52 protein-coding genes (2 of these 52 running past the window's edge) are annotated in these 57,671 nt (G+C 45.8%); 19 read left to right on the top strand and 33 right to left on the bottom strand.

Features of this window, described 5'->3' with window-relative positions; all coding sequences use genetic code 11:
• Positions 1 to 192: the end of a hypothetical protein gene (locus ACK8OT_RS00850; RefSeq protein ID WP_410194617.1), read on the top strand. It extends 450 nt beyond the left edge of the window; only the last 192 of its 642 coding nucleotides appear in the window; its start codon lies beyond the left edge, outside the window; the stop codon is at positions 190 to 192.
• A 124-nt stretch (positions 193 to 316) separates the two neighbouring features.
• Here ACK8OT_RS00850 and ACK8OT_RS00845 read toward each other — a convergent pair whose 3' ends face one another.
• Entirely contained in the window at positions 317 to 1,144 is an 828-nt protein-coding gene (locus ACK8OT_RS00845) for a MipA/OmpV family protein (protein WP_410194616.1), read from the bottom strand.
• A gap of 331 nt (positions 1,145 to 1,475) precedes the next feature.
• On the opposite strand from ACK8OT_RS00845, the gene gltS reads away from it, so the two are divergent.
• The 6 genes from gltS (at position 1,476) to ACK8OT_RS00815 (ending at position 8,015) form a co-directional block, all read left to right on the top strand.
• Positions 1,476 to 2,732, top strand: a complete 1,257-nt coding sequence (gltS, locus tag ACK8OT_RS00840) for a sodium/glutamate symporter (RefSeq protein ID WP_410194615.1) — start codon at positions 1,476 to 1,478, stop codon at positions 2,730 to 2,732.
• A gap of 277 nt (positions 2,733 to 3,009) precedes the next feature.
• A complete protein-coding gene (locus tag ACK8OT_RS00835; protein WP_410194614.1) occupies positions 3,010 to 3,489 on the top strand; it encodes an NfeD family protein in 480 nt (159 codons plus the stop codon).
• An 11-nt stretch (positions 3,490 to 3,500) separates the two neighbouring features.
• Positions 3,501 to 4,421, top strand: coding sequence for an SPFH domain-containing protein (locus ACK8OT_RS00830; RefSeq protein WP_410194613.1), 921 nt, complete (start codon positions 3,501 to 3,503; stop codon positions 4,419 to 4,421).
• On the top strand, positions 4,421 to 5,380 hold the full coding sequence (locus ACK8OT_RS00825) for an SPFH domain-containing protein (protein ID WP_410194612.1): 960 nt from the start codon (positions 4,421 to 4,423) through the stop codon (positions 5,378 to 5,380). Before ACK8OT_RS00830 ends, ACK8OT_RS00825 begins: the two co-directional genes overlap by 1 nt.
• A gap of 139 nt (positions 5,381 to 5,519) precedes the next feature.
• Positions 5,520 to 7,484, top strand: coding sequence for an alkyl/aryl-sulfatase (locus ACK8OT_RS00820; protein ID WP_410194611.1), 1,965 nt, complete (start codon positions 5,520 to 5,522; stop codon positions 7,482 to 7,484).
• Between the two features lie 63 nt (positions 7,485 to 7,547).
• Positions 7,548 to 8,015 carry a hypothetical protein gene (locus tag ACK8OT_RS00815; RefSeq protein WP_410194610.1) on the top strand — a complete coding sequence of 156 codons (468 nt, stop codon included), beginning with the start codon at positions 7,548 to 7,550 and terminating at the stop codon, positions 8,013 to 8,015.
• Here the strand turns inward: ACK8OT_RS00815 and ACK8OT_RS00810 are convergent.
• The 8 genes from ACK8OT_RS00810 to asnA form a co-directional block, all read right to left on the bottom strand.
• Positions 7,980 to 8,936: a phosphotransferase gene (locus ACK8OT_RS00810; protein ID WP_410194609.1), complete on the bottom strand. Its 957-nt coding sequence runs from the start codon at positions 8,934 to 8,936 to the stop codon at positions 7,980 to 7,982. The two genes, ACK8OT_RS00815 and ACK8OT_RS00810, sit on opposite strands and share 36 nt — an antisense overlap.
• Complete coding sequence (gene pnuC / locus ACK8OT_RS00805; RefSeq protein WP_410194608.1) at positions 8,937 to 9,557, bottom strand: nicotinamide riboside transporter PnuC; 621 nt, start codon at positions 9,555 to 9,557, stop codon at positions 8,937 to 8,939.
• Positions 9,554 to 9,826 carry a YkoF family thiamine/hydroxymethylpyrimidine-binding protein gene (locus tag ACK8OT_RS00800; RefSeq protein WP_410194607.1) on the bottom strand — a complete coding sequence of 91 codons (273 nt, stop codon included), beginning with the start codon at positions 9,824 to 9,826 and terminating at the stop codon, positions 9,554 to 9,556. The genes pnuC and ACK8OT_RS00800 overlap by 4 nt, the downstream gene beginning before the upstream one ends.
• A 115-nt stretch (positions 9,827 to 9,941) precedes the next feature.
• A complete protein-coding gene (locus ACK8OT_RS00795; RefSeq protein ID WP_410194606.1) occupies positions 9,942 to 13,094 on the bottom strand; it encodes an efflux RND transporter permease subunit in 3,153 nt (1,050 codons plus the stop codon).
• A 10-nt stretch (positions 13,095 to 13,104) separates the two neighbouring features.
• On the bottom strand, positions 13,105 to 14,229 hold the full coding sequence (locus ACK8OT_RS00790; protein WP_410194605.1) for an efflux RND transporter periplasmic adaptor subunit: 1,125 nt from the start codon (positions 14,227 to 14,229) through the stop codon (positions 13,105 to 13,107).
• A gap of 432 nt (positions 14,230 to 14,661) precedes the next feature.
• On the bottom strand, positions 14,662 to 16,116 hold the full coding sequence (locus tag ACK8OT_RS00785) for a lytic transglycosylase domain-containing protein (RefSeq protein WP_410194604.1): 1,455 nt from the start codon (positions 16,114 to 16,116) through the stop codon (positions 14,662 to 14,664).
• A gap of 43 nt (positions 16,117 to 16,159) precedes the next feature.
• Complete coding sequence (locus tag ACK8OT_RS00780; RefSeq protein ID WP_410194603.1) at positions 16,160 to 16,639, bottom strand: VF530 family protein; 480 nt, start codon at positions 16,637 to 16,639, stop codon at positions 16,160 to 16,162.
• 150 nt (positions 16,640 to 16,789) lie between these two features.
• Positions 16,790 to 17,791, bottom strand: a complete 1,002-nt coding sequence (gene asnA, locus ACK8OT_RS00775) for an aspartate--ammonia ligase (protein WP_410194602.1) — start codon at positions 17,789 to 17,791, stop codon at positions 16,790 to 16,792.
• Positions 17,792 to 17,960: 169 nt separating this feature from the next.
• Here asnA and asnC point away from each other — a divergent pair, with 169 nt between their 5' ends.
• The 3 genes from asnC (at position 17,961) to ACK8OT_RS00760 (ending at position 19,627) form a co-directional block, all read left to right on the top strand.
• Positions 17,961 to 18,422 carry a transcriptional regulator AsnC gene (gene asnC, locus ACK8OT_RS00770; protein WP_410194601.1) on the top strand — a complete coding sequence of 154 codons (462 nt, stop codon included), beginning with the start codon at positions 17,961 to 17,963 and terminating at the stop codon, positions 18,420 to 18,422.
• 346 nt (positions 18,423 to 18,768) lie between these two features.
• On the top strand, positions 18,769 to 19,047 hold the full coding sequence (locus tag ACK8OT_RS00765) for a hypothetical protein (protein WP_410194600.1): 279 nt from the start codon (positions 18,769 to 18,771) through the stop codon (positions 19,045 to 19,047).
• Between the two features lie 163 nt (positions 19,048 to 19,210).
• Positions 19,211 to 19,627 (top strand): hypothetical protein, encoded by a 417-nt coding sequence (locus ACK8OT_RS00760; RefSeq protein ID WP_410194599.1) that lies wholly within the window; start codon positions 19,211 to 19,213, stop codon positions 19,625 to 19,627.
• Between the two features lie 21 nt (positions 19,628 to 19,648).
• Here the strand turns inward: ACK8OT_RS00760 and ACK8OT_RS00755 are convergent, their stop codons facing one another.
• Positions 19,649 to 20,443 (bottom strand): class II glutamine amidotransferase, encoded by a 795-nt coding sequence (locus ACK8OT_RS00755; protein ID WP_410194598.1) that lies wholly within the window; start codon positions 20,441 to 20,443, stop codon positions 19,649 to 19,651.
• Between the two features lie 9 nt (positions 20,444 to 20,452).
• Positions 20,453 to 21,040 carry a D-sedoheptulose 7-phosphate isomerase gene (gene lpcA, locus ACK8OT_RS00750; RefSeq protein WP_410194597.1) on the bottom strand — a complete coding sequence of 196 codons (588 nt, stop codon included), beginning with the start codon at positions 21,038 to 21,040 and terminating at the stop codon, positions 20,453 to 20,455.
• 111 nt (positions 21,041 to 21,151) lie between these two features.
• On the opposite strand from lpcA, the gene ACK8OT_RS00745 reads away from it, so the two are divergent.
• The gene (locus ACK8OT_RS00745; RefSeq protein WP_410194596.1) at positions 21,152 to 23,056 is read left to right on the top strand and encodes an acyl-CoA dehydrogenase domain-containing protein; all 1,905 of its coding nucleotides are present in this window, start codon (positions 21,152 to 21,154) and stop codon (positions 23,054 to 23,056) included.
• Between the two features lie 98 nt (positions 23,057 to 23,154).
• On the opposite strand, the gene ACK8OT_RS00740 is transcribed toward ACK8OT_RS00745, so the two are convergent.
• The 3 genes from ACK8OT_RS00740 to ACK8OT_RS00730 form a co-directional block, all read right to left on the bottom strand.
• The gene (locus tag ACK8OT_RS00740) at positions 23,155 to 23,592 is read right to left on the bottom strand and encodes a DUF6691 family protein (RefSeq protein WP_410194595.1); all 438 of its coding nucleotides are present in this window, start codon (positions 23,590 to 23,592) and stop codon (positions 23,155 to 23,157) included.
• On the bottom strand, positions 23,592 to 24,014 hold the full coding sequence (locus tag ACK8OT_RS00735; protein ID WP_410194594.1) for a YeeE/YedE family protein: 423 nt from the start codon (positions 24,012 to 24,014) through the stop codon (positions 23,592 to 23,594). Before ACK8OT_RS00735 ends, ACK8OT_RS00740 begins: the two co-directional genes overlap by 1 nt.
• 101 nt (positions 24,015 to 24,115) lie before the next feature.
• Positions 24,116 to 24,412 carry an ArsR/SmtB family transcription factor gene (locus ACK8OT_RS00730; RefSeq protein ID WP_410194593.1) on the bottom strand — a complete coding sequence of 99 codons (297 nt, stop codon included), beginning with the start codon at positions 24,410 to 24,412 and terminating at the stop codon, positions 24,116 to 24,118.
• A 213-nt stretch (positions 24,413 to 24,625) separates the two neighbouring features.
• Between ACK8OT_RS00730 and ACK8OT_RS00725 the strand changes: the two genes are divergently transcribed.
• The 4 genes from ACK8OT_RS00725 to ACK8OT_RS00710 all read left to right on the top strand — a co-directional run bounded on the left by ACK8OT_RS00725 (position 24,626) and on the right by ACK8OT_RS00710 (position 30,983).
• Positions 24,626 to 24,814 carry a YgaP family membrane protein gene (locus ACK8OT_RS00725; RefSeq protein ID WP_410194592.1) on the top strand — a complete coding sequence of 63 codons (189 nt, stop codon included), beginning with the start codon at positions 24,626 to 24,628 and terminating at the stop codon, positions 24,812 to 24,814.
• A gap of 58 nt (positions 24,815 to 24,872) precedes the next feature.
• Entirely contained in the window at positions 24,873 to 26,576 is a 1,704-nt protein-coding gene (locus ACK8OT_RS00720) for an FAD-dependent oxidoreductase (protein WP_410194591.1), read from the top strand.
• Between the two features lie 86 nt (positions 26,577 to 26,662).
• Positions 26,663 to 27,769: an efflux RND transporter periplasmic adaptor subunit gene (locus tag ACK8OT_RS00715; protein ID WP_410194590.1), complete on the top strand. Its 1,107-nt coding sequence runs from the start codon at positions 26,663 to 26,665 to the stop codon at positions 27,767 to 27,769.
• 16 nt (positions 27,770 to 27,785) lie between these two features.
• Complete coding sequence (locus ACK8OT_RS00710) at positions 27,786 to 30,983, top strand: efflux RND transporter permease subunit (protein WP_410194589.1); 3,198 nt, start codon at positions 27,786 to 27,788, stop codon at positions 30,981 to 30,983.
• On the opposite strand, the gene ACK8OT_RS00705 is transcribed toward ACK8OT_RS00710, so the two are convergent.
• Together ACK8OT_RS00705 and bla are read right to left on the bottom strand one after the other, a co-directional pair.
• The gene (locus tag ACK8OT_RS00705) at positions 30,980 to 31,435 is read right to left on the bottom strand and encodes a DUF3429 domain-containing protein (RefSeq protein WP_410194588.1); all 456 of its coding nucleotides are present in this window, start codon (positions 31,433 to 31,435) and stop codon (positions 30,980 to 30,982) included. The genes ACK8OT_RS00710 and ACK8OT_RS00705 overlap by 4 nt on opposite strands.
• Positions 31,436 to 31,537: 102 nt before the next feature.
• On the bottom strand, positions 31,538 to 32,428 hold the full coding sequence (gene bla, locus ACK8OT_RS00700) for a class A beta-lactamase (protein ID WP_410194587.1): 891 nt from the start codon (positions 32,426 to 32,428) through the stop codon (positions 31,538 to 31,540).
• 444 nt (positions 32,429 to 32,872) lie between these two features.
• Here bla and ACK8OT_RS00695 point away from each other — a divergent pair, with 444 nt between their 5' ends.
• Both ACK8OT_RS00695 and ACK8OT_RS00690 read left to right on the top strand, forming a co-directional pair.
• Positions 32,873 to 34,117, top strand: coding sequence for an L-lactate MFS transporter (locus ACK8OT_RS00695; protein WP_410194586.1), 1,245 nt, complete (start codon positions 32,873 to 32,875; stop codon positions 34,115 to 34,117).
• A gap of 364 nt (positions 34,118 to 34,481) precedes the next feature.
• Positions 34,482 to 34,820: a zinc-ribbon domain containing protein gene (locus ACK8OT_RS00690; RefSeq protein ID WP_410194585.1), complete on the top strand. Its 339-nt coding sequence runs from the start codon at positions 34,482 to 34,484 to the stop codon at positions 34,818 to 34,820.
• A 100-nt stretch (positions 34,821 to 34,920) separates the two neighbouring features.
• Here the strand turns inward: ACK8OT_RS00690 and tilS are convergent, their stop codons facing one another.
• From tilS to rpsB, 17 genes are all read right to left on the bottom strand, one after another.
• Positions 34,921 to 36,252 carry a tRNA lysidine(34) synthetase TilS gene (tilS, locus tag ACK8OT_RS00685; protein ID WP_410194584.1) on the bottom strand — a complete coding sequence of 444 codons (1,332 nt, stop codon included), beginning with the start codon at positions 36,250 to 36,252 and terminating at the stop codon, positions 34,921 to 34,923.
• Entirely contained in the window at positions 36,252 to 39,734 is a 3,483-nt protein-coding gene (gene dnaE / locus ACK8OT_RS00680; protein WP_410194583.1) for a DNA polymerase III subunit alpha, read from the bottom strand. Before dnaE ends, tilS begins: the two co-directional genes overlap by 1 nt.
• A 2-nt stretch (positions 39,735 to 39,736) precedes the next feature.
• Complete coding sequence (gene rnhB / locus ACK8OT_RS00675) at positions 39,737 to 40,333, bottom strand: ribonuclease HII (RefSeq protein WP_410194582.1); 597 nt, start codon at positions 40,331 to 40,333, stop codon at positions 39,737 to 39,739.
• A 38-nt stretch (positions 40,334 to 40,371) separates the two neighbouring features.
• Complete coding sequence (gene lpxB, locus ACK8OT_RS00670) at positions 40,372 to 41,520, bottom strand: lipid-A-disaccharide synthase (protein ID WP_410194581.1); 1,149 nt, start codon at positions 41,518 to 41,520, stop codon at positions 40,372 to 40,374.
• Position 41,521: 1 nt separating this feature from the next.
• The gene (gene lpxA / locus ACK8OT_RS00665) at positions 41,522 to 42,301 is read right to left on the bottom strand and encodes an acyl-ACP--UDP-N-acetylglucosamine O-acyltransferase (protein ID WP_410194580.1); all 780 of its coding nucleotides are present in this window, start codon (positions 42,299 to 42,301) and stop codon (positions 41,522 to 41,524) included.
• Complete coding sequence (gene fabZ / locus ACK8OT_RS00660; protein WP_233071372.1) at positions 42,302 to 42,754, bottom strand: 3-hydroxyacyl-ACP dehydratase FabZ; 453 nt, start codon at positions 42,752 to 42,754, stop codon at positions 42,302 to 42,304. It abuts the gene before it with no gap.
• A 3-nt stretch (positions 42,755 to 42,757) separates the two neighbouring features.
• Entirely contained in the window at positions 42,758 to 43,798 is a 1,041-nt protein-coding gene (gene lpxD / locus ACK8OT_RS00655) for a UDP-3-O-(3-hydroxymyristoyl)glucosamine N-acyltransferase (protein WP_410194579.1), read from the bottom strand.
• 2 nt (positions 43,799 to 43,800) lie between these two features.
• Positions 43,801 to 44,316, bottom strand: coding sequence for an OmpH/Skp family outer membrane protein (locus ACK8OT_RS00650; protein WP_410194578.1), 516 nt, complete (start codon positions 44,314 to 44,316; stop codon positions 43,801 to 43,803).
• A gap of 26 nt (positions 44,317 to 44,342) precedes the next feature.
• On the bottom strand, positions 44,343 to 46,772 hold the full coding sequence (gene bamA / locus ACK8OT_RS00645; RefSeq protein ID WP_410194577.1) for an outer membrane protein assembly factor BamA: 2,430 nt from the start codon (positions 46,770 to 46,772) through the stop codon (positions 44,343 to 44,345).
• 32 nt (positions 46,773 to 46,804) lie between these two features.
• Positions 46,805 to 48,160, bottom strand: coding sequence for a sigma E protease regulator RseP (gene rseP / locus ACK8OT_RS00640; protein WP_410194576.1), 1,356 nt, complete (start codon positions 48,158 to 48,160; stop codon positions 46,805 to 46,807).
• Between the two features lie 2 nt (positions 48,161 to 48,162).
• Entirely contained in the window at positions 48,163 to 49,353 is a 1,191-nt protein-coding gene (ispC, locus tag ACK8OT_RS00635; RefSeq protein ID WP_410194575.1) for a 1-deoxy-D-xylulose-5-phosphate reductoisomerase, read from the bottom strand.
• A 6-nt stretch (positions 49,354 to 49,359) separates the two neighbouring features.
• The gene (locus tag ACK8OT_RS00630) at positions 49,360 to 50,208 is read right to left on the bottom strand and encodes a phosphatidate cytidylyltransferase (protein WP_410194574.1); all 849 of its coding nucleotides are present in this window, start codon (positions 50,206 to 50,208) and stop codon (positions 49,360 to 49,362) included.
• Positions 50,209 to 50,211: 3 nt separating this feature from the next.
• Positions 50,212 to 50,910: a polyprenyl diphosphate synthase gene (gene uppS / locus ACK8OT_RS00625; protein ID WP_410194858.1), complete on the bottom strand. Its 699-nt coding sequence runs from the start codon at positions 50,908 to 50,910 to the stop codon at positions 50,212 to 50,214.
• Positions 50,911 to 51,022: 112 nt separating this feature from the next.
• Positions 51,023 to 51,580, bottom strand: coding sequence for a ribosome recycling factor (gene frr / locus ACK8OT_RS00620; protein WP_410194573.1), 558 nt, complete (start codon positions 51,578 to 51,580; stop codon positions 51,023 to 51,025).
• 48 nt (positions 51,581 to 51,628) lie between these two features.
• Complete coding sequence (gene pyrH, locus ACK8OT_RS00615; RefSeq protein ID WP_410194572.1) at positions 51,629 to 52,372, bottom strand: UMP kinase; 744 nt, start codon at positions 52,370 to 52,372, stop codon at positions 51,629 to 51,631.
• 71 nt (positions 52,373 to 52,443) lie between these two features.
• Positions 52,444 to 53,292, bottom strand: coding sequence for a translation elongation factor Ts (tsf, locus tag ACK8OT_RS00610; RefSeq protein ID WP_410194571.1), 849 nt, complete (start codon positions 53,290 to 53,292; stop codon positions 52,444 to 52,446).
• Between the two features lie 99 nt (positions 53,293 to 53,391).
• Positions 53,392 to 54,126: a 30S ribosomal protein S2 gene (rpsB, locus tag ACK8OT_RS00605; protein ID WP_410194570.1), complete on the bottom strand. Its 735-nt coding sequence runs from the start codon at positions 54,124 to 54,126 to the stop codon at positions 53,392 to 53,394.
• Positions 54,127 to 54,412: 286 nt separating this feature from the next.
• Here rpsB and map point away from each other — a divergent pair, with 286 nt between their 5' ends.
• Both map and glnD read left to right on the top strand, forming a co-directional pair.
• Entirely contained in the window at positions 54,413 to 55,213 is an 801-nt protein-coding gene (gene map / locus ACK8OT_RS00600; protein ID WP_410194569.1) for a type I methionyl aminopeptidase, read from the top strand.
• 29 nt (positions 55,214 to 55,242) lie between these two features.
• On the top strand, positions 55,243 to 57,671 hold the 5' portion of the coding sequence (glnD, locus tag ACK8OT_RS00595; RefSeq protein WP_410194568.1) for a bifunctional uridylyltransferase/uridylyl-removing protein GlnD. 184 nt of this gene lie beyond the right edge of the window; the window shows 2,429 of its 2,613 coding nt (coding positions 1-2,429); the start codon lies at positions 55,243 to 55,245; its stop codon lies beyond the right edge, outside the window.

Genomic DNA, 57,671 nt, shown 5'->3' with positions numbered 1-57,671 from the left:
GGAGAAGAGTTTATCAGCATAGAGGCTACAATCACCGCGTATGCAAATCGTTTTCAGATAGATGAAAGCTATTTAACCGCAGCAGTCGCCAAATTAGGAGGCGCGCGATTTTCCGTCGCCATCAGACACTGTCGAATAAACCCACTTATCGATCCGCAAGACATGACAATGTTACTGGAGCTAATAGACTGAATCCACAGAACCGCTTTACCAACCAACACTAAATCTACTTAGGAGCAAAGCTGATAAATCAATAAAGGGGTTAATGCGGGAATGTGAGCCGATAATAAAAGATTTACCTCGACTCTCAAGCTAATTACCAAGCGTAGCCTATGCCCACGCCATAAGTATATTGATTCTTAGAGCCTTGCTCCTTGACGATACTACTTTTGGCCGCATCTCCCGTTAAACGCTGATAAAACATCGCCGCACCAACATACCAACTTGGTGTAACCTGATACAGCACCGCGGGCCATAGGTACACTTGACGATTACCGCCTGCAGCATCAAATTCACTGATACCTGTTAACAGGCTAGCTTCACTATCAACACCATAGTAATGCTGCATATATTTATCATCAGCAAAGGTCGCACCTACGCCGAGGCCAACAAACAATTGATAACTCAGTGGCACCCAAGTATTGGCATAAATGCCTAAATTACTGCCTTTGGTATCTCCAGCCACCGCCGTGCTTGCCGTCATGCCAAAACGAGAACTAAAGGGGATCGTAGTGTCTGTTTTGGTAATGCGATAACCCACATAGCCTCCCATAGAGAGTCCAAAATCAATGTCAGGCAGATGCTTAACCTTTTCATTATCGACATCATTGCGGCCTAGGTGGAGCAAAGCAATAGGGCCGAACTCAAAATTTGGATGAGTATTGACCTTTACCGCCATAAATGGCCCGGCCCATTCAGCATAGCGGTTATTTTCTAACTTGACCCGCATTCCAGGTACAGCCCCTACCAAACTATCTGTAGAGCCAGACCACTGACTCGTTGATCCGACACCTAAGCCAATGTAGTTAGGCACAAGATCATTAAACTCAACCGTTGAAGCATAGCCCAGCGTTGTCCAAAACGGCACTAACAACCAACACAATACTCGCACATTTCTAGCTAGCCTAAAGTCATCTTGCCGCATTCTTCACCAACCCTTTTAAATAGTTTAATTATCTAGCCACTGTTGCAGTTATGACCATATTTACAACTTGCACAATAAACAGGCGATGATACCGTTTCTGGCGCTGGTTAACATCTCTAATTTACGCGCAATCAATGTCATTCATGTGAAAAAATTAAAGTTTATTGGCGCTTAAAATACATGATCCACCTTGCATTAACGGCTGCAATATCAAGCGATTGTTTTTCTTCATGGTTACTTCTTTACCCTTTTAGCCAGACCTTCTAGAATGAAGCAACTCAATTGCACTAACTCAATAAAATCGACTTTTTTGACAAGGGTAAACTCTCTGATGGAACCAAATTTAATTAATGAAGCAGTTAAGCAACTGGTACAAGTGCAAGCCTTTTTGGCTTTTACTTTGGCTATCACTGCTTTATTTATGGGGAAATTCATCATTTCCAAAAGTACGGTATTGCAAAAGTATAGTATTCCAGAGCCGGTCGTTGGTGGTTTTTTCTGCGCTAGTATCGTCGGTATTTTGTATTACGCCTTTAATATCCAAGTCCAATTTGAACTAGACGTGGCCGATATACTATTGCTCTACTTTTTTGCGGGGATAGGCCTAAAAGCCGACTTTGCCACCTTGATTAAGGGGGGAAAACCTTTATTAGTACTATTGCTGCTTGCCGGTTTATACATTTTTTTGCAAAACCTGTTAGGCATCAGTGTTGCCAGTTTATTTGGCTTTGATCCCAAGGCAGGTTTAATGTCTGGCTCAATCTCTCTCACAGGGGGAGTAGGCACAGCAATGGCGTGGGGCCCAACCTTTGTCAACGATTTGGGTATTGCCAATGCCTTAGAGCTAGGACTTGCGTCCAATACCTTAGGCTTAATTGCAGCGTGTTCGATTGGCGGCCCCATCGCCGCTTATTTAATGAAACGCCATAAACTAACCGGTAACCATGATAATGAACTTGATATAGGTACCACTCACAAAGACGGTGACAAACGGCTACAAGTTGATTACTTTGGTGTTTTAAGGGCTTGGTTATTCTTAAATATATCCCTTATCGGAGGGCATTTCATCGATGCCGGCTTAACCGAGCTAGGTTTAAAATTACCCATGTTTGTTGCCTGTTTGCTTGCTGGTATCCTCATCGGTAACAGCTTAAAGATTTACGTAGTACGAAAGAACAGCACTAAATTATTAAACAATGTGCGTGATGGTGAGAAAGGTCTGTCATTAATCCAAGATATTTGTCTAGGCATGTTCTTAACCATGGCCTTAATGGGCCTAAAAGTATGGGAGCTAGAAGGTAGCTTCTTCTACATCATGGTCATTATTGGCCTACAAGTACTGATGTCGGTGCTTTACACGATTTTTGTGGTGTTTCGAGCCATGGGTAAAGATTACGAAGCTGCGGTTATTTGTGCCGGCTTTGGCGGGGTGACATTAGGCTCTACGGCAACAGCCATCGTGAACATGACAGCGGTAACCCAGCAACACGGCGCCGCCCACCGGGCCTTTATTATTTTGCCGCTGGTCTGTGGTTTCTTTATCGATATCGTTAATGCCCTGTGGATTAACTTTTTTGCCTACTACTAATCATCAGCTAACACATCTTTCTCTGATTTAACTTCACGGCCTTGTTCACAGCAAGGCCGTTTCTTGTTTTTTACCTCTAAACGCCAGCCAAGCCAATTAACAACAAGCAAGTAAGTTACTAAAACCTTGATTGCGGCCAAAACATTCGCAATTGCCAAAAATAGAGTTTGACATATTATGTCCAGCACTCTAAATTCAATATCACAATAATCTCTATATTAATGTCATGGCGTAGTAAACTGCCTTGACGATTAATTTTACTTATTTAGGAGGCAAGATGAATGCCCTAACCCAGCCCCATTATTGGGCGATTGCAGGCCTAATATTAATGATCGCCGAAGCCATCATCCCTGGCGGCATCGTTCTATTTCTTGGCATGAGCGCCCTGATTGTTTCTGCCAGTTTGTTTTTTGGCTTACTCACCACTTGGGTTGGCGCGTTCACCCTTTGGTTTATCTCTTCACTTATCTTGTTAGTGCTATTTAGAAATGTGGCGCAAAACATGGTTGGTGGCGAAAGTCATGTTGATGATACCGACGAAGACGCCCACCTATACGGAAAGCAAGCCACCGTGATTGAAACCATAGGGCCAGCGACTCATGCCGGACGAGTTCAATACCAAGACTCAACTTGGCCCGCTATCGCCGATGGCAGCACAATCGAGCCTGGCGAATCGGTACGAATCATTTGCCGAGATAATATTTCGTTAGTGGTTGAAAGAGTTCAACCTGACTTACGGACAAAATTTAAACTATAAGGAGATCCAACATGCTAGCGTACTTAACCATCGCATTACTGGTACTGCTATTGATTATCTATAAACTGATATTGATAGTAGAAATGCGAGAAATCTGCGTCGTAGAAAGACTAGGGAAATTTAGAGGCGTGCTGCAACCCGGCGTACACTTTTTGATCCCATTTTTTGACTCGGTTGCATATCGTCACGAAACACGTGAACAAGTACTCGATATTCCGGCGCAAAATTGTATTTCAAGAGATAACATTCAAATTAAAGTTGATGGCTTGGTTTACATTAAAGTAATGGATGCCCAAAAAGCCAGTTACGGCATTGAAGATTACCGCCGCGCCAGCGTTAACCTAGCGCAAACCACCATGCGCTCTGAAATAGGTAAGCTGACTTTAGGCCAAACCTTTTCCGAGCGTGACAACCTTAATGAAATCATAGTGCGAGAAATCGACAAAGCTTCCGATTCATGGGGCATCAAGGTATTACGTTACGAAATTAAAAACATCGTGCCTTCTTCAGAGGTGGTTCATACCCTTGAAAAACAAATGGAAGCCGAGCGTAGCAAACGCGCCGAAATTACCCTAGCGGAAGCCGCTAAAGAATCGACCATTAACCTTTCCGAAGGTGAGCGCCAAGAAGCAATCAATATTTCCGAAGGCGATAAGCAAAAGCAAATCAACGAAGCTGAAGGTAAGGCTAAAGAGATTGAAATCTTGGCCGATGCCCGCGCACAAGGGGTAACTATGGTCACTCAAGCGCTGGCTCAACCAGGCGGCGATCAAGCCATGAAGATGCGCTTATTAGAAGATTTCATCAAGCAAACCGGCGATATATTGAGCAGCGCTGAAGTCACCGTATTACCAACTGAGGTTGCTAAGTTGGAAGGATTCTTTACCGGCATGGACAAGGTAACCACTCATTTAAATGGAGCTGAAAAATAATGGAACAGTATTTTGGTAATGAAATTGGCCCAATGGACATCTTTGTGATGCTGGTATGGGGCGCTTTATTTCTTTTGGTTGTGGTTAAATTTTTCCAATCCATTCGCTTAGTGCCAACCAAAAAGGCTTTTGTTATCGAACGCCTAGGCCGCTATTCTAAAACCTTAGACGCAGGCTTTCATGCGTTGATTCCTTTTCTTGATAAAGTAGCTAGCATTCAAGATCTTAAAGAAGAAACCATCGATGTACCGCCGCAAGATTGTTTCTCTAAAGACGAGGTAAATGTTGAAGTTGATGGCGTTATTTATATTTCGGTCATTGACCCCGTTAAAGCCAGCTATGGCGTCACAGACTATCGCTATGCCGCGATGCAATTGGCGCAAACCACCACACGCTCGGTTATTGGCACACTAGATTTAGATCGTACTTTCGAAGAGCGCGACCTGATCAGCAGTAAGGTAGTCGAAGTACTGGAAAAAGCAGGTGAAGGCTGGGGCATCAAGGTGCACCGTTATGAAATTAAAAATATCACCCCACCACGCACCGTGCGTGACGCGATGGAAATGCAAGTGAATGCAGAGCGTGAACGTCGCGCCATTATGGCCCGCAGTGAAGGTGACAAGCAAAGCCGTATCAACCGTTCACTGGGTTTAAAAATGGAGATGATTAACCGCTCCGAAGGTGAAAAGCAGCGCCGGATCAACGCTGCCGAAGGTAAAGCACAGGAAATAATTTCCATCGCCCGCGCTACCGCAGCTTCTATCGACAAAATGGCTAACGTACTTAACCAGCCGGGTGGTGAAAATGCGATGAAGATGCAACTCAGTGAGCAATACATGAAACAAATGCAAGGCCTAGCAGATCCATCACGTAAAATCGTGTTGCCTGCTAACTTACTCGATTACCAAGCTTGGATGAATACCATAGGTCTCAGTCCGAGCCCAACCTCAGAAAAATAGCCCTGCCTCACTATGCCAGTGACGCTGTCACTGGCAATTCAAACCAGAAATGTCGCAACAAAAACACAACATTTACGAGGTAACCTGCTAATGTAAATAAAACATACAAATAACATCAAAACCCAATAAGGTATTTACGATGAAACAAACGCTTCTTTCCTCTATTATCATGCTTACCCTTAGCTCCCAAGCCTTTGCTAGCGAAACCGCCCCAAAACCCGCAACCCAACACACTAAAGCCATCAACCAACAAGTGTTAGAAGATCTGCCTTTTAGTAACAAAGCCGATTTTGAAAACGCGCAACGTGGTTTTATTGCGGCCGAGCCTAAAGTCACCATCAAAAACAATCAAGGTGATGTGGTATGGGACTTAGAAACCTACAAGCAATACATCAGCATAGATAAAGCCGCCCCCGACTCGGTGAACCCAAGTCTATGGCGTAATGCCCAGCTAAATATGCTCAATGGTTTGTTTGAAGTAACCGACGGCATTTATCAAGTTCGCGGTTACGATTTATCTAACATCACCTTTATCAGAGGCGATACCGGCTGGATTGTTTTCGACCCTTTGATTTCAAAAGAAACAGCCAAAGCCGCCCTCGACTTTGTTAACAAACAATTAGGCGAGCGTCCTGTTGTTGGCGTGGTGTACAGCCATAGCCATATCGACCACTTTGGTGGCGTGCGTGGTATTGTCGATGAAGCTGACGTCAAAGCTGGCAAGGTTGCCATCATCGCCTCTCACGCCTTCACTGAGCATGCTGTATCAGAAAACGTGATCGCCGGTAATGCCATGGGGAGACGCGCAGTATTTATGTATGGCGCCCTGTTGCCGCGAAATGAGTTTGGTGGTGTCAATGGCGGTCTAGGCCAAACCACGTCAACGGGTGAAGCGACCTTAATTAAGCCAACGGATATCATCGAGAAAACCGGTGAAGAGCGCACCATAGATGGCGTTAAAATGGTATTCCAATACACGCCAGGCACCGAAGCGCCAACCGAAATGAATACTTGGTTTCCAGATAAAAAAGCACTATGGATGGCAGAAAACTCGACCAACACCATGCACAACATTCTGACCCTACGCGGTGCCCAAGTTCGCGATGCATTGAAATGGGCTAGCTACTTAAACGAAACCATTGAACTTTGGGGTGCGGATGTCAAAGTCAAATTCCAAAGTCACCACTGGCCACTTTGGGGCCAAGCAGACATAGTGGATGAGTTTAAAAAGCAACGTGACATGTACAAATACACTCATGACCAAAGTGTACGTTTGATGAACCAAGGTTATAACGGTGAAGAAATCTCCGAAATGATCAAGTTCCCAGAGGAGCTGGAGAAAAACTGGTCTACCCGAGGCTATTACGGCACGTTAAGACACAACAGCCGCGCGGTTTACCAGCGTTACATGGGCTGGTACAACGGTAACCCTTCCGATCTTAATAACTTACCCCCAGCCGATGTGGCCAAGCACTATGTTGAGTACATGGGCGGTGAGCAAGCTATCTTGGAAAAAGCGGAACAAGACTTCAACCAAGGCAAATACCGCTGGGTAGCTGAAGTACTTAAGCATGTGGTGTTTGCCAACCCTGAAAGTGCCAAAGGCAAAATGCTACTGGCCGATACCTACGAGCAGTTAGGTTATCAAGCTGAATCAGGCCCTTGGCGCTCAGTGTATTTACAAGGTGCCTATGAGCTACGTAATGGTGTACCCACGTCTGGCGGTATCAACACAGCCTCACCGGATGTAATCAAGAACATGCCACCCGAGATGCTGTTTGACTACCTATCTGTGCGCATTAATCCAGAAAAAGCGGCGGGTAAAACCTTTACCATTAATGTTAACTTTACCGACTTAGAAGAGCAGTACACGTTAAGTGTTGAAAACTCGGTTCTTAACTACACCACTAAGGTCATTGACAAACCTAGCGTTGGCTTAACCTTAACCAAAGCCAAACTGGATGAAATTCAATTAGGTCAAACCACCATGGAGCAAGCCGTGGTAGCAGGTGATGTGAAAATCGAAGGTGATGCTAAGGTGTTTGAAGACTTTGTCGGCATGCTAGATAACTTTAACTTCTGGTTTAACATAGTGACGCCATAACATAAATATCATTAGCCTCCATTGGCCAGTATGAGGCTGGCCAATGTTTTAATGGAGCAAATTGTGAAGCATTTCTTCTATTGCATTTGTCTACTCACCGCCCTGCCCGTTTTAGCCTGTACTTACGATGGCCAATTTAGTAATCCATTTAACCAAGCTTATAACGGCTCATTTCGCGTCGCCTTAGCAACCCATCAAGCGATTGATAATCAAAAACTAACGCCAGCTAAAACATTAACCGGCGCAGTAGGCTTACAGCGTACACAGTGGTCGCTAAAGCAAATATTACCCAAGCTAAATAGCCAATTTTCCAGTGATTTAGACATTTTAATCATAGATACCAAGCTGTGGGCTCAAGTCAGGTTAGAGCAGCAAGCGCCGACCTTAACCTTACATACACCCAGTGCCAGTGGTGACTATCCGGTGATATTAATGAGTGAAACCACCTTAGTTGCGCTAGCCAAAAAACAGATCACCTTAGCCGAGGCTAGCGAGCTAGGCATTTTGACTTTGCAACCAGCAAGCCAATAAGTGTTGCCATTTTGCCTCGAGCTGCTTCGCAGGAAGCAAACTAAGATTATCCGCTTGCAGATACCAAAGTAGCTCGATTAAGCGATAAGCCAAGGCAAAATGCACTAGCTCATCTTGCCAGCCTTGGTAACCTGCTTGCGCTAATAAGTATTCTATCTGCTGCTGATCAAGCGCTAAATCCTGACATACCGCAGCCACGTCTATCAGCCTTGCCCCCATACTGGCATATTCCCAATCCAGCAACTTAACCCCTGTTGCAGTGATCAGCATATTGCCCTGATGCAGGTCGCAATGACACAAGCTCTCGGATTGCACTGCCGATAAATCAAGCTGGGCAAAATAATCCAACATGAGTTTAAAGGTTGGCCGAGCAATAAAGTCTGGAAAGCAATCGATGCCATCAAACAATTGCCAGCAGCGAGCGGACAAATCCAGCCTTGGCAATTGCTGACAAAGCGCATCAGGCAAAGTGATCGCATCCAGTTGCTTAAAACAGACAGCCAAATCCGCTAACCAAGCAAACGAGGGATCTTGATGTAAATGAGCACGCGGATGCTTTCCCTCGACAAATTCAGTAACCAACCAGTGCCCATTAACATCGCAGCCCACGACAGGGGCCGTTATCTGAAATCGCGATAAATGCACTAACAATTGCAGCTCGACCTGTTGCGCTAACCAAGCATGGGGCTGCTCCCTCATCAAGCGCACCACCCAATCATAAGCTTGGCCATGTTCAGATTGCAATTTTATCCGATAGCTCGCATGGCTAATGCCTTGAGTTAATGGCAATAGCGCCACGATTTGAGCATCGCCATCGGCTAATAACTTAACCACAAGACGATTAATTTGGTTGATGTGATCAAGCGTTATATCCGCACCGCTTATCGCATTGGCTGCGATGGTCAGCCTTGATTTACCCATTTAAGCTGGCTGTTGCATTTTATAATGATTGCGCCAGCGGATATAACCTATCACCGCCATCACTTCATAACTCACAAACAGCATTGCGGTTAAATACAGCTCGCGATCGACATAAAGGTAAATCGCACAGGCATTGATAACCAACCAATACAGCCAATTTTCAAGTACTTTTTTGGCCACCATATAAGTGGTTAACACACTGGCCCAAGTGGTAAATGAATCCAAATAAGGCAACTGTGCACCGGTATTTTCCGTTAACAAATAGCCCGACAATCCCGTCAGCACCAAGACACTCACGAACGCCAATAGATGATGTTTAGTTTGCCAGCGCACAATAGGTTTTACTGCATTGGCTTGCTCATTGGGACTGCGCCATTGCCACCAGCCATAAACGGCCATTGCCATATAATAAGCGTTGAGCAAGGACTCCATCACCAAACTCACATCCCAAAACAGCCAAGTATAGATGGCCGTGCTAACAAAGGCGGCATACCAACACCAACTGTTTTCCTTAATGGCTAATACCAGATAGGCGATCGCCAGGACCACGGCCACGACCTCAAATCCCGACATGGCTTGCCATGCCGAAACTATATTGTCGGTTATAGAAGTTGCACTCATGCTTGGTTGTCCTCGGTAAATGGCTTGCGTACATCACGTCCTAGTATTTTGGCCACAAACACAGCAAAACCAAACTCTTCAAAGGATTTTTTCAGCTCGGCAGTCACACACGCCATCACCTCATCATAATCACCATAGAGCTGGGTGCTGGTTGAGGTCGTCACAACATCGATATTGGGGTATTGATTAAAGCCTGCAATAACGCTTTTTATCGGCGGAATAAAATCTTGATTAAAGGGATACATACTGATTTCAACGGTGGCTTTCATGATTCAACCCTAAAGTAAAAGCGCAATTATGCCTTAAAAAAACGGCGCATACATAATGTATCCGCCGTTTAAGATTAGCCTATTTATATGGGCTGATTATTTACACAGTTTGACTCTAGTCATCATCCAAGGGTTGCAACTTAGTATTGCCACCATGAAATTTCTCTCTTGGTTTTTGGATCAAGGCATAGAAACCGGGGATCAATAAAGTCCCTGCCAATAACACACAAAGCAGACCACCGATCAACGAAACCCCCAATGAGTTTTGGCTAATATGCCCCGCCCCAGAAGCGTAAACCATAGGCACTATGCCTAAAATAAACGACCAAGAGGTCATATTAACCGCGCGAAAACGTAGCATCCCGCCCTTAGTTGCTGCTGTCTCAATCGGCTCATCGTGCTCTTCGCGCGCCACTTTAGCAAATTCAACAATAAGGATGGCATTTTTCGCCGCCAACGCTATCAACAGTACCAAACCAATCTGAGCATACAAGTTAAGCGGCGTACCCGTTAACCACAGAGCAAGAAATGAGCCTAATGTCGCTATCGGCACCACCAAGATAATGGCCAGCGGAATACTCCAACTTTCATATTGCGCCACCATAAACAAGTAAATGAAGATCAGCGCCAACGCAAAAGCATAGATGGCTTGGTTGCCAGCTAATACCTCTTGGTAGGCAAGTCCCGTCCACTCATATTGATAACCTTGCGGTAATACCTCAGCAGATACGCGTTCCATGGCCGCAATGGCATCACCACTGGAGTATCCCGGAGCGGGTTCTCCTTGGATCACCGCACTGCGATACATGTTGTATCGCCATGCCACATCCGGCTCAAACACTTGGGTGGTAGACACTAAGGTACTCAGTGGGATCATTTCACCTTTATCAGAGCGCACATAAAAGCGCTGCAAATCATCAATGCTCTCGCGATGCTGCGCGTCTGCTTGCATCGTCACCCTGAAGTTCTTACCAAACATGGTGAAATCATTGATGTAGAGCGAGCCTAAGTTTCCTTGTAAGGTTTGAAAAACACTCGCCAAAGGCACGCCTAATTGCTTCACTTTTTCCCGATCAATGTCGACGTAATAATGCGGAACATTAGCCCTAAAGGTACTAAAGGTGTAAGCGATTTCAGGCTGCTCGTTGGCTTTCGCAATCAAGCTATTCATCACTTGCTGCAAATCAGTACGGCTGCGCCCTAGAGTATCCTCAAGTACATACTCAAAACCAGAGGCCGCGCCCATACCCGGTACAGCAGGTGCGCCCATCGCAAATACTACGGCTTCAGGGATCTGCTTTGCCGCCAGCCCATTAATACGGGCAGCAATAGCGTCTGATGAATGGGTGCCAGCTAAAGCAGCACGGGTGTCCCAGTCATGCAGCTTGATAAATAATGAAGCGCCATTTGAAGCTGCCGCTCCGGTCATAAATGAATAACCGTTAGCGACCGTCACCCCATCTATGCCCGGCTCTTGCGATACCAGTTTATTCAGCTTATCCGTTACCTCAGCCGTACGAGAAAGGGATGCAGAATCAGGCAGCTGGACATTCACTAGCAAGATCCCTTTGTCCTCTTGCGGGACAAACGCGGTCGATGTATTTTTTGCTAAATACAATACCGAAGACACCGCCACTACAAAAATCACGCATAACACAATGGCTTTTTTAACCAAGCTAGCGGCTAACTTGCCGTAACGCTGAGTCACTTTGTCTAAGCCACGATTAAATGCCTTAAACCAGTTCGCCGTATTATCGCCACCTTGCTTGAGCACCAAAGAACACAACGCAGGCGACAAGGTAAGCGCATTAATTGACGAGATCACTACCGAAATACAAATGGTCAAAGCAAATTGACGGTACATGATCCCCGTGATGCCCGGCAACATAGCCACGGGCAAAAATACCGCTAACAATACCAAGGTTGAGGTAATAATGGGCCCTGTTACCTCTTTCATCGCCAGCAATGTGGCTTTTCGTGGGCTTAAACTTGGATCTTTTGCCATCATGGTATCGACGTTTTCAATCACCAAAATCGCATCGTCCACCACAATACCAATCGCAAGGATCAAACCAAACAAGGTCACCGTGTTGATAGTGAAGCCCGTGGTCAGCATGATCGCAAACGTACCGATTAAAGAGACAGGAATAGCCACTACTGGAATTAACGTAGCTCGAGCACTGCCTAAAAACAAATAGGTTACCGCGATAACCAAGGCCACTGCCTGAATTAGGGTGATCACCACCCCTTTGATCGATTCGGAAACGAACAAAGTAGTGTCATAGCTTGTTTCATAGGCAACCCCCTCTGGAAAATTCACACTGAGTTTTTCCAGTAAGTCCATCACGGCTTTGCCACTCTCAAGCGCATTGGCGTCGGATTGTAATGATAAGGCGACAATGGACGCGTCTTGGCCTCTAAATTGGCCATTACCATCATAGAATTTTTTACCTAACTCCACTCTGGCCACATCTTTTAAATAGACGCTAGAGCCGTCATTGTTAGCTCGCAATACCACATTTTCAAACTCAGCAACCGACTCTAAACGCCCTTTGGTTACTAAGTTAAACTGCACTTCTTGGGGATTGGCATAAGGTGCGCCGCCCAATCGACCGGCGGCTACCTGCACATTTTGCTCAGCTAATGCGCCATAAACATCACTGGTCGTCAGATCCAAATTCGCCATTTTTTCTGGATCAAGCCAAACCCGCATAGCGAATTCACCGCCACCAATAACGTTAACGTCACTGATCCCTTGCACACGAGCCAGTTGATCTTTCACATTCAAGTTAATGTAATTAATCAAAAATTGGTCGTCATATTCCCCGTTTGGCGAATAAAAATTCAACACCATTAATAAATCTGGCGAACGCTTTTTAACCGTTACACCCACCATGCGCACTTCTTGAGGTAACTTCGACTCAATCTGTGCCACACGGTTTTGCACGTTAACCTGTGCCATGTCAGGATCGGTGCCAATATCAAAAGTTACGTTTAAGCTATACGAGCCATCGTTAGCACTTTTTGAGGACATGTAAATCATATTCTCAACGCCGTTCACCGAGGTTTCTATCGGATCGGCAATGGCTTGTTCAACCACTTCGGCACTGGCGCCACTGTAAAACGCCGTTACGCTTACTGAAGGCGGGCTAATTTTCGGATATTCCGAAATGGGCAAAGCCAGCAAAGAGATAAGACCGGCCAGCGTGAGGATAATCGAAATCACCAACGCAAATTTAGGCCTTTGAATAAAGAAACGACTTAGCATGTATTAGCTCCTATTGCGCGGTTTCTGCACTAGATTGAACACTGACTTGCATGCCATTTCTTACTCGTTGTAAACCTTGCACAATCACATTTTCATCTGGCTTAAGGCCAGTGCTAATAATCACACCTTGTTCCGTTTGCGCCCCAATTTTCACGTTGCGCCGCTCAATCACGTCCCCTTCCAGCACCACCATAACAAAGTCACCCTCTAAATCACTTTGCACCGCACGACGAGGGATCACAATGACGTCGCTCGCTTGCTTTTGCTGCAGCATCACTATCACATGTTGCCCCGGTAGCAAGGTTTGTTCAGGGTTGGGAATTTGTGCACGCATTTGAATGGTGCCGGTAGCGGTATTAATGCGGTTGTTAATGAAGTCAAGCTTGCCTGGATGGGGAAATTGTTGGTTATTTTCTAACGCCAGAAACACCTCTGTCGCTTGCGTGGCTTGGCCGCCATCACCGCTAACCTTGTCGAGGTTAAATTCAAGACGCTCACGCTCACTGACACTAAATGTAGCTTGCACTGGGTCAAGACTGACTAAGGTCGTTAACACCCCTAATGAAGGCGACACTAAGTCACCATGGCTGATTTTACTGCTACTCACACGGCCGGTAAAAGGAGCTCTAATTTGGGTGTAAGAGAGGTTCACTTCGGCTAAGTTTAGCTGCGCTTTTGCCGCCTCTACTTGCGCTTGTGCACCAAGTAATTGAGCCGTCAAAGAATCAAATTCAGACTGTGAAATACTGCCCTTAGGCAATAAATTTTTACCACGGCGATGATCATTTTGTGCCTTGCTTAATGCCGCATTGGCTTGAGCTAGCGCTGCTTTCGCCGTGGCTACCTCGGCTTCGAAGGAAGAAGGTTCAATGCTATAGAGCAAATCACCCTGCTCCACAATTTGCCCCTCTTCAAAATGACGCTGCTTTAAATAGCCCGACACTTGTGCCGTAATATTCGTATCTTCAACCGCTTCAATACGCCCGACATAGCTTTTATTAAAGTGATAGGCCATTTCCTTAGCCGCTTGAGTTTGTACTATCGGTAAATTCACCGCTTGATTGGCGGAATTGTCGCGCTGACAGCCCATCAGCATTAAGCTAACAATAAATACAGCTAATTTTTTTTTATTCATCTAATTAAGCCACTTAATTCGTCGATTGATATGAAAAGAACTGAACAATAAGGTCAATAAATCATCCTTCAGCTTAGCATAACAAGCTGAACTAGCCCTTAATAAGTGCTAGTTCATGGTTTTAATAACAGATGACTATAATGAATAAAACAAGGTGCAAACACAGTTGGGGATTATGCCTACGTTGGCATATAGAAACATAAACTAGGGAGCTAGCCTCCCTAGTTCAATACCAGACTACCCAGGGCAAACACATGAGTTTTTTTTAAGCGTTTAGTGGTGTTTTCTTAGACGAATATCTGCCGCAAGGATGCGGCAGTTAAGTCATCATCAATTATTGAGGGATGATTTCACGGCGTTTCGTATAAGAAAACTCCACTTTGTTCGCTTAGTTGATTGCATTTTGTACACTTATGCGCTCGCCCTGACAGACTACCCCTGTGGCAAATATAAGGTGAGTACTTGGCCGACGCGAATGTGGTTGTCTTTAATTTGGTTAACAAGGCGAATATCATCTAACTCAAGGCGATGCTGCCTTGCTATTTGCATCAGCGAATCGCCTTGCTGCACTTTATACTGCTTAACTAACACGCCTGCGGCAGGCACTTTAATCTGCTTACCTGCTTGTAAACCTTGCTTAAGACTGGGATTTAGCGTGATCAGCTCTTGTTGACTCACGCCAAACCAACGGCTCAAGCGGGTGTATGTCATACCCGGTTTGATTTCAACCTGAATGTAGCCATGCGCACTCGCCGATGCAGGCTTAGCTGCAGCTGTTTTAGCGGTTGCTTTAACTGTTGTATTTACAGGTGTTTTAACTTGCGTTTTTGGTGAAAGCTTAACCTTAGGCTTGGCTTGTTTCGCTTGCTGGGCAAGGCGCGTTTTACGCAGCTGAGCTTCCACTTGGCCACGCGTTGGCACTGAATCATTTTGCGCTGATATAAACTGAGGGGTAAAGCCGGTCGCCGCACTTATATGTATACCATCTACCGCATTCACCGGCATCACATTCGGGTGAACAATAAAGTTATGTTGATTGGTTAAATATTTTGCACCAACAAAATCGGGATTGAGCTGCTCAAACTGCGCCACATCCATACCTAAACCTTTCGCCAACGGCGCAACTTGGTAATCACGCTTGGTAATAATCACGGCATCACTGGGCGGCATTTTACCTTGACGTTTAATTTGATTGGCTAGCATGGTGGCCGCAATCCAACGTGGCACATAATGGCGTGTTTCTTTGGGCAAGTGGTCGTAAATAGTGACAAAGTTATAACGGCCAGAATCCACTTTTTCAAAGCGACGGCTAACACCATATTCACCCGCATTGTATGACGCAGCGATTAATAGCGCATCATTACCAAAGGCTTGCTGCCTTGCTTGGATGTATTTAATGGCCGCATCGGTGGCTTTCACTACGTCTTTGCGTTGTTCGGGACGAATGCCTAGCTCTTTTGCTGTTGCTGGCATCAATTGCCAAACACCATGGGCACCTTTATTGGACAAGGCTACGGTTCTAAACGCCGACTCAATCATGGCTAAGTAGCTATATTCGATAGGCAGTTCAGCTTGTCTTAAGCGATACTGCAAATAAGGCAGGTAGCGGTTACCGCGCAGTAAAGAGCCCGTAACAAACTCGGTTTGATAAAAGTAATCATATTCCGCTTTAACCCAGATATATAACTGACGAATTTCCTCGTTATCGAGCTCAACCTGTAGCGACCTGAGCACATCCAAATAATCTAGCTGCTCTGTTGTCGGTACAGCAAAAGGTGGCTCAATCGGTGCCACTTTCACGTCCACATACGGTTTACTGGGTGGCGGCGGAGGTGTTGAACAGGCCGTTAGCAACAATAACAATAGAGCAACACTGATTGATTTCACTTTTACTTTTCACTCCTACTGGAACAAGCCGACACACTACCAATTACTTTTTCTTCCAACTCGACCAAGGATCATTATCATCAGCTTGGCGATGGGCTGGCGCCGCAGGCTTAGTGCGACGCACTGGTTTGTCTTGGCGCTGGCGTTTTTTTTGCTGCTGCATTTCATAATCTTGCTGCGCTTTTAGCTTCATTTCCGCAATCAACTCAGGGGTTAATGGCATGGGATCACGCGGCTCTATGCCATCAACAAACCCACGCTCTCGCGGCTTTAATTCAAACTGTTGCTTACTAGGTCTGGGCATGCGTTTAAACCGATATAGGTAAAAATTCTCAATCTTATCTTTCGCCCATTCGGTCTTTTTCATAAATTTAACGCTACTGGCTATGCTGGGATTATTTTTAAAACAGTCCAATCGCAGTGCTTCATAAAGCAGCTCCCAACCATAAAACTCGACCAGCTCGGTTAATAACTGCTCATTTTTAAGGCCGTGTAACGGGTTGTTCTGTTGTTTTTCTATCATTTTATTTGCCAATAATCGCTACTAATACTAATCCGTCTTTATACCATTTGTTAGTGAGAAATGCTTGGCCTTAATCAGCTATAGCATAAACAAAAACACCCGCACTAACGCAGGTGTTTAGGCGGGTGTTAGAGAAATGACTTAGGTTACTTACAGTATTTCAGGTACTGCTTGTTTTAGCTCAGGGCTCCATACACCCACTTGAACTTGGCCTATGTGCTGCTTTTGTAGTAACAGCATAGCTAAACGAGACTGACCAATACCACCGCCGATGGTTTGTGGTAGCTTAGCTTCAAGTAGGCTCTTATGCCAATCAAATGCTAATCTGTCTTGGTCACCGGTGATTTCTAATTGCTTTTGCAGCGCTTCAGGGTTAACACGAATACCCATAGAAGAAATTTCAAATGAATCTTCAAGCACTGGGTTCCACACTAAGATATCACCGTTTAGACCCGCGTACTTATCACAGGTTGCCGTTGACCAGTCATCGTAGTCTGGAGCACGCACGTCATGGATTTCACCGTGAGACAATGCGCCGCCGATACCGATTAAGAATACCGCACCGTGCTCTTTAGTAATGGCGCGTTCACGCTCTTTCGCGGTTAGCTCTGGGTATTGCTCTAGTAATTGCTGAGCGTGAATAAAGGTGATTTTCTCAGGCAAAAATGGCTTGAGGTCAAACAAGGCATCCACTTCTGCTTCAGCGGCTTTAATCGCACTGTAAAGAGTCTCAACCGTTGCTTTTAGAAAATCTAATGAACGCTCAGAGCTCTCACAAATCACTTTTTCCCAGTCCCATTGGTCTACGTAAACCGAGTGAATTGGGCTTAGTTTCTCTTCATCTGGACGCAACGCTTTCATGTTAGTGTATAAGCCTTCACCCACTTTAAAGCCGTAATCACCTAAGGTTTTACGCTTCCATTTAGCCAATGAGTGAACCACTTCGAAATGCTGATCTTGCTCAGGCAGTGATTTCACTTTCACCGAAACAGCCTTCTCGTGGCCACTTAGGTTATCTTGGATACCGTCACCCACTTTTGCCAAAATAGGCGCTTGCACTTCAACAAGACCTAATTTTTCTTCTAATTGGCTGGCAAAAATCTGCTTAACCTTACTGATTTGACGTTGGCTTTGAATATATTGGCTGCTCATAAACTCATCCCTTTTGCGTAATTGTTTTAATCTTGTTTAATCAACTGACACGAATATTCACCCAAAGCGCAAATAAATTCAATAACCCACAATAAAAACAACAAAACCACTAAACATTCGTTAAAATTTAACTAGAATAATGAGAATTCAATAATCACAGGTTAAAAAAATGCCAGATAATTATCAGATCGACAATCTCGATAGACAGATACTTCAAGCCCTGACCGCCAATGCGCGCATTCCCTACGCCGAATTGGCCAAACAATGTGGGGTAAGCGCTGGCACCATTCATGTGCGGGTCGAAAAAATGAAACAAGCAGGTATTATAGAAGGCACGCGCGTGGCCATTAACGCCAAAAAGTTAGGCTACGACGTGTGCTGCTTTATCGGCGTAAACCTCACCAGCGCCAAAGACTACCCCGACACCATTAAGAAGTTAGAAGCCCTAGAAGAAGTGGTTGAAGCCTATTACACCACAGGCAACTACAGTATTTTTGTAAAGGTCATGACCCGCTCTATCGATCATCTGCAAACCACCCTAATCAACAAGATCCAAACCATAGACGCCATCCAATCCACCGAAACCCTGATTTCGCTGCAAAACCCGATTCACCGCGATGTGATGCCCTAACCCAGCTGCGCCTTGGTTTATTGCCAAGGCGTTATTTGATTTTGTTAATAACATGGGGGGGAAGCGGGATATAGCCGTGATTTGCAAACCTTGTCGCTAAACCATTGTTTACTTGATAAAAAAATGATGCAAGTATTAAGGGGATATTTAATACTCCCAACATGGGATCTAACAAGCTGTTATGGAAGTCGATAGTAACGAGTCTATGAAACTAAAATATGTTTACAAGCCACATAGAACTCTAGGTATTGATGTTCTTCCAATACTGTATATATGTGATTCCTGCGATGTACTTTGATAGAGAAAGCCATGTCAGAAGCACTTAATTGAGTAAGAGAAGCAAAAAATGGTACTGCAATGGGTTTTATTGATTGTTTTGGGCGGCTTTTTTGGAATGATTGGATTTATTTTGGGAACAAAGCTCATTATCAAAAAACAATGGCTAATATATGTGATTAGTTTATATGCCTATAGTTTCGTTAGTATTTTGTTCGTTAATTTGCGCATCCCGCTAGCAGATTCTTGGTTGTATTTTATTGAAATACCAGCGCCTAACTGGGCGATTTTAGCTGCAATAGCAGGTAAAACGGCCCCTTTAGGTGCGCTGATTTCCTTTCGTAAATGAAGATTACAGGAAAGCACTTTTTTGCTTCGTGAACATAGTCAGAATGATTGTTCAGCCACGACTAAATTAGCACCAGTTAGTTAAACACAGCACATCTCATGTTTTGCCCCCTAGGGTGTGACTTCAGTGCTAATCAAGTTTGTCAGTTTAAGAGGAAAGGCGCATGTTAGAAAAGTTAAGCCCCGTGGCTATCATCATCGGGCTGTTAATTTCACAAGCGGTTGTCATGGTTCTAATTTGGCCACTGATATTTGGGTTATTTTATGTTTATGAAGGCTCCTTCTTCGTGGCCTTCTTCGAATACCCTGCCGCGATTGCTGCCACCATAGTGGTTTCACTAATTGCTGTCATATGTGGCGGTTATGGCGCTATGCTGACCGCAAACAAACATCAAATCAACGCCATTATGTTTGGGGGGATGACCATAGTGCTGAATTTTTTAGTGCTCTATGCCATTGATTTTAAGTACGCGACTGGCCATCAATGGCTGCTTATAGTTGCAGGTATGTTAGTCATCCCTTGCGCCCAGCTTGGCGCTTACGCTTATAATAAGTTCCACTCTTTACAGGCTACCAGTTAAAGGCAAGCTTACCCCATCCGATTAGCATGAAGCTACTGTGACTGTTCGTTCATACACAATTTCACCGTGTTTAAATACCACAAAATCGCCGGGGTTCATTTTTACCCATGGCTCCCCTTCGGTAAGGGGACGTGTTGCGATCACGGTCACCACATCATCGGGCGTGGTTTCTTGTTGAAAATCCACCACCATGTCTTCATCAATTAGGCGCGCTTTGCCAAACGGGGCTTTACGGGTTAACCAATGTAAGTTATTGCTACAATACGCCATCACATACTCGCCATCACTGAGCAGCATGTTAAACACACCTTTCTCACGCAGGGTATCGCCGCAGCGTGCGAGCAATTCAAACACACAGGTTAAGTCACTGGGCTTACATTGAAAGTGCAATTTGAGCTGCGCTAAGATCCAACAAAAGGCCTTTTCACTGTCGGTTTCGCCAATTGGCAATAAATCCCCTGTGGGTAAACCTTCATAATCACTGAGTTGGCCATTATGGGCATAGGTCCAATTACGCCCCCATAGCTCACGGGTAAACGGATGGGTGTTTTCTAAGCTCACACCACCACGGTTGGCTTGGCGAATATGGCTGATCACCGCTTTACTTTTGATCGGATAAGCTTTCACCAATTCAGCAATTTCAGACTCACAGCTAGGTTGAGGATCTTTAAAACTGCGACAGCCTTTGCCTTCGTAAAAGGTAATGCCCCAACCATCTCGATGAGGCCCTGTGTCACCACCGCGCTTTACTAACCCAGTAAAACTAAAACAAATATCGGTTGGCACATTGGCGCTCATCCCTAACAACTCACACATGTTTTTACCTTACTCCGCCGAGTCTTGCATTTCTTTTTCGATCAACATGATCAGGATATGGATAATTTTAATATGTATTTCTTGGATCCGATCGGCATAACCAAAATGTGGCACACGGATTTCAATGTCGGCCAACCCTGCCATCTTACCGCCGTCTTTACCGGTTAAGGCGACCACCTTCATGCCTTTGGCTTTGGCCACTTCAATCGCATTAATAATGTTAGCGGAATTGCCACTGGTACTTAAACCAAATAAAACATCGCCAGCACGGCCCACGCCTTGCACATAACGTGAAAACACATGCTCATAACCATAGTCATTGCTGACGCACGACATGTGACTGGCATCGGCAATGGCAATGCCCGGTAGCGAAGGCCTATCATCACGATAGCGACCCGTTAACTCTTCGGCAAAATGCATCGCGTCACAGTGCGAGCCGCCATTGCCGCAAGAAAGCACTTTACCGTCGGCTTTAAAGCTGGCTGCAATCAGTTTCGCAGCCGCTTCAATTTTCTCTAGGTTCTCAGTTTGACTCATAAACTGGGTTAAAAGCGCGGCGGCTTCAGTTAACTCTGCTTGGATTAATTGCTGATACATGGCCTGTACTCAAGAACGTTAAAGGCGGCATTGTGCCATAGTTACTAGTTGATTCCTATACGCCTAGAGCCAAGCAAATAACTTCATCTATACTCAAAGCAGAGGTGATAGATGACAGATTTTATTGTTTTATTTATTACTGGCTCGCTGATTTTTTTACTTATTTTAGCGAAAGCCTCATTGGCAACCTGCTCCTTTTTGCTTGCGGCAAGCTTAATGTTGGCTTGGCAACAGCAATGGTTAGTTTGGTGGGTAAACTTGCCTTGCCTGATGCTGATTGGCGCGTTTAACCTCACTCCCCTGCGCCAACGCTATTTTTCTAACTTTGGCTTGGCTTGGTTTATCCGCCACAGTCAATTTTGGGTTAAACCCACTTCCTGCTTGGGCCAAGGCTGGCTGGAGCGAAAAATCATGACGGGGCAAATTCAATGGCACCATTTGCATGCTCAGCCTGCCCCCCGTATTAATGCGCAAGAGCAAGCTTTTTTGGATGGCCCAACCGATCAGCTGTGTCGCCTATTAATGGCTGCCCCCACTGCGAGTCAGCCCATCACTAAAGCCATCTGGCATCATTTAAAGCAGCATGGATTTTTGACCATGAATCAAGGAACGCATATTGGCGGCTGCGGTTTTAGCTTTTATTGTATTAATAAAGTGATTCAAAAGGTGGCCAGCATTAATGTCAACGCAGCCCAACTGCTTGCTCGAGTCAATAGCACAGGTGCTGCTTCGTTTATTCAGCACTGCGCACCGTCTTCACAACAACAGCTTTGGCTTGAGCCGATTTGCACTGGACGCCGCTTTGCACTGCTGATCACCGAAGCAAATGCACTGATGAAAAAAATTGACGATGAATGGGGCCAAATTCAGCTTGAACAACTTAGTATTATCGGCCCTGAACTGCCCGATTTATTGATCATTGCTATAACACAATCAAGCGAGGAAAGTCAGCAACAAGCATCAAGCTCGCCAGCCTATTTGCTGATTGACACCCAAGATTGCCCGCAACTAAGTCATCACTATGAGGCGGATCAACTGTTCATTTCTTTGTTAGATTACTGCTTTCCTATTAGTAGCCTAATTCCACCCGATGTGACCAAGCAATGGCATTGTTTAGCACAAGCTTGGCTGAAACTAAATTTAAGTGCCGTGCAGGCTGCGCAAATGAAACAAGCCTTAATGCAGACCCAAAAAGCTGCTTCAATGGCCGCCCAGTCAAGCCCGCCCCACAACATACCTGCCACGCAGCAAAAAGAAATGGCCAGCGACAAATCGATCAATCTACTGTTGCGGGTGACCATTTTTAATGCCTGTATTGATATGACGTGCTCAGCAATCGATAGCGGAGAAAGCCCGATTTTAATTGCCGATCTGTTAACCAATGAGATAGATAATACCCGTTCAGGGTTTGTCTTACCGGCGGCGAACCCTTATTTTGATTACCTTTTTACCTGCCATCCTTATCTACGTCATGCTTATTTAGCGAGCCAAGGAGAGCCAGATCTTAATCAATTTGACCACTATTTTGTTAGTCATATTGGCTATAACCTCAACCAAATGACCACGGTTCTCTGTAATAAGTTATTTTCTCGCTACCATTTTCAAGCTGCGGATGGGTTTTATTTTCGTTTGCTAAAGCGCTATAGCCACATCTTGGCTATTTTAGGTGAAGATCTCCTGCTCTCTAGCCCCTCCCTACATAGTCGAGACAGACAACAACAAAGATTATTAAGGCTACTGTCGCTCACTTATGTCATGGCCGCCTTATTACGCAATCATCAAAGTCGAGCCATTAAATTCTCAGCTCTCAATCGTGTTGTTAACGAAATTGAGACCCACCTGCAAAATATTGCAGCCAATATGAAAACGTCGTGGCAAGGGAAACTATTTTGTGCCTGCGTGATGCCAAGCAGACCCATTTATCTTGCTGATTCAGACAGTGATGCACACCAGATTAGCAAAGCAATCAACGAGCAAAAACACCACTTTCAAGATATATATACCCAATCAACTTGAAGATGTAAGTTGCTGAGCAGCGCTAAGTTGATTGGGGATATAGAGATAGCAGCCCAAGCAAAACAAGGGCTGCACAGCGATTGCAACGCGAGATAAGATTAAGCTTGTTGTAAACGCGCTGAGCGAGCCTTTTGCCAAACCAACACGGCCACTTGACCCAGTGCCATCGCTAGTATAAAGAAGATGATTTCTTTTTGCCCTGATACCATCGCCGTTAGCGCAGGTCCCGGACAGATACCCGCAATCCCCCAACCCAATCCAAATAACGCCGCGCCGGTTAATAGTGGCGCATCTATCTGTTTTTTAGTCGGAATTTTAAGGGGTTCACCACTGATGGCTTGATTACGCGGCTTGATCAAGAAATGATAAGCAGGTGCAAACACCATGAGTGCGCCGCCCATCACAAACGCTAAACTCGGATCCCAATTACCTGAGATGTTTAAAAAACCAATGACCTTAACAGGATCAACCATTTGGGAAATCACCATCCCCATACCAAACAGCATACCAGCCAATAACGCGATTAAACGATACATTACATCCACCCCAACATTTGACGAATTAAAACCACCATAATAGCCACCGCCATAAAGACCAGTGTGGCCACCACAGAGCGCATAGAAAAACGTCCCATGCCGCAAATACCGTGACCGCTAGTACAGCCATTACCCAATTTGGTGCCAATGCCCACTAAAAATCCAGCTGCTATGTAGAGCAGCAAAGAAGATGACGGCATGTCAGGAATAGAGAACCCCAACGGAATAAGCACCAAGGCACCTAACATCATGCCCACTAAAAATAACACCCGCCAACTGGTATCGCCGCGATGAGGGGTAAACAAGCCAGATAATATGCCGCTAATACCGGCGATGCGGCCACGAAACAGCAACAAAATCACCGCTGATAAGCCAAGTAACATACCGCCCGCTAAGGCGCTCCACGGGGTAAAATTTTCCACTATTACTCCTTAAAAATATTTTACAAACAAAAAAGTGGCTGCTCGCCTGCTCTCACAAAAATGTCAGCAAGCGGGCAAGCAATCTAACTAGCTATTGGCAGCTAATCGCAAAAACTGGTTTTTAGTACACCAAGTAAGGCTTCGATGCGCTTGTCTGCGAGGGAATAAAACACCTGCTGCGACTCTTTGCGCACATTAACTATGTTTTGTTTACGCAGCACGCTGAGGTGCTGAGAAAACGCGGATTGACTTAATTGTGTGTGCTTTGATAACTCACTGACGTTCAGTTCACCTTGAGTTAACAGGCACAGCACCATTAAACGATCTGGGTGAGCGACGGTTTTTAAAAACTCGGCCACAACGGCTGACTGCTGTTTCATTTTCTCAATGTCGTTCATATCCACCTCTTAAACTTAACCGCGCCATTGTAAAGTAAGGCGATTTAATTAGTCAAAACTATTTTAGATTAATCTTATTTAGAAAAAACTAAAATAATGTTTGATTAATTAGAATGTACTAATATAGTATTTACTAATCGAATCGGTAGGACATCTTGCCGATGTTATTTCATCGCAGGTTGGCAATAGTTAGGCCAAACTAAGGAGTCGCAAATGAAACTTGAAAATGCAGTTCGCGTATTCGCTGGCATCATGGTGCTGTTATCAATTGCCCTAACTTACTGGGTATCGCCCCACTTTGTCTGGTTGACAGTATTTATCGGCTTTAACTTGATCCAAAGCGCCTTTACGGGCATCTGTCCTGCCGCCAGCATATTGAAAAGTTTAGGTTTTAAGCCTTAACTATAAGAATGAAATAGAAAGAATTTTTATTACAACCCTTTTTAAATTGCGAGGATGCATGACTAAAATTTTAATCATCGGTGGTGTCGCCGGCGGTGCTTCTGCCGCCGCACGAGCTAGACGTTTAAGCGAAGATGCACAAATCATTATGTTTGAACGCGGCCCGTTTGTTTCATTTGCCAACTGTGGCTTGCCCTATCACATTGGGGGTGATATCACCGAGCGCAGTAAATTATTGCTGCAAACACCTGATAGTTTCTTAGCCCGTTTTAATGTTGACGTTCGCGTAATGAACGAAGTGGTTGAGATAGATAAAGAAAATAAAACGGTCACGGTTAAAAACCTCATCGATAACAGCCAGTACACGGAAAGCTATGATTTTTTACTGCTTAGCCCTGGTGCTGCGCCGATCGTGCCACCGATCCCCGGTATTCAAAATCCGCTAACCCATTCGCTGCGCAATATTCCCGATATGGACAAGATTTTGCACACCTTAGCAGTGAACAATGTTGAGCACGCAACCGTGGTTGGCGGCGGCTTTATCGGCCTTGAAATGATGGAAGCGCTGCATCAGCGTGGGATTAAAACCACCTTATTGGAGCTGGCCGATCAAGTGATGACACCGGTAGATCGTGAAATGGCAGGGTTTGCCCATGCCGAGATTCGCGCTCACGATATCGACCTACGTTTAGGCGTGGCGCTAGCAGGTGTTGAATATATTCCTGAGCCCCACATCGCCAGTAAAGATGCCGGTGAAAGTGTATCTCACCAACACATTAATGGTCATTTAAACCTTGAACTCAGCAATGGCGACTCCCTCAGCAGCGATATGCTGATCATGGCCATAGGTGTGCGTCCAGAAACCAGCCTAGCGGCGAAAGCCGGACTCACCATAGGCGAGCTTGGTGGTATTTGGACTAAACCGAATATGCAAACCAGTGATCCCTACATTTACGCCGTGGGCGATGCCATTGAAGAAGCCGATTTTGTCACCGGCCAATCCACCTTAGTGCCGCTAGCTGGGCCTGCCAATCGTCAAGGCCGCATGGCCGCCGACAATATGCTAGGGCGAGATGAGCATTACCAAGGAACCCAAGGCACGGCTATTTGTAAGATATTTGATTTAGCCATTGCATCCACTGGCAAAAACGAGAAACAACTCAAGCGCGCCGATATCCCTTACGAGAAGGTGTATGTGCACGCAGCCAGTCACGCCAGCTACTACCCTGGCTCTGAAATTGTGTCATTTAAACTGCTATTTGACCCAAGCACAGGCAAAATTTTAGGCGCCCAAGCCGCAGGTAAAGACGGCGTAGATAAGCGCATCGATGTGATGGCGGTGGCCCAGCGTGCCGGTATGACGGTTGAGCAGCTGCAGCACCTTGAGCTGACTTATGCGCCGCCTTACGGCAGTGCTAAGGATGTGATAAACCAAGCCGCGTTTGTGGCAACTAACATCATCAAAGGCGATGCCAAGGCCATTCATTATGATGAAATTGACCAGCTAAACGACAACCAAGTGCTACTTGATGTGCGAAACCCAGGCGAGCTTGAAAATGTCGGCATGATTGAGGGAGCAATCAATATTCCTGTGGATCAACTGCGCCAGCGCATTGGCGAGCTGCCTAAAGACAAAGAAATCGTGATTTACTGCCAAGTCGGCCTACGTGGCAATGTCGCTTATCGCCAGTTGGTCAATCATGGTTTTAAAGCGCGCAACTTAATCGGCGGCTATCGCACTTATAAATTTGCCAAAGTGTAATTACACGTTTAACAAGGTGTTAACAAGCATTAGGGAGGGGCCATTGAGCTCCTCTCATTTAGCCTACAAAAGCTAAGGAGTGCCAGATGAGTTTAACTAAGTTAAATCCGCGAACCATGGCAAGGAGCTTTGCATTTTCATGTGCACTGCTACCCACCATAATGCTCTTTAGCTACCCCAGCCTAGCCGCTCAAGGAGACGCTGACGACAAGACGATAGCAAGCATCACTGTCATCCCGACCCAAGCGCCCACCCTATTAACCTTTAATGCCACCATTGAAGCCGTTAATCATGGCACCGTATCGGCGCAAACCTCAGGTCGCATTACCCAACTGAACTATGATGTCAGCGATCGCGTACCCGCAGGTGCAACCTTGCTCACCATTACCGATACCGAGCAAGCGGCCAGTATTTTAGCGGCCAAGGCCAATGTATCCGCCAGTGAAGCGGCCAATGTTGAAGCGCAGCTTAATTTAAAGCGCCTGAGTGCGTTATACCCCAAAGGCGCGATTTCCAAAGGCCAGTTAGACCAAGCTAAGGCCAACGCGCAAGCGAGTAAAAGTCAATTACAAGCCGCCCTTGCGCAGCTAACCCAAGCCGAGCAAGCTCATAGTTATACCCAGGTTCACGCCCCCTTTGCTGGTGTGGTGACCGAGCGCCACGTCCAGCTTGGCGAAGCCGTCAACGTGGGCACCCCACTCTACTCGGGCTTTGCCCTTGATAAACTGCGCGCCGTGGTGGCGGTACCGCAAAGCTACTTGGCGAAGATCCACCCCGACAACCAATATACTTTATTACTCAATGATCAGCCCATTCTCACCAGTAATGATGCGGTGCTGTTTAACTACGCCAACAGCCAAAGTCATAGCGTCAAGTTACGCGTCAATTTCGATAACCCTGAAGGCCAACTGCTACCGGGCATGTGGGTAAAAGTGGAATTTGCAGTCAATGCCGCCAAAGACTCAATCAATGAGCAAATCTGGCTACCGCGCAGCGCTGTACTTGAGCAATATCAGCTAACAGGGGTTTACCTTAAAACCGAACGCGGCTGGCAGCTCACCCCAGTGCGCATCGCCGAGCAAAAGGGCGATAGCGTATTAATAACCAGCGGATTGCACGTCAACGACATCGTGGCCGAACAAGCTCAGCAGCTGCAAGCGCTTATTTTGAGCCAGCAAAAAGCGCACAATTAATAGCGAGCAAAGCATCATGGACAAGCCAAGGCTCGGCATTTCTGGGCGCATCGCTAAGCAATTTCAAAACTCAGCCATCACGCCACTATTGGCGCTGACCGGGTTGTTACTGGGCTTATTTGCCGTGCTGATCACGCCAAAAGAAGAAGAGCCGCAAATTGATGTGACCTTTGTTGACGTGTTTATTCCCTTTCCCGGTGCGTCGGTGCAAGAAGTCGAACATCTGCTTACTTATCCTGCTGAGCAAGTGATCTCTGAGCTACACGGCATCGATACCTTGTATTCCTTTTCCCAAAGCGGCGGTGCCATGTTTATTGTGGTGTTTGAAGTTGGGGTGCCTCGTGAAAGTGCGATTGTCGGTTTGTACAACCAGCTTTATGCCAATTTAGACAAGCTGCCGCAACAAGCCGGCGTTGGCCAGCCACAGGTTAAACCCAAAGCCATTGATGATGTGCCCATTGTCAGCCTGACCCTATGGTCACAAGATGCCAATGCCAGTTTGACTCAGCTTAGCGATATTGCCACTAGCCTAGAAACCGAGCTAAAACGAGTTCCCGGCACGCGCAATATTACCGTCCATGGCCACCAGCAACGCGTGCTTAGCATTCGTCTTGATAGCCATAAAATGAATGCTTATGGCGTTAATATTGGACAAATTAGCGCGTTACTAGGCCAAGCTAATCAGCGTTCAAACTTACTGCCGCTGCAGCAGGCAAACCAAATCATTCAAGTGCAAACGGGGCAATTTTTTCAATCCGAGCAAGAGCTAAGCCAATTGGTGATAGCCCTGCACCAAGGTGAGCCCGTTTATTTAAGTGATGTGGCCACCTTAACTTTAGGAGCTGAGCTACCCAGCCAAAGTGTATGGCATGGCGTGGGTGATGGCGCACAAACTAACATCTATCCTGCGGTCACCTTGAGCATTGCCAAGCAGCCCGGCCAAAATGCGGTGGCGGTGGCAGAGCAAGTGCTAAAGCGTATGAGCCAGTTAGAAAATGTATTACTGCCAAATAATATTCACTATGAAGTTACCCGTAACTATGGCGTGACTGCGGAAAATAAATCCAACACCCTGATTGGCAAATTGATTTTTGCCACGCTCGCGGTGATTGTACTGGTTGTTATCACCATGGGCTGGCGTGAAGCCTTAGTGGTGGGTGCGGCCATTACCGTCACCTTAGCCTTAACCTTATTTGCTTCTTGGGCGTGGGGGTTTACCTTAAACCGCGTGTCTTTATTTGCCTTAATATTTTCCATCGGCATCTTGGTCGATGACGCTATAGTCGTTGTTGAAAATATTCATCGCCACATGAGCATCGAAGATAAGCCGTTACTGGCGATAATTCCACAAGCGGTAGATGAAGTGGGCGGCCCCACGATTTTAGCGACCTTTACCGTGATAGCCGCGCTGCTGCCCATGGCCTTTGTTTCAGGCCTAATGGGGCCTTATATGAGCCCGATTCCCATTAATGCCAGTTTGGGCATGTTGATTTCCTTGCTGGTGGCGTTTGTGCTTTCGCCTTGGTTGAGCGGACATTTATTACATCGCCATCAACCAAGCGCAGCAATAGACATTGATGCAAACAAAAAAGCTAACCTGACCATGCGCTTTTTTAACCGTATGATGACGCCTTTTGTTCGCCAGCAAGGAGGACGGCGCGCTCGATTTGGCCTTGCCCTTGTGATTGCACTGTTGATCTTGGGCTCACTCGCCCTGCCGCTAAGTCAGCATGTAGTGTTAAAAATGCTGCCCTTTGACAATAAATCCGAATTTCAAGTAATGGTGGATTTACCCGAGGGGGCCACCTTAGAAACAAGCCAACGCCTTGGCATGGCGCTAAGCCAATACCTGTTAACCGTACCAGAAGTCGTTAATGTGCAGCTTTATGCCGGAAACAGCGCGCCGATTAACTTTAATGGCCTAGTGCGCCACTATTATTTACGCAGCAGCCCGGCTCTCTCCGATATCCAAGTCAATTTGCTGGATAAGGAGCACCGAGAGCGCAGCAGCCATGACATAGCCCTATCGGTGCGTGAAGATTTACAACAAATCGGCCAAGCTTATGGTGCCAACATTAAAGTAGTTGAAGTGCCACCGGGGCCACCGGTTTGGTCGCCAATCGTGGCCGAGGTTTATGGCCCAAGCCAACAAGCGCGTGAACAAGCGGCAACGCAATTGTTGGCGACGTTTAAGCAAACGCCTGATTTGGTGGATATCGACATCGAGCTACCTGCCGCCCAACCCCAATGGCAGCTAGTGATAGATCGTGCTAAGGCCAGTTTGCTTGGCGTATCGGCGCAAACCATTGTCTCTACTTTAAGCACCGCCTTGGCTGGACACGATGTGTCTAGCTTGCACTTGCCAAATCAAAAACGCGCGGTGCCCATTCGTTTGCAGTTAACCGAAGCCAATAAACTTAATTTACAAGATGCCTTAACCTTACAAGTGCCCACGCAAACGGGGCAACAGGTTGCCTTAAGTGAAGTCGTCACTGTGGTTAAGGGACAAATTGAATCGACCATTATGCATAAAGACATGCAGCCCATGATCATGGTGGTGGCCGATATGGCGGGTAAGCTAGATAGCCCCTTATATGGCATGTTTGATGTCGCTGGCCAGCTAGATAAACAGGCCACGCCGCCTACGCAGCACTTTATCAGTGCGCCCGATGGCTTTGCCGGCATCAGTATTTTATGGGATGGCGAGTGGAAAATCACCTACGAGACGTTTCGTGATATGGGCATTGCTTATGCTGTGGGCATGATTTTAATTTACTTACTGGTGGTGGCGCAGTTTAAATCCTACAGCGTGCCTCTCGTTATTATGGCGCCTATTCCCTTAACCATTATTGGTGTGCTGCCCGGCCATGCTTTGTTTGGCGCACAATTTACCGCGACCTCGATGATAGGGATGATCGCCTTGGCTGGGATCATAGTGCGTAACTCTATCTTACTGGTAGATTTTATCGAGCAACAAAGAGCTAAGGGCATGCCTTTAGAGCAAGCCGTGATTGAATCGGGCGCTGTCAGGGCCAAACCCATCTTATTAACCGCGCTGGCCGCGATGATAGGCGCGCTGTTTATCTTGGATGATCCGATTTTTAACGGCTTAGCCATCAGCTTAATTTTCGGGATCTTTATCTCGTCTCTGCTGACCTTAGTCGTGATCCCGATTTTGTATTACAGCGCCTATGCCAAGCGACAAGTTGATTAAGCAACCGGAATATGAGCAACAAGCGCCAGCATAAATAAATGACACACCAAGACCACGGCCGTGATCTTGGTGCGCATTTTTTGATAATCCGCAGACAGGGTTTGCCAAACTGGCAAACGCCGTTGCAACAATAACAGCCAAACATACGCCGCAGCAAGAAAAGCTAACTGTGCCCAGCTTGGCGCGAATACCAGCAGTGGCATGGGAATGGTAACCAGCACCACCAGCCAAGCTTGGGTTAGGCTTTGTGCTTGGCCTGCCTCCCTTTGGTTATTGGCACTGGGTTGCCATAATGAGCCAGCGACAAAGCTCACTATGCTAATGCTGTACAAAATAAAAGCTTGCAGTAGCCACTGCATTTCCGCAATAAAATACCCCCCTGTAAACACAAGAAAAGGCACTAAGCCAAGATAACCTAAGGTAATGTGATGTGACGGGGATGTTGTTGGCATGGGTGCGGCCTTACTTTCAGTTTGCAAAATCAGATTGAAAGTAAACGAGTCGGCAAGACGAAACGATCATCGCCTTGCCATTGGCACATCGTGGTTTGGCCTTTAATTAAGCGGCGTCACTAAGGTTTCAGGGTATTTAAATAACAAGCTGGCCAACTCGGCGATCACCTTGTTGCGATCGGCTAAGCTAAGCTCGCTGTTGGTTAAATAAATACTAACAAAGGTAGGGGGTTGTTCGCCTTGCCACAATAACGCCGTGATGCCTCGCGAGCCATAACTGCCAGCGCCAGTGCGATCGGCAATTTGCCAATTGGGTGGCAATACCGAGCGGATAAGATCATCAGATACGGTGTTATCCATCATCCATTGCTTTAACTGCGCTTTGGCTTGATCGCTAATGTGTGGGCCGGTGAAAATTTGATTTAGGGTATGAACCATGGCCACGGGCGTCGTGGTATCACGCTCACCATCAGGCAAGGCATCATTAATTTCTGGCTCTATACTGACCAATTTAGTGGTCATATCGCCCATTAAGCGAATAAAGCGCATCACCGAAGGCTGTCCACCTAAGTGAGCTAACACTAAATTTACCGCGGTATTATCACTGGTCAGCATGGTGGCTTCACAGGCTTGCATTACCGTCATGCTGCGGCCAATGTTTTTCTCCGTGACTGGCGACCATGGCACTAGCATATCCGCTTGAATAAGCGTACTTGCTTTGCCATCTAAACCACCGCTTTCAACTTGCCCCAGCATTCTAGCGCACACCAGTGTTTTAAAAGTACTGCTAATCGGAAAACGTTCATCACCGCGATATTGCCAAAGTCGACCAATTTCAGGCTGAAAGGTCGCCATACCAATGCGCGCATTGACACGTTTTTCAATGGCTTTAATCTCTTGATTCAAATTATCTTGGGACGCAACCGCTTGACCACAAAATGCCCCCATCAACAACACACCTAACATCAAGCGGGTTTTCATTCTTTTTTTCATAACAACTACCTTCTTCGACAAGAGCGCCATTTTCGCTGGCTATGCCAGCGGTCGCAACAGTGCACTGACGCCGATAACCATTATCGTTAACTCGCTAACATAAATAGCCCTATTGAAAACGCCCCTGCGACCAGCCTGAAATCACCACCATAAAAATAAACCCAATTAAATCAAACAACAAAGAAAATACCGAGCATTAACCAATACAAAACCCGAAATTAACAAATAATCAAGAATAAGTGACTTTGTAACCTAAATATAATGTTTTTTTATACTACCCACGCCGATTGATAAGAATCAAAAATCCAGCCGACTTACAAAGTTACATTCCAACCCAAAGGAGTAAACAACGTCCCGATGCTCTCGCAAACAACACGGCGACGGGACGAATCGATTACAACAAACAAGAACAAACGCTATTTTTATCTATAAAGGGAACTTATCATGAAAAACCGTTGGCTTATTGCCGCATCGGCTGTGGGGATCCACGGCTCGATCGGCTCAGTTTACGCATGGAGCGTATTTAACCTACCACTTGAACAAACCTTTGGCTGGGACAAATCTGCAGTGGCCGGCACCTTTAGCTTAGCCATCTTTTTCCTTGGTTTATCCGCTGCCATTATGGGCCACTTTGTTGAGCGCCATGGACCACGCAAAGCCGGCTTAATCGCCGCGACTTTTTGGGGGGCAGGCTTATTAGTCGCAGGATTGGGCACCTCACTCGAAAGTATCTACCTGCTTTGGTTAGGCTATGGTGTTTTAGGCGGCATAGGCTTGGGTGTGGGTTACATTACGCCAGTATCCACTTTAGTTAAATGGTTCCCAGATCGTCGCGGTTTTGCCACCGGCCTTGCTATCATGGGCTTTGGTTTTGGTGCCATGATCGGCGGCCCCGTGTTTGGTTACTTAATGGAAAATTTCTCTATCCCCGCCACTTTTTATACTGCGGGTATCGCTTACATGGTGATCATGTATCTCTCTGCTTTATACCTCGAGCGCCCACCTGAAGGTTGGATGCCTGACAACATGAAAGCAGCAGTTGCAGCTGGCAGCAAAAAAGTCACCCAAGACTTAAGCCAACAAACGGCCAATGAGGCAGTTAAAACGGCGCCTTTCTATTGGCTATGGGTGATGATGTTTATCAACATTGCTTGTGGCATTGGCGTGATCTACTCAGCTTCTCCACTGGCACAAGAAACCATTGGCTTAACACCAACAGAAGCGGCTGCCGTGGTAGGTTTAATGGCGGTGTTTAACGGTATTGGCCGCCTTGCTTGGGCAACCTTCTCAGACACGCTAGGTAGACCAAACACCTACATTGCCTTTTTTGTGCTGCAAATTGCCTTGTTCTTGATGCTGCCTAACATCACCAGTGTGATCTTATTCCAAGTGGTGTTATTTACCATCATGACTTGTTACGGCGGCGGCTTTGCTACCCTACCCGCATTTATCGGCGACTTGTTTGGTACCAAACAACTGGGCGCAATCCACGGCTACATCCTTACCGCATGGGCATTTGCAGGCCTAGTGGGCCCACAAATCGCAGCTTACCTACGCTCGGTAACCGGCAGCTATGAACTAACCCTGTATATCTTTAGCGGCGCGTTTATTGTAGCCTTGGCAGTGTCGGTATTAATGAAATCTTACATCACTAAAACCCGCGCTAGCATGGTGGCAGCTAACGCCTAAATGCTTCATTTACATCGTCTTAACGGCTCTGATATCAGAGCCGTTTTGTTATCACGCTCCCTCTCATAACCCAAACAAAGTGCCTGTTCAATTTCTTTACTAAAAAAGACGGGCTTCATATGACAAACTTTCTATTCAAGAGAGCACCGCGCCATAGAGAGTTCCCACTAAAGTGCTTCGCAGCATTATTTGATGCCGCCCTGTCGGAAGTGAGTAAAATGGCTAACGATTTAAGAATGACTCCCCATGCTTGGCATTATTCGTTTAGATTTAGTATTGTTTTCACGGCGTTCATATTGAATGCAGTATTTGCAAGGCTCACACCTTAATGCCGTGTTATGGATAAGTGCAAGCAGAGGCGCTCTTGAGCAATAAAAAAAGATTGAAAAAACTCGAAAACAGGTTGCTAGTTGATAAAGATAAATGGGGCGTTAACGATAATACATACTCTTCTCCACCCGAGTTTTATTATGACATTGAATATAAATGTTCAGAGTGTGGTAAGACTGACATTTGGACAGCTTCGCAACAAAAACGCTGGTATGAAGAGTTGGGTAAAACTATTAATGCTGTTGCCAAGCGCTGTAGAGTGTGTAGAGCACATATACAAGCAATCAAAGAAGAGCAGAAACGGCATATGGAAGCGTTGGCAAATAAACCAAAACATCCAAATGAAAAGTTCTTCAAAACACATAAAAGATAAGCATCGACTTCGCAGCCGCCCCCCTACATTCGGTTGTGGGACAACGCTAGGCTAATCCCCTGAGCCTCGCTAATTTATATATCTTCTTTTAAGAACATGATCAGAACCAATCAAGTTGCAATCCGACTTCATCCTCTTGAGCTGACCAAGCTTGGCAGATAAACAAGTTGCCAACGGCAACCACTTCCTCCCCAGCAAATAAAATCGGAAGCTGAGATCGCTGCCAAGGTGGCACTTGGTATTCTTGCAACAGTTTTTTATAACTGCGTGAACCATTTCTACCTGCGGGGGTCAATTTATGGCTGCCTGTAAGGTGATAGCGTATCTGTAATGGCTCACTGGGCTTTTTGATGCGCACTCCTTGGCGCACAAGCTTCAGTGTTAAGGTTTGTCCGCATGGCAGGCGATTAACTGCATCAAATTCAATCGTCATAGCAAGACTGTCAGGCAAGTTAACTGGCGGCGCAATGAGATATAACTCCCCTAAATAGCGGCGTACTTGATAACCATTAAAGGCCAACATAGGCTGCGCATCTTCGCGCGCTAGGGCGACGTTGTCCCAGATCTCTTTCAGGCGCACTTCCGATGGTAAAGAATAACCATGCGAATCAATCCATTGACGTAAAATGGCTTGACGGCGCAAGGGGGCAAGCAGGGTTAATGGCTCGATTTGCAAAGCGCCTTGTGGGCTTTGATATCGTGCTAACTCATCAGCAAGCAGCTGCGTGAGTAGGGTTTGCTGCTCTGCACAAAGGCGAGCACTGCGACTAATTGCCGAAAGCACACCGGGCCAGCGATCAGTCAGTTTAGGGATGATGTCGGCGCGTAAAAAATTACGGTCAAACTGGGTGTCTTGATTGCTTTCGTCTTCCACCCATTGCCAGCCTTGCTCTTTGGCTAGTTGCTCTAATTCAGCGCGGCTAATTTCAAGCAGTGGCCGCAGCTGGCTGCCATGAGCAAAGGGTTTATAAAGTGGCATGGCGCTTAAACCTTTAACGCCACTGCCGCGCTTGGCGGCGAGTAAAAAGCTTTCCACCTGATCGTTTTGATGCTGGGCGGTGAGCAGTTGCCTGCCTTGCGCTAAGTGTTTAGCAAAGGCTTGATAACGCGCCTTACGCGCCAGAGCTTCGATACTCTGCCCTTTGATATCACCTAAGTTGACCCGCTCTGCAATAAAAGGTACGTCTAGGCGCTGACAAAGTGTCTGACAAAATTCGAGCCAAGCATCGGCATTTTTACTTAAACCATGATGGACATACAGCGCACTTAACTCAAACGGCTGCTGTTTACGCAGCTCAACCAGTAAATAGAGCAAAGCAACCGAGTCTAAGCCGCCACTTAGGCCAATCAAGCGATGCGCGTTTGGGTAAGCGGCGCTATGCTTGACCAAGGCTTGATAAGCCGGATGCGCTGTTAACTCGGGTTGGGCCATTAATGAAACACCAACTTGGTTTGATTTGGCCCGAGTAAGAGATCTAATTGATCCATTAATTCATCGGCTGGAGTGACCCGCCACTGGGTGCCTAGAGTTAATTCAGCGGTTGCTGTATCACTTTCATAGCTAATGGTGACGGGGCAAATCCCGCCACTAAATGGCGCTAAGGCTTCATTAAATTTAGGAAAGAAGTCCTTGTCGATCTGTGATTGTTTGAGCTGCAGGTGCAGCCCTTTGGCGTGTTTTTCCCGCGCTTGGGATAAGTCCAACACCTCACGCGCCGTGAGTTTAAGGCCGCCCGAGAAATCATCGTGACTGACTTGGCCACTCACCACTAATATTTTGTCTTTTTGAATCAGGGATTCGTATTGATCAAAGGCGTCAGAAAACAGCATCACTTCTAGACGGGCACTTTTATCATCTAACGTAAGTAGCCCCATTTTCTTGCCGCGTTTGGTCATCATCACCCGCGTGGCAATCACTAACCCCGCAGCAGACGTGTTTTTATGGCGATCCGTTGGCACCATGTCTTTTAACCGACCCGAGGTATAATTGCGCAGCTCAGCTAAATATTGGTTGATAGGGTGTCCGGTGAGATACAAGCCTAAGGTTTCTTTTTCCCCTTCCAACCAAATTTTATCGGGCCAGCGTGGCACATTAGCAAAGGCGTGCTGAACGTCTTCTTCCTCTGTGGTTAGTACACCAAATAAGTCGCTTTGACCGTGGGCTTCGGCAGCCGCGTGTTGGGCAGCGGCTTGCATGGCATCGGGTAAGGTCGCCATCAGTGCAGCGCGATGAGGCCCGAGTTGATCCATTGCCCCTGACAAAATGAGCTTTTCAAGTACCCTGCGGTTGACCTTTTTAAGATCAACGCGGGCACAAAAATCAAACAGATCTTTAAATGGCCCCTTAGCATCACGCGCGGCAATGATCGCCTCAATGGGGCCTTCCCCCACCCCTTTTACCGCACCGATGCCATAAATGATCGAACCATCATCGGCCACGTTAAACTTATAAAGCCCCTTGTTAACATCCGGTGGCGCAAGGGGCAAGCCCATGCGCTCACATTCATCCACTAAGGTCACTATCTTGTCGGTGTTATCCATATCGGCCGACATTACCGCGGCCATAAAATAAGCTGGATAGTGGGTTTTCATCCACAGGGTTTGATAGGACACTAAGGCGTAAGCGGCGGAGTGGGATTTGTTAAAACCGTAACCAGCGAATTTTTCTACCAAGTCGAAGATCTTCATGGCCAGCTCGCCATCAATCCCGTTTTTCACCGCGCCAGCCTCAAAGCCGGCACGTTGCTTGGCCATCTCTTCGGGCTTTTTCTTACCCATAGCACGACGTAGCATGTCCGCGCCGCCAAGGGTATAACCCGCGAGCACCTGCGCAATTTGCATTACCTGCTCTTGGTATAAGATGATGCCGTAGGTGGGCTCTAAGATAGGCTTTAACGATTCATGCTGCCAAGTGGCGTCAGGGTAGGATATTTCCTCACGGCCGTGTTTACGTTCGATAAAGTTATCTACCATGCCCGATTGCAGTGGACCGGGGCGAAACAAAGCAACCAGTGCGATCATGTCTTCAAAACAGTCGGGTTGCAGACGTTTGATCAGATCTTTCATGCCACGCGATTCTAATTGGAATACCGCGGTGGTTTCGGAATTTTGCAGTAATCTAAAACACGCCGGACAATCCACTGGGATGCGCGCGATATCGATTGGCGCTTCGCCTCGTTTAGCCTTGTGCGCATTGGCCATATCCAGCGCCCATTGCACGATCGTTAAGGTTCTAAGCCCTAAGAAGTCAAACTTAACAAGCCCTGCATATTCAACGTCATTCTTATCAAATTGGGTAACCGGAAATTTACCTTCAGAGTCGCAATACAGCGGCGCAAAGTCGGTAATGGTGGTCGGCGAAATAACCACGCCCCCTGCGTGTTTACCTGCGTTTCGGGTACAACCTTCAAGAATTCGACACATGTCTATCAGGTCGCGCACTTCTTCGTCGCCGTCATAGGCTTCTTGCAGTTTGGGCTCGGCATCAAATGCTTTGGCTAAGGTCATGCCAGGATCGGGCGGTACTAATTTTGAAATCCGGTCAACAAAACCATAAGGGTGACCGAGCACCCGCCCAACGTCTCGTATTACCGCCTTAGCCGCCATGGTACCAAAAGTGATGATTTGCGATACCGCATCACGACCATAGAGCTCGGCAACGTGATCGATAACTTCATCACGCCTATCCATACAAAAGTCGATATCAAAGTCGGGCATGGATACCCGCTCTGGGTTTAAGAAACGCTCAAAAAGTAGATCAAATTCAAGGGGATCAAGATCGGTAATTTTTTGCGCGTAAGCCACTAACGAGCCCGCACCTGAGCCCCGTCCGGGCCCCACCGGAATATTGTTATCCTTACTCCACTGGATAAACTCCATTACGATCAAGAAGTAACCGGGGAACCCCATTTGGTTGATAACGTCCAGCTCGATTTGCAAACGCTCGTCATAGGGTTTGCGCTTTTCGGCAAAATCCGGACTGTTTTTATCAAACAAAAAGTCCAATCGCTCTTCTAGCCCTTCCCAAGAAACCTTACAAAAGTATTCTTCGATGGGCATGCCGCCAGTGGGGAAATCAGGTAAGAAGTATTCACCTAAGCGTACGGTCACGTTACAACGCTTGGCTATTTCGACCGAGTTTTGCAAGGCCTCGGGAATATCGGCAAATAGCTCACACATTTGCTCTTCGGTTTTGAGGTATTGCTCTGGGCTATACAGGCGCGGCCGGTTTTTATCCATCAAGGTGTAACCATCATGGATGGCCACCCGAATTTCATGGGCGTCGAATTTGTCTTTGTCTAAAATCACCACTTCATTGGTGGCCACCACAGGTAGATCTTGCTGCTGCGCCAGCTCCACCGCCATGTGCAAGTAAGCTTCTTCATCGGGACGCTCGGTGCGCAATAATTCTAAAAAGTATCGATCAGGGAAATGGGTTTGATAAAACTCGACGCAGCGCTGGGTTAAGTCTTTATTACCTTTAAGGAGTACTTTACCCACATCGCCCATTCGGCCGCCGGAAAGCAAAATTACCCCTTCGTTATGCTCAACCAACCACGCTTTATCTAACACCGGACGGCCTTGCACATGACCGCGTAAATAAGCCTTAGAAATCAGTAAGGTGACATTTTTATAGCCCGCGTTATTCATTGCTAACGCGGTCAAACGAAATTGCTCATCCCCCAGTTCATCACTTTGTACCCAAAAGTCTGCCCCGATAATGGGTTTAATACCCGCATCATGAGCGGCGCCGTAGAACTTTACCAAACCACATAGGTTGGTTTGATCTGTGATGGCAATGGCCGGCATTTGATATTCTTGGGCGCGGCTGACAATGGGCTTTATCTTGGCCAGACCATCGACCATAGAAAAATCACTGTGAACCCTAAGATGAACAAATTTTGGATCGGCCATAATTAGTCTTGCTGCTCCATGATTTTTTGCACTGGTTTAAAGGATTTACGATGATAAGGGGTAATGCCATGCTGAGCTAAAGCCGCAAAATGGGCTTTGGTTGGATAGCCTTTATGGTTAGCAAAACCAAACTCTGGAAACTGTTTATCCAGCTCAGCCATTTCTTGATCTCGAGTGACTTTGGCTATGATAGAGGCAGCGCTGATCTCGGCCACACGCGCATCGCCTTTGACGACGGCTTCACTTGGCATATCCAGTTGCGGGCAACGATTGCCATCGATAAAAACATACTCAGGCGTCACACTAAGACCCGCTACGGCGCGCTGCATGGCTAGCATGGTAGCATGAAGGATATTCAGTTGATCAATTTCTGCTGGGCTGGCTCGCCCTATCGACACGGCAAGGGCTTTTTGCTGGATCTCATCAAACAGCGCTAGACGCTTTTTTTCTGATAATTTTTTCGAATCAGCAAGGCCTGCTATGGGATTGTTTGGATCTAAAATAACCGCAGCGGTAACCACGTCACCAACCAATGGCCCTCGGCCAACTTCATCAACCCCTGCTACGAGTTTGTTTTGCGGATAAACAACTGGATCCATTTTCTTCCCCTGCTTTGTGATCAGCAGGAGATTATACGCTAATTAGACGGGCTCGCTAAGACTTCAATCACAGCTAATGCCGCTTTTTCATCGGCATCACAACGGATCATTTGGTGCAGTTGAGTAAAACGCTCAATCAATGCGCTGTTGTCTTGGCCAATTAATTTGTCTAGCTCAGTCACTATGTTATCGACTGTACAGTCATGCTGTAATAATTCAGCCACCAAGGGCCCATCGTCAAGTAAATTAGGCAGAGAAACGTACTTACTTTTTACCAAAGCTTTTGCGATTTGGTAAGTAAGCCAGTTAACGCGGTAAGCCACCACCATAGGGCATTTGGCTAACATGGCTTCTAGCGCTGCTGTGCCGGATGCCAGTAAGACGTAATCGGCAGCTTGTAGCACCTTACTGGCTTGACCATCAACTAGGGTGACGGCCAAATCAGGAGCTATTTGCTGTTTAATTTGCTCAAATTGCGCTCGGCGTTTGGCATTCACCATTGGCACAACAAATTGCAAATCAGGGTATTTGGCCTTGAGCTGCTGCGCGGCTTGAAGAAAATAAGGGGTCAGTAGCTCAATTTCTGCATGGCGACTGCCGGGCAGCAAGGCCAGAGTCGGCGCGTTTAAATCTAAGCCTAGCTCGATTCGGTTGGCTTCACGCGCTGGCACGATAGGCAAACGTTCAGCCAAGGTATGGCCGACAAATTGACAAGGCACGTTAAATTTGTCGTAGAAGGCTTTTTCAAAGGGTAAAAAAGCGAGCACTAAGTTGGTTGCTTTGGCGATTTTATGAATACGCCATTGCTTCCAAGCCCAGACCGATGGGCTGACATAATGGACGGTTTTAATGCCGCTTTGTTTGAGCTTGAGCTCAACCGTAAGGTTAAAATCTGGCGCATCAACACCAATAAAAATATCCGGAGGATTGGCAATAAAGTGCTCGGTGATCGCTTTACGCACATGCAGGATGCGCCTGAGCTTGCCAAGCACTTCGACAAAGCCCATTACCGATAACTCTTCCATGTTAAACAAGGCATGACAGCCCTGCTCTATCATTTCTGGCCCGGCTATGCCTTCAACAATTAAGTCAGGATAACGTTTACGTAGAGATTTAATTAAACCCGCGGCAAGAATATCGCCAGAGACTTCTCCAGCGATAATACCTATCCGTAATGGACGACTCATGTTAACGAACTATGCCCCGCGTATTCACGCTGATAAAGTCCAACATAGGTTTGATTTCAGGCGATTCTTTAACCATGTCTTCAAGCAATACTTTAGCTTCTTCTAAGGTATTACCATTACGGCAAAGAATTTTAAACGCGCGCTTAATAGACATAATCTGGCTACTGCTAAAACCACGACGCTTTAAGCCTACCGAGTTGATACCATGGGCTTCAGCGTAGTTACCGCTGGCCATAAAGTAAGGAGGAACGTCTTTGTTAACCGCCGAGCATCCACCTATCATGGCATGATCGCCAATCTTACTAAATTGATGTATCGCCGACATACCACCAAAAATAACATTGTTACCCAGCTCAACATGACCCGCTAAGGTCGCGTTGTTAGCAAGTATACAATGGTTACCTATGATACAGTCATGCGCGACATGGGCATTGACCATAAACAAGCAGTGATTGCCAATTTTGGTTAGGCTGTTGTCTTGGGTGGTACCACGATGGATCGTACAACTTTCACGGAAAGTATTATTGTCGCCTATCTCTAGATAGGTTTCTTCCCCTGCGTATTTTAGATCTTGGCAATCTTCACCTATGCTACCAAACTGGAAAAACTTGTTGTTTTTACCAATCTTGGTGTGACCTTTGATCACCACATGGGGGCCAACCCAAGTCCCTTCACCGATCTCAACGTGCGCGCCGATAATAGAATATGGGCCAATTTCTACGCCCGCGGCTAATACGGCACTGTCGTCTACGATCGCCGTAGGGTGAATTTTTGCCGTCATTTAAATTTCTCGTCTTGCGCACATAATATCAGCGCTACATACTACTTCACCATCTACCTTGGCTACGCAGCTAAATTTACCCATACCTCTTCTTTCCTTGAGGTAATCGACGAATAGTTCCAGTTGATCACCCGGTACAACCGGTTTACGAAAACGAGCATTATCAATTGAAGCCAAGAAATAAAGTTCGTTGTCTTGCGGTTTACCATGGGTAGCAAAGGCTAAAATACCGGTGGCTTGAGCCATGGCTTCTAAGATCATCACACCTGGAAAAACCGGAGTATCAGGAAAATGCCCAGTAAATTGGGGCTCATTAAAAGAGACATTTTTAATGGCGTGTAAGGTTTCACCCTTTTTATAATCTAGCACGCGATCAACCAAAAGAAACGGATATCTATGAGGTAGAAAATCCATGATTTCTTTAATTTGCAGTTGGTTTAATTCGTTACTCAAACGTTATTCCTTACTTTCACTTGCCATAGCAGCAAGTTGTTTTTCTAGTTGATTAATTCGTTTATGCATGTCATCAATGCGCAGCGTACGTGCGGCCGTTTTACGCCATTCTTTGTTGGTCTGCAAAGGGATACCCGACGAATATACACCCGGCTTGTCAATCGGGCGCATCACCATACTCATGCCAGTGACAATGACGTTGTCGCATATTTCCATATGACCATTGATGACAGTAGCACCACCAATCATACAATGTTGGCCAATCTTCAAGCTGCCAGCTAAGGTGGTACACCCAGCGATAGCAGTATGAGCACCAATTTCACAGTTGTGTGCAACTTGACATAAGTTATCGATAACCACACCGTCATGGATAATGGTGTTTTCAAGAGCGCCTCGGTCAATACAAGTATTAGCACCGATACGCACGTCATCGCCAATGATCACTGTGCCCAGTTGGGGTATCTCTACCCACTTACCTTGATCGGGCGCGTTACCAAAACCATCGGAGCCAATCACTGCTCCACTTTGGATAACCGTGTTTTGGCCAATTTGTACATTATGGTAAATGGAAACATTAGACCAAATACGGCCATTTGCACCAATTTTAGCGTGTTTACCGATAAACACACCGGCACCAATAGCCGTGTTATCAGCAATTTCTACGCCCTCTTCAATCACGGCATTGGCGCCAACCGTCACACCTTCACCCAGCTTAGCAGTAGCATGAACCACAGCACTTGGGGCGATGCAATCAGATGGCGACGGCGTGGTATCAAGCGCTTGTGCAGCTAATGCAAACCCAAGATAAGGGTTTGCCATCACTAAAGCATTCCCTTGATAATGAGGTAAAGCTTGTTCGGGCAGTATGACAGCCCCTGCTTGACAGCTTATAAGCTGTTCTGCCAGCTTAGGATTTGAAAAAAAAGCCACATCCGTTGGCCCTGCACTAGTCAACGACGCAACACCTTGGATCACACAATCTGGGTTACCATGGCAAGTTGCGCCGATTTTTTGCGCAAGTTCAGCAAGGGTTATGTGCAACATGCTTATTTGCTCTTACCAATTTCAGCAATAACCTGTTTAGAGATATCCAATGCAGGCTTAACAAATACGGTCGCTTCACCATTTAGCACTACATCATAGCCTTCACGTTTGGCTACGGCATCAATCGCCTTCATCACTTTATCACGCATTTTGTTCTGCTCTTCAGCTTGGCGACGGCGGTTATCTTCTTCGAATGCTTTAACCTTTAACTGATAATCAGCACTCAAGCTATCAATCTCTCGCTCAAGTTTAGTACGATCAGCTTCTTTCATTAATTCGGCATCGCGTTGGTATTTTTCACGCTTGCTCTTAATTTTACCTTCAAGCGCTTTTAGCTCATTGATGCGAGGTTGAAATTCCTTCTTAAGCTGATTAACAACTTGATCTTTTTGAGGCAGTTGCTGAAAGATTTCAGCTGGAAATACCACCACGATTTTTTCATTTGCCATCGCCGCACTAGAAAACGTACCCGCAATTAGGGCTAAACTTAATCCTGCAACTTTAAGAAACTGTTTCAATGGATAACTCCTTTGCAAAAAAATAATTAAAAAGTTTGGCCGATATTAAACGAGAATATTTCCGTTCTATCGCCATCATATTCTTTGAGAGGTTGTGCTAACGTAAATACTAAAGGTCCCATAGGCGATAGCCATTGAACCTGTACACCTGCAGATACACGCACCCGTCCAGGTTTAGAATAATCATCTAGGTAACTACAATTTTTGACACAGTTACCTAAGTCAGCCCAAGCGGTATTAAACTCGGTATCCCAAGATTCGCCCGCATCGATAAAAAAGCTGGTGCGAACTTGTCTAGCGTAGCCTTCGTCAATAAATGGGGTCGGAATGATCAGCTCTGTACTTAGATTATAAATCGCGTTACCACCTACCGAATCGTCGGTAGCAACCACGCTACTACTACCGCCATCGTTTAGCAAGTGTAATGCTTTTGGACCGACAGTGTTGCTTTTGAAACCACGAACACTGGAGAAGCCACCAGCATAAAAATTCTCAAAGAATGGTAGTACTTGATCATTACCTTCAATAGTACCATAGCCGTTACCATACCCAACTCTGCCGCGAGCTAGGAAAGTCCAATCACCTGATTCGCTAATTCGAGTGTAATTTCGTATGTCATAACTGACTTTAAAATATTGTAGATCAGAACTAGGTACCGTCACTTTACCAGAAAGAGACTGGTATGAACCTGAAGTTGCAAACTGCCCTCTATCCAACGTATTTCGCGTCCAGCTAGCGGTAAAATCTAAAGTATCAAATGATACCGAGCCGTCATCTTCTAGCTCACTTTTATATATTTCCCAAAATTGTTGCACCTGAGCATAAGCCTTTAACTGAGAAATCTTGTTGCGCTCAAGACCTATGCCAAAGTTCAAACGGTTGTATTCATTAACTGGGAAGCCTAGGTTCCCCCTGATTCCGTAAGTGGTATTGTTATAGTCAACAATGTTAGCTTCGCCGGCTTCAAAATCGGAATAGAATATCCGCCCACCAGCGCTCACCCCGTCACGGGTAAAATAAGGGTTAGTGTAATCTAAGTCGACATTTTTAGAATAATCGTTAAGAGACGCGTTTATCCCTACCTTATTACCTGTGCCTAAAAAGTTATTTTGTTGCACACCCGCTGATAAACTTAGACCGGATTCGGTACCAAAACCAATACCCGCGTTAATGGAGCCTGCGGCTTGCTCTTTAACCGTTACATCAATATCAACAAGATCTTCACGACCAGGGACTCGAGTGGTATTAATATCAACAGTTTCAAAAAAGCCTAAACGATTAAGGCGTGCTCGAGATAATTCAACATTTTCACTAGACAGCCAAGTTCCTTCCATTTGACGCATCTCACGACGTAGCACTACATCTTTGGTTTCTTGGTTACCAGCAATGTTAATACGACGAACATAGATACGCTGCCCGGGATCAATAGATATAGTCAAAGAAACTGTTTTATCTACATCATTAACCTCGGGATAGGTGGTCACTTTAGGGTAAGCATAGCCGTGACGCCCAAGAAACTTACTGATCACTTCTTCGGCATTGGTCACATCGGCACCCGAATAGGTTTCGCCTTCCTTTAGTGCAATTAACTGATTGATTTGTTCTTCTTTACCCAACAAATTACCGGTTATGGCAACATCTTTTAGGGTGTACTTATCACCCTCATCAAGATTCACCGTAATATAAATCCCCTTACGATCGGGTGTCATCGAGACTTGTGTCTCATTGAGATCGACTCGAATGTAACCTCTATCTAGATAGTAGCTACGTAAAGTTTCAAGATCGCCTGCTAATTTTTGCTTTTGATACTTTTGGTCGGCAAGAAAATTCCACCAAGGGGCACTGTCGGTTAACTCAAGTTGTTTAAGTAAGTCTTCTTCGGCAAAGACCGTATTACCGACTATATTGATTTGTTGAATTTCAGCGCTGCGCCCTTCAACAAAGTTAAACTTTAAATCAACTCGATTGCGCGGTAACGGTGTTGCGATGGCCGTTACCTTAGCACCGTATTTACCCACGCTATGGTAAAAATCTTCTAAGCTTTTTTCGATATTGGATAAAGAGGTTCTATCAAGGGCATCGCCTACACGTACTCCGGAAGATTTCAAGGTTTCCCTGAGTTCCTCTTCTTTAATGGTTTTGTTACCCGATAGCTCAATACTACTGATAGTTGGACGCTCAGTGACCGCAATTATCAACTTACCGTTATCACGATAAACTTGAACATCTTCGAAGTTTCCTGACTTATACAGTGCTTTAACCGCTTGGGAAATTGTAAAAGCATCCACCTCATCACCAACACGGATAGGTAGATTCAACAGTGCTGCGCCTAAGGTCACACGTTGCAACCCTTCTACCTTGATGTCTTCAACGGTAAATGAATCAGCAAACACCGAATGGGAAAATAAGCATGCTCCCATGATTAAACTGGGAGTAAATAATCTGCGTTTAGCCATTTTGTTATTATTTTTCCTTTATGCCCTATAACCTATAACAGGTTGAAGTCGTTGAGCAGCGCGACGCTCATTAAGAGTAAAATAAAAGCGCCACCGATTCTAAAACCAATTTCTTGGATCCGCTCTGGAACGGGCTTACCACTGACAAGCTCTATACAGTAATAAAGCAAGTGGCCGCCATCAAGTACTGGAAGCGGAAATAAGTTAATTAAGCCCAAATTTACACTGATAAGTGCGACAAATCCCAAAAAATAGACCAAACCATAGCTGGCACTGGCTCCTGCTCCTTTAGCGATAGAAACCGGCCCACTGAGATTATTAATAGAGATCGTACCTGTAATCAGCTTTCCTAGCGTATCAAAAGTGAGCTTTGTCAGTCCCCATGTTTTCTCAATACCTTTAGTCAATGCTGCAAAAGGACCATACTGAGTGGTCACTATGTATGACTCAGGATATCTATCTACCACGGGTGAGACACCAATATGGCCAATAAGTTGCCCATTATTGTCAGGTTTTGCCTCAGGCGTAAGTCCCACCTCGACGAAGTCACCTTGACGCTTTAAGGTGACCAATAACGTCTGTTCTGGATGAGCACGAATGATCTCTACCCATTGCTGCCAATCTGTTAAAGGTTGGCCATCTACTGCAACAAACACATCCCCAAGCTGCAATTTCGCTCGCTCTGCTGCAGAGCCAGGGGTAATTTGCGCGACCTCTAAATGCACTTTAGGGCGAAATGGTTTAAAACCAAAGCTTTCAATCGGTGAAATTTGCTTGGGGTCGAAATGCCAATCCGCTAAATCAATGTCAACTTGGCGAACCTGATTACTGGCAGGTCCAATATAAGATAAAGTCAAAGAAGATTCGCCAATGTAACCCGCTAACGCCAAGTTCACTTCCTGCCAATCTGGAGTTTGTGTTTCGCCAATAGCGATGACTTCAAACGGGGTTTCAAGTTGAGCTTGAGCGATGGGAGAATCAGCAATAACCTCTGGCACCATAGGTTTAACTGACGTTGTCCCAAGTATGAAAACTAACCAGAATGCGGCAATAGCTAAAATGAAATTCGCCGCAGGCCCAGCTGCGACGATCGCGATACGTTTCCAGACCGATTGAAAATTGAACGCTAGGTGCTTTTGATCATCTGGCACATCTTCGATACGGCTATCAAGCATTTTGACGTAGCCCCCTAACGGGATCGCTGCGAGGGTATATTCGGTTTCATCTTTCGCTGTGTAGGTATAAATAGAAGGGCCAAAACCAACAGAAAAACGCAGCACTTTGACACCGCAACGTCTTGCCACCCAAAAGTGTCCAAACTCATGTATGGTGACCAGAATACCTAAGGCGACAATAAACGCGGCGGTATTCCAGAAAAAATCTGCCATGACTATCTCTCTAGCTGGTTAATGGTCGAGGATGCTTGCTGCCTAGCTTGTTGATCAACCAACATAATATCATCTAAGGTTTGTGCGGTAGAAGTAGCTAATTTATCTAATGTCTTGGCCACAACGGTAGCAATTTGATCAAAACGAATTTGTTGCTGTAAAAAAGCCGCTACCGCAATTTCATTGGAGGCATTAAGAGCGGTGGTTGCCGCTTGGCCCGTGTAACAAGCATCTATCGCTAATTTCAAACAAGGGTAACGATTAAAATCTGGTTCAGCAAAGGTTAATTGTGCAATCTTGCTAAAATCCAAAGGCGCAACACCACTGTCAATTCGCTTTGGGTATTGCATTACATGAGCGATTGGCGTGCGCATATCGGGTAATCCCATTTGCGCTAAAACCGAGCCATCTATGTACTGGACCATTGAATGGATCACGGACTGTGGATGGATCAACACTTGGATATCGGATTTTTCTGTATTAAATAATCGCTTAGCTTCAATGTATTCCAAGCCTTTATTCATCATGGTGGCGGAATCAACTGAAATTTTCGGCCCCATTGACCAATTAGGATGAGCGATTGCAGCGGCAGGCGTAATGGCAGCAAACTCGGTTAGCGGCTTAGTTAAAAACGGGCCGCCAGAGCCCGTCAAAATTAATTGCGAAATACCGTTAGCTTTTAAATCACAATGGCCAATAGTTTGCTGACACGCTGGAGGCAAGCATTGAAAAATCGCATTATGTTCGCTGTCGACAGGCAATACCTGCGCCCCACTGCGCTCTGCGGCTTGCATAAATAAAGCCCCAGACATGACCAAGGCTTCTTTATTTGCAAGAAACACTTGCTTGCCAGCATCAACCGCAGCCAAGGTAGGCGCTAAACCAGCCGCCCCAACAATCGCAGCCATCACGGCATCTACTTCAACACTAGCAAGACAAGCCAACAGCTCTGCTTCGTCACTTAATACTTGGGTCGTATGATTAGCTAACCGCTCTCTTAGGGATTCATTAGCCTGAGGACATGACATAAACGCATAGGGCACCTGATATTGCTGACACAAGGTCGCCATTTTATCTACGTTGCGCCAAGCGCTTAACAAAGTCAGCGCTAAGGTGTCACGATTTTGCTCATACACCGATAAGGTGCTACTGCCAATTGAGCCTGTCGCCCCTAATATAGCTAACTTCTTCATCAACATTTACAACCAAGCAATATAACAAAGGGTAAAAACGGGTAACGCCGCGGTTAAGCTATCGATGCGATCAAGTACACCGCCGTGTCCCGGTAATAACCGACCACTGTCCTTAATTCCCGCTTGACGCTTAAACATACTCTCACTTAAATCACCGAGGCTTGAAGCTAAGCTGGTGAGGATCGCCGCTAACACAAACCAAACTTGTTTATCCGATGTTATTTCAAAGGCGAAAACGGCAATCAAGGCGATCACTATCGTCGTCACCAATCCCCCTACAAAACCTTCGATGGTTTTACCTGGGCTCACTTGAGGCGCTAGTTTATGTCGACCTAGTGATTTACCTGAAAAGTATGCCCCAGTGTCCGCCCCCCAGACCAGCAACATCACAAATAGCACCCACCACGCACCTTCCGTTGGATCGTGAAAGATGTTTACACCACGCAAAGTGACTAAAGCCCAAAAGAACGGCATTAAGGTCAACAAACCAAAAATAGCCTTTAGCCAAGGTTGCTGCCGCCAAAAACGGGCACTTTTAGGGTATCCCAATACCAACAACAAACAGGCTATCCACCAAATCCCACCCGCCGATAAGATACCAAAAACATAAGGGTTGAGTTCGCTAAGCCAGATCCCATCAATAGGAATAGCAATTAAAGATGCACCTAGCACAAAGCCAAATGGATACAAGATATAAGCACGTTTATCTTTGGCAACTAAACTGCCCCACTCACGTGAAGCTAACAGATAGATTGCGGCAACGAGCAAAGAAAAGAGTTTTAGTGGGAGTAAAAATATCGCGGCGATAGCCAGCGGGGCCAACACGCCGGCAGTTATAATTCGTTGTTTTAACAAAAGTTACCCTTGTTTTGATGCTTGCACTTGAGCACTTGTATGGCCAAAGCGTCGTTCCCTATTCCCGAAACTAGCCAATGCTTGAGCAAAGCTACCTTCGTCAAAATCAGGCCAAAGTGTACCAGTAAAATACAATTCTGCATATGCCAGTTGCCAGAGCAAAAAGTTACTGATTCTTTGTTCACCGCCAGTGCGTATCATCAAGTCTACGTCTGACAATGGTAATTGTTTCAATTGATTATCTAAATTTTGTTCATTGATGTCAGCTAACGTTATCTGACCAAGTTGAACCTGCTCACAAAGCTGCTGTGCCGCTTGGGCAATATGCCAACGACCACCATAATTGGCAGCAATATTGAGTACTAGACCCGTATTGTCTTTGGTCAATTGCTCAGCTTGGCTGATCTTTTCTTGAAGTCGTGTTGAAAATGCCGATAAATCACCAATGATGCGCAAACAGATATTGTTTTTGTGCAGTTTTTTTACTTCGCGGCTTAACACAGTGAAGAACAATTCCATCAAGGTGCTGACTTCACTTTGCGGACGCTTCCAATTTTCACTACTGAAAGCAAATAGGGTCAAGGTTTTAATGCCGTTCTGACTGGCAAAAGAAACACATCGACGCACTGATTTGACCCCGGCTTGGTGGCCAAAAACACGAATTTTGCCTTTCTTTTCGGCCCAACGACCATTGCCATCCATGATAATAGCGACATGTTGGGGAATAAGGTTAGACTCAGGCACTGATTACCTCTCGTAATGACAAAAAAACGCCGTGTATCAGCACGGCGTTTACATCTTTCACCCAGAGGGATTAGATTTCCATAAGTTCTTTTTCTTTTTGCGCTAAGATAGCGTCAGCTTCTTTAATCGCTGCATCCGTTAGCTTTTGCACATCATCTTCTGCTTTACGCTGCTCGTCTTCGCTGATTTCTTTTTCTTTTTCTAGCGCTTTTAAATCGCTATTAGCATCACGACGAATATTACGGATAGCAACACGACCCGCTTCAACTTCAGCTCGCACAACCTTGATCAAGTCTTTACGACGTTCTTCGGTTAATGCAGGCAGAGGAATACGGATCACCGCGCCTGCTGAGTTAGGGTTTAAACCTAAGTCAGAAGACATGATAGCTTTCTCAACCGCTTGGATCATCGCACGGTCAAATACGGTGACGGTTAAGGTACGAGAATCTTCCGTACTCACGTTACCCACTTGGTTTAATGGCGTATCAACACCGTAGTAAGAAACGGTAATATTACTTAACAGGCTAGGATGAGCACGACCTGTTCTGATTTTAGATAGTTGAGATTTAAGGGCTTCGATGCTCTTACTCATGCGCGTTTTAGCATCATCTTTAATTTCATTAATCACTGTATATTCCTTATAAAAATAGAATCGGCTAAGCGAAAGCCTAAATACTTATTCTTGTTCGGTACGAGGAGCTTGAATTACCGTGCCTTCGGTTTCACCCATCACCACACGACGCAATGCACCTGGTTTATTCATGTTGAAAACACGAATTGGCAGGCCATGATCACGTGCTAAGGTAAAGGCAGCTAGGTCCATCACTTTAAGCTCTTTTTCTAATACAGTACCATAGTCAAGCTCATCATATAAAACGGCATCTGGGTTTTTAACCGGATCTGCGTCATAGACCCCATCAACTTTTGTCGCTTTTAATACTGCATCTGCTTCGATTTCAATGCCGCGTAAACAAGCTGCTGAATCTGTGGTAAAAAATGGATTACCTGTTCCAGCTGAAAAAATCACCACACGGCCAGACTTAAGAAGACTGATAGCTTCAGCCCAGTTGTAATCGTCACAAACACCTTTTAACGGGATTGCTGACATTAAGCGCGCATTAACATAAGCACGGTGCAAGGCATCACGCATGGCTAAGCCATTCATAACGGTTGCTAACATGCCCATGTGGTCGCCCACTACTCGGTTCATTCCGGCTTTGGCTAAACCTTCGCCACGGAATAAGTTACCACCACCGATCACCAATCCAACTTGCACGCCAAGCTCAATTAATTCTTTGATCTCTTGCGCCATGCGTTCTAACACCTTGGCATCAATGCCAAAGCCTTCTTCACCCATTAGGGCTTCACCACTTAGTTTTAATAGAATTCGTCGATAGCTTGGTTTCGGATTGGTACTCATTTTCTGCGATTCCTAGTTGCAAAACAGCCGCAGCAAGGCTGCGGCTAATACTTATGATAAAAACGTAAAGCTTACTTTTTAGAAGCAGCGATTTGTGCTTCTACTTCAGCAGCAAAGTTTTCTTCTTTCTTCTCGATACCTTCACCAACTTCTAAACGCACGAAGCCAGTTACAGTGATGCCTTTCTCTTTAAGTACAGCGCCAACTGTTTTCTTAGGTTCCATGATGAAAGGCTGGCCAGTTAGAGCAACTTCGCCAGTGAATTTCTTCATGCGGCCTTCAACCATTTTCTCAGCGATTTCTTGAGGCTTACCTTCATTCATCGCGATTTCGATTTGGATAGCGCGCTCTTTAGCAACGACTTCAGCTGGAACATCTTCAGGATTGATGAATTCTGGCTTACTCGCAGCTACGTGCATTGCAATGTGCTTCAGTGAATCAACATCACCGTTGCCCGCTACAACAACACCAATGTTAGCACCGTGACTGTAAGACGCTAGCGCCTCACCTTCTAGGTATGAAACGCGACGGATGTTGATGTTTTCACCAATTTTAGTCACTAGCGCAATACGCTTTTCTTCAAATTGTGCTTGTAGCTCTTCGATAGCAACTTGAGCTGCTACAGCAGCATCTGCCACTTCGTTAGCAAACTCTAGGAAGTTTTTGTCTTTAGCAACAAAGTCTGTTTGACAGTTAACTTCAACTAGCGCAGCAACATTGCCAGCAGTTTTGATTAAGATTGCGCCTTCGGCTGCGATGTTACCTGCTTTTTTAGCAGCTTTCGCTTGGCCGTTCTTACGCATGTACTCAATTGCGCCTTCCATGTCACCATTGGTTTCTTGAAGCGCTTTTTTACAATCCATCATACCGGCGCCAGTACGGTCGCGCAGTTCTTTTACTAGGGCAGCAGTAATTGCCATTTTGAGTTTCCTCAATTTTAAAAAGAATGAAAAACAGGGGCCTTAGGGCCCCTGTTAACCAAAAAATCTGGTTTGGTTAATAAGGGCTGTTAGCCGTTATTACTCAGCAGCTTCTTCTACGAAGCCGTCTTCTTCAGCCTGTACAACGATATCTTGTTGACGACCAGCTTTTACTGCGTCAGCAGCAGAAGTTAGGTATAACTGTACCGCGCGGATAGCGTCATCGTTACCAGGAACAATGAAGTCTACGCCGTCTGGGTTAGAGTTAGTATCAACGATAGAGATCACAGGAATGCCTAGGTTGTTCGCTTCTTTGATAGCGATGTGCTCGTGGTCAGCATCGATGATGAATAGCGCATCTGGTAGACCGCCCATCTCTTTGATACCGCCTAAGCTTTTCTCTAGCTTCTCAAGTTCGCGAGAACGCATTAGCGCTTCTTTCTTGGTTAGCTTGTCAAACGTACCGTCTTCAGTCTGAGTTTCAAGATCTTTTAGACGCTTGATAGACTGACGAACTGTTTTCCAGTTAGTTAGCATACCACCTAACCAACGGTGGTTTACGTAGAACTGGTCACAGCTTACTGCAGCTTCTTTTACCGCAGCACTTGCAGCGCGCTTAGTACCAACAAAAAGGATTTTACCTTTTTTCGCAGAAACACCTGAAATGAAATCCAGTGCTTCGTTGAACATAGGTACAGTTTGCTCAAGGTTGATGATGTGAACTTTGTTACGAGCGCCGAAGATGAAAGGCTTCATCTTAGGGTTCCAGTAACGAGTTTGGTGACCGAAGTGCACACCTGCTTTTAGCATTTCGCGCATTGATACATTAGCCATGTTTAATTCCTCTTGGGGTTAGGCCTCCACACATCCCATAATCTCGACCCAAATAGGCACCCCGAGACATGTGTCGATGTGTGTGTGTTGTTTAAATTAAGTTTGTCGGGATGATCGGAGACAGTCTACTAAACGTAGTTAAGTTCTGTTTCAATGCAAATTCGTAATTTGACATTGCCAATTCCCGGCGCGCTTTATACCATACCTAAGACATAACCACAATCTGAGATGCATATTTGAGGGTAAAAACATCCTCCACACCGATCTCACAAATTAAGAGAAAATCATGACTGTAGTAATAAAAACAGCGGAACAAATTGAAAAGATGCGCGTTGCCGGTAGATTAGCAGCCGATGTTTTAAAAATGATAGAACCCTATGTAGTTAAAGGCGTGACTACCGAAGAGCTTAATCAAAAATGCCATGATTATATCGTTAATGAACAGCAAGCCATCCCTGCCCCGCTCAACTATCACGGCTACCCTAAATCTATCTGCACCTCAGTAAATGAAGTGGTTTGCCACGGCATTCCAAATCACAAGAAGTTACGCAACGGCGACATTATCAACATTGACATCACCGTAATCAAAGATGGCTATCATGGCGATACATCTAAGATGTTTGTTGTCGGTGATACGACCCCACTATCCAAAAAATTAATTCAAGTAACGCAAGAATGTCTTTATAAAGGCATCGAGTTAGTCAAGCCAGGAATTAAACTTGGCGATGTGGGCACTATCATCCAAGATCACGCCGAAACCAATGGCTTCTCAGTCGTACGCGAATATTGTGGTCACGGCATTGGTGAGACCTTTCATGAAGCGCCTCAAGTGTTGCACTACAAGAGTAAATCCGATCCTAATGCCCTGCTAGTGCTTGAGCCTGGTATGATCTTTACCATCGAGCCCATGATTAACTTAGGTAAACGCCACACTAAATTAGACAAGAAAGACGGCTGGACGGTCACAACGAAAGATGGCTCACGCTCTGCGCAATGGGAGCACACTATCTTAGTGACCGAAACCGGTTGTGAGATCCTCACCTGGCGTGACGATGAAACCATAGCGCAAGTACTTTCACACAACTAACTTTTCACCAAGCACCCTAGGAGCAGTTGATGCTGGCCACTGAAACCCATACGTTTGAAAGTTTGGCTCTAAAAGATGTAAAAGCCTCGATGGCTGCGTTCAATGAACGCCAGGCCGAACGTTTTAGCCAAATGGATGATATCAGTGAGTTAGTCACGCAACGCTCCGACTTCGTCGACCAGCTATTGATACAACTGTGGCAAACTGACCTCGCTAACGCACCAGATAGCCTAAGTTTGGTAGCCGTTGGCGGCTATGGCCGAGGTGAGCTGCACCCTAGGTCAGACATTGACTTATTGATCTTGTCGAGCCAAGCTCTCGATCCACAAACCGAGCAAAAAGTGGGTGAATTTATTACCTTTCTTTGGGATCTCAAGTTAGAAATTGGCCACAGTGTGCGCACCATTGATGACTGTATCAAGCTGGGCCTAGAAGACATTACCATTGCCACTAATTTGATTGAGAGTCGATTGATTTGTGGCAATCAAGACAGCTTTACTGAACTAAAAAGACAATTACATCAACCAAATTTTTGGCCTTCCAAAGCCTTCTTCAGCGCCAAACGAGAAGAGCAGCGCAAACGGCATTTAAATTATCGCGATAATGGCTACAGCTTAGAGCCAGACATAAAAAGTAACCCCGGTGGACTGCGCGATCTCCACACCCTTTATTGGGTTGCAAGACGCCATTTTGGCGCCGAAAACCTGCTGGAAATGACCATTGACAATTACCTAACTCAGGCCGAGTATCGCGAGCTATTGGAATGTCAGAATTTCTTATGGAAAATTCGTTTTGCGCTGCATTTAGTGACCAAACGACCCGATAACCGTTTGTTGTTTGATTATCAAACCGAGGTCGCTGAAAAACTGGGGTATATCGACCAAGGTAATGCGGGCATCGAAACCATGATGAAGCAGTTTTATCGCACCATCAGACGCGTTGCCGAGCTTAATGAAATGCTATTACAGCATTTTGACGAAGATATTTTAGGCAATGCCGACAATAACCCGATCCCGATTGATGAGCATTTTCAACTGAAGGGAGATTTGATCGTACTGATCTCGCCAGGTGAGTTCTTTCACCGCCCGGAAAGTATTTTGCAACTTTTTCTGCACATTGCAGATAACCCAAATATCAAAGGAATTTATTCGACTACCCTGCGTGAAATTCGCGAAAGTCGCCGTCGACTAACTTACTGGCTGCAGGATATTCCAGCTTGCCGAGAAAAGTTTCTTGCCTTACTTAAGCATCCCCGTGGAATGGGGTTACCCCTGACTTTGATGCATAAATATGGGGTGTTAGCCGCTTACATCCCCCAGTGGAATAAGATCTTAGGGCAAATGCAATTTGACCTGTTTCATGCGTATACCGTTGATGAGCACACCCACAGGCTGATTAAATATATCTATCATTTCCCGACGCCTGAATCTAAGGTAGACCATCCCATCTGCGGCGATCTGTTTCCTACGATCAAAAAGCCAGAATTGTTATTTTTGGCGGCAATATTTCATGACATAGCCAAGGGCCGCAAAGGCGATCATTCCGAGCTTGGCGCTATCGATGCGCTCGCTTTTTGTGAACTTCATGGTTTGAGTGCACACGATGCAAGATTGGTCGCTTGGCTGGTAAAACACCACCTAGTGATGTCCGTGACTGCGCAGCGCCGTGATATCCAAGACCCCGACGTGATCACCGAATTTGCTCGCATTGTCCAAGACGAAAAATATTTAAATTATCTTTTACTGCTGACCGTTGCCGATATTTGTGCCACCAACGATGATGTTTGGAATAGTTGGAAAGGCGCCTTACTTAAAGAGCTGTATTATCAAACCCAAAAAGCCCTTCGTCGTGGTTTGGAAAAACCCATCGATGTGCGTAGCCGCATTCGCGATCATAAACAGCAAGCATTAAACAAATTGCTCAGCCGCGCTTTCAATGCCAATCAAGTTGAAACCTTGTGGAAACGTTTTAAAGCCGATTACTTTTTGCGTCATACCCCTTCGCAAATTGCTTGGCACAGTGAATATATCATGCAACACCATGACACCGACAAACCCTTGGTATTGGTCAGTAAACGGGCTTCTCGTGGTGGCAATGAGATCTTCATATATTGTAAAGACACGCTAGATTTATTTGCTACCGTGGCTACAGAGCTATCCAATAAAAATCTCAACATTCATGATGCCACCATCATGAACAGCCGAGATGGTTTTACCTTAGATACCTTTATCGTACTTGAACCCGATGGCGAGCCTTTAGCGCTAGATCGGACCTTGGCGATTAAACCCGCTTTGGAGCAAGCTTTAAGCCAACCAGAAAAAGTGGTGCCGCGTAGCCATCGTCTATCTCGTCAGAAAAAACAATTCACCGTGAAAACCCAAGTGAACTTTTTGCCGAATAAAAACCACCGTACCATGATGGAGCTAATCGCATATGATACGCCAGGCTTATTGGCATC

This window comes from Motilimonas thetidivivens, assembly GCF_046452435.1.
GTDB lineage: Bacteria > Pseudomonadota > Gammaproteobacteria > Enterobacterales > CBDFNC01 > Motilimonas.
This window is presented reverse-complemented; position numbering and strand designations above follow the sequence as displayed.

Bases quoted from the DNA above. Each gene is read 5' to 3' on its own strand.
- ACK8OT_RS00845 (WP_410194616.1), bottom strand. From the start codon at position 1,144: ATGCGGCAAGATGACTTTAGGCTAGCTAGAAATGTGCGAGTATTGTGT.
- gltS (WP_410194615.1), top strand. From the start codon at position 1,476: ATGGAACCAAATTTAATTAATGAAGCAGTTAAGCAACTGGTACAAGTG.
- ACK8OT_RS00835 (WP_410194614.1), top strand. From the start codon at position 3,010: ATGAATGCCCTAACCCAGCCCCATTATTGGGCGATTGCAGGCCTAATA.
- ACK8OT_RS00830 (WP_410194613.1), top strand. From the start codon at position 3,501: ATGCTAGCGTACTTAACCATCGCATTACTGGTACTGCTATTGATTATC.
- ACK8OT_RS00825 (WP_410194612.1), top strand. From the start codon at position 4,421: ATGGAACAGTATTTTGGTAATGAAATTGGCCCAATGGACATCTTTGTG.
- ACK8OT_RS00820 (WP_410194611.1), top strand. From the start codon at position 5,520: ATGAAACAAACGCTTCTTTCCTCTATTATCATGCTTACCCTTAGCTCC.
- ACK8OT_RS00810 (WP_410194609.1), bottom strand. From the start codon at position 8,936: ATGGGTAAATCAAGGCTGACCATCGCAGCCAATGCGATAAGCGGTGCG.
- pnuC (WP_410194608.1), bottom strand. From the start codon at position 9,557: ATGAGTGCAACTTCTATAACCGACAATATAGTTTCGGCATGGCAAGCC.
- ACK8OT_RS00800 (WP_410194607.1), bottom strand. From the start codon at position 9,826: ATGAAAGCCACCGTTGAAATCAGTATGTATCCCTTTAATCAAGATTTT.
- ACK8OT_RS00795 (WP_410194606.1), bottom strand. From the start codon at position 13,094: ATGCTAAGTCGTTTCTTTATTCAAAGGCCTAAATTTGCGTTGGTGATT.
- ACK8OT_RS00790 (WP_410194605.1), bottom strand. From the start codon at position 14,229: ATGAATAAAAAAAAATTAGCTGTATTTATTGTTAGCTTAATGCTGATG.
- ACK8OT_RS00780 (WP_410194603.1), bottom strand. From the start codon at position 16,639: ATGATAGAAAAACAACAGAACAACCCGTTACACGGCCTTAAAAATGAG.
- asnA (WP_410194602.1), bottom strand. From the start codon at position 17,791: ATGAGCAGCCAATATATTCAAAGCCAACGTCAAATCAGTAAGGTTAAG.
- asnC (WP_410194601.1), top strand. From the start codon at position 17,961: ATGCCAGATAATTATCAGATCGACAATCTCGATAGACAGATACTTCAA.
- ACK8OT_RS00765 (WP_410194600.1), top strand. From the start codon at position 18,769: ATGGTACTGCAATGGGTTTTATTGATTGTTTTGGGCGGCTTTTTTGGA.
- ACK8OT_RS00760 (WP_410194599.1), top strand. From the start codon at position 19,211: ATGTTAGAAAAGTTAAGCCCCGTGGCTATCATCATCGGGCTGTTAATT.
- ACK8OT_RS00755 (WP_410194598.1), bottom strand. From the start codon at position 20,443: ATGTGTGAGTTGTTAGGGATGAGCGCCAATGTGCCAACCGATATTTGT.
- lpcA (WP_410194597.1), bottom strand. From the start codon at position 21,040: ATGTATCAGCAATTAATCCAAGCAGAGTTAACTGAAGCCGCCGCGCTT.
- ACK8OT_RS00745 (WP_410194596.1), top strand. From the start codon at position 21,152: ATGACAGATTTTATTGTTTTATTTATTACTGGCTCGCTGATTTTTTTA.
- ACK8OT_RS00740 (WP_410194595.1), bottom strand. From the start codon at position 23,592: ATGTATCGTTTAATCGCGTTATTGGCTGGTATGCTGTTTGGTATGGGG.
- ACK8OT_RS00730 (WP_410194593.1), bottom strand. From the start codon at position 24,412: ATGAACGACATTGAGAAAATGAAACAGCAGTCAGCCGTTGTGGCCGAG.
- ACK8OT_RS00725 (WP_410194592.1), top strand. From the start codon at position 24,626: ATGAAACTTGAAAATGCAGTTCGCGTATTCGCTGGCATCATGGTGCTG.
- ACK8OT_RS00720 (WP_410194591.1), top strand. From the start codon at position 24,873: ATGACTAAAATTTTAATCATCGGTGGTGTCGCCGGCGGTGCTTCTGCC.
- ACK8OT_RS00715 (WP_410194590.1), top strand. From the start codon at position 26,663: ATGAGTTTAACTAAGTTAAATCCGCGAACCATGGCAAGGAGCTTTGCA.
- ACK8OT_RS00710 (WP_410194589.1), top strand. From the start codon at position 27,786: ATGGACAAGCCAAGGCTCGGCATTTCTGGGCGCATCGCTAAGCAATTT.
- ACK8OT_RS00705 (WP_410194588.1), bottom strand. From the start codon at position 31,435: ATGCCAACAACATCCCCGTCACATCACATTACCTTAGGTTATCTTGGC.
- bla (WP_410194587.1), bottom strand. From the start codon at position 32,428: ATGAAAAAAAGAATGAAAACCCGCTTGATGTTAGGTGTGTTGTTGATG.
- ACK8OT_RS00695 (WP_410194586.1), top strand. From the start codon at position 32,873: ATGAAAAACCGTTGGCTTATTGCCGCATCGGCTGTGGGGATCCACGGC.
- tilS (WP_410194584.1), bottom strand. From the start codon at position 36,252: ATGGCCCAACCCGAGTTAACAGCGCATCCGGCTTATCAAGCCTTGGTC.
- dnaE (WP_410194583.1), bottom strand. From the start codon at position 39,734: ATGGCCGATCCAAAATTTGTTCATCTTAGGGTTCACAGTGATTTTTCT.
- rnhB (WP_410194582.1), bottom strand. From the start codon at position 40,333: ATGGATCCAGTTGTTTATCCGCAAAACAAACTCGTAGCAGGGGTTGAT.
- lpxB (WP_410194581.1), bottom strand. From the start codon at position 41,520: ATGAGTCGTCCATTACGGATAGGTATTATCGCTGGAGAAGTCTCTGGC.
- lpxA (WP_410194580.1), bottom strand. From the start codon at position 42,301: ATGACGGCAAAAATTCACCCTACGGCGATCGTAGACGACAGTGCCGTA.
- lpxD (WP_410194579.1), bottom strand. From the start codon at position 43,798: ATGTTGCACATAACCCTTGCTGAACTTGCGCAAAAAATCGGCGCAACT.
- bamA (WP_410194577.1), bottom strand. From the start codon at position 46,772: ATGGCTAAACGCAGATTATTTACTCCCAGTTTAATCATGGGAGCATGC.
- rseP (WP_410194576.1), bottom strand. From the start codon at position 48,160: ATGGCAGATTTTTTCTGGAATACCGCCGCGTTTATTGTCGCCTTAGGT.
- ispC (WP_410194575.1), bottom strand. From the start codon at position 49,353: ATGAAGAAGTTAGCTATATTAGGGGCGACAGGCTCAATTGGCAGTAGC.
- uppS (WP_410194858.1), bottom strand. From the start codon at position 50,910: ATGGATGGCAATGGTCGTTGGGCCGAAAAGAAAGGCAAAATTCGTGTT.
- pyrH (WP_410194572.1), bottom strand. From the start codon at position 52,372: ATGAGTACCAATCCGAAACCAAGCTATCGACGAATTCTATTAAAACTA.
- tsf (WP_410194571.1), bottom strand. From the start codon at position 53,292: ATGGCAATTACTGCTGCCCTAGTAAAAGAACTGCGCGACCGTACTGGC.
- rpsB (WP_410194570.1), bottom strand. From the start codon at position 54,126: ATGGCTAATGTATCAATGCGCGAAATGCTAAAAGCAGGTGTGCACTTC.
- map (WP_410194569.1), top strand. From the start codon at position 54,413: ATGACTGTAGTAATAAAAACAGCGGAACAAATTGAAAAGATGCGCGTT.